The sequence below is a fragment of the Rhodoblastus sphagnicola genome, assembly GCF_002937075.1.
Taxonomy (GTDB): Bacteria; Pseudomonadota; Alphaproteobacteria; order Rhizobiales; family Beijerinckiaceae; genus Rhodoblastus; species Rhodoblastus sphagnicola.
Genome location: NZ_NHSJ01000106.1, coordinates 1 through 55655, shown reverse-complemented (window position 1 = coordinate 55655; position 55655 = coordinate 1). Strand labels below are relative to the sequence as shown.

Sequence of the window (55655 nt, the reverse complement as noted above, 5' to 3'; positions counted from 1 at the left end):
AAATTATCCATGCATCCATTTTAGACAGATTCTTCTGTTCTGCAAAGAAAAACGGCGCCGGCTTGACAACAACATTCACACCCGGCGTTGTGGCGCCGGTTCAGGAGTTTTGTGGGGCTGACATGGTGGAGCGGTGCGTTTTTCTCGTTGTCGCGGCGGGTCGCGGTTCCCGCGCCGGCGCGGGCGGCCCGAAACAATATCGCGACCTGGGGGGGCGGCAGGTGCTCACCCGCACCCTGGAAGCCCTGCTGACAGCCGCGCCGTCCTCGCAGGCAAAAGTCGTCATCCACGCCGACGACCGCGACCTTTATGACGCGGCGGTGGCGCCGCTCAAGCCCGACCTGCGCGCCCGCCTGCTGGAGCCGACCATCGGCGGCGCCACGCGGCAGGAAAGCGTCTGCAACGGCCTCGATGCGCTCGCCCCCCTCTGCGACGACGACGATGACGTGCTGATCCACGACGCCGCGCGGCCTTTCGCCAGTCCCGCCCTGATCGACCGCGCGCTCCATGCGGCGCGTGAAAAAGGCGCGGCTATTCCCGGCCTCGCCGTGACCGACACGATCAAGCAGGTCGCCGAGGATTCCCGCATTGTCGCGACGCCCGAGCGCGCCAGCCTGCGCGCCGTGCAGACGCCGCAGGCGTTCCGTTTCGGCCTGATCCACAAGGCCCACCTTTCGGCCCGGGCGGCGGGCGCGAGCGAACTGACCGACGACGCCGCCGTCGCCGAATGGGCGGGCCATTGCGTTTTCATCTTTCCCGGCGACACGGAAAACGGCAAACTCACCACAATGGAGGATTTTTTGCACGCGGAGCTGAAGCTGTTGGAGAACCTGCCCGATATTCGCACCGGCATGGGTTTCGACGTCCACGCGCTGGGCGAGGGCGACCACGTCTGGCTCGGCGGCGTGAAAATCCCGCATAATCAAGGATTGATCGGCCATTCCGACGCCGACGTGCTGTTGCACGCCATCACCGACGCCGTGCTGGGCGCGATCGCCGACGGCGACATCGGCGCGCATTTCCCGCCGACGGATGAAAAATGGCGCGGCGCCTCCTCGGACCAGTTCCTGGCCCACGCCGTCGCGCTGGTGGCGGCCAAGGGCGGGCGCGTCGCCCATATTGACGCCACCTTGATCTGCGAGCGTCCAAAAGTCGGCCCGCACCGCGACGCCATTCGCGCGCGCATCGCCGAGATCATGGGCCTGCCGCTGGACCGCGTGGCGGTCAAGGCGACCACATCGGAGAAGCTCGGGTTTACCGGGCGCCAGGAAGGCATAGCGGCGCAGGCGATCGCGACCGTGCGCCTGCCCTAGCCCGTGATGCGTTTCCACGGAAACGCATCACGGGCTAGGCTCTTTGTTTGAGCATGATCTTTTCCAAAAACCGGTGTCCACTTTTTGGGATCATGCTTTGGGGAGGGGAAATGAACAGACACGTTCTGGACCAGGCGGAAAAACTGCTGGCCGCCGCGCGCGAAAAAAAGCTGAAGCTCGCCACCGCCGAAAGCTGCACCGGCGGCCTGATCGCCGCCGCGCTCACGGAATTTCCCGGCGCGTCCGACGTGTTCGAGCGCGGCTTCGTCACCTACAGCAACGAGGCCAAGATCGACCTGCTCGGCGTGGCGAAAGAGTTGATCGCGAAATTCGGCGCGGTCTCCGAAGCCAGCGTGGAGGCCATGGCTTTGGGCGCGCTGGAAAATTCCCGCGCCCATCTCGCCCTGGCGGTCTCCGGCGTCGCCGGGCCGGGCGGCGGTTCGGCGGACAAGCCGGTGGGAACGGTTTTTTTCGCCGTCGCCCGCGACGAGCGCCCGGTGAAGATCGTGCGCAAGAATTTTGCAGCCGATCTCAGCCGAAGCGAAATCCGCAAGCAGGCCGCGGCTTTCGGCCTGAGCCTGCTGATGGAGGCCGTGGAGCCAAGCCTCATCGCCTGACCTTCCAGTAGCCGTCACCCTGAGGAGCCGCTGAAAGCGGCGTCTCGAAGGGCGGGGGCGGTCCACGACTGCTTGGGCGCGCAGCCTCTTGCAACACGCAACGGCGAGGCTAACGACTCCCTCGCCCTTCGAGACGGCCCTTGCAGGGCCTCCTCAGGGTGAGGGGAATGAGCGGGTTGCCGGCGCCTACGGCCCTCACCCCTGCAAGGCGAAAGCGTCCCGCAAATAGGTCAGAATGAACCCCGGCATCGCCGCCGCGTCCAAATCCGCTTCGCCGCGCACGGCGACGAGCCGCGCCAGTTCCGGATCGGGATCGCGCGCCAGGAACGCGGCGACCCGCGCGATCGCCTGCTCCGCCGTCAGGTCGAGCCGGCGCTCCTGCATGCAGGCGATGGCCTGGCGCTCCACCACGACGCGGAACCCCGCCGCCGGCGCCGCCTCGTCCGGCGAAAACCCGGTTTCCTCGGTCATTTCGCGGGCGACGCTCGCGCCGAGATCGACGGTTTCGCCAAAAATGTCGTTGCGGTCGGGCGTGCCGGCGGCGAAATAGATCTTCCCCGCGTTCATGGTGTGCCCGCCCATTTCGCCCAGCAGCCAGGCTCCATCGCGCGACCGCAGCGCCGCCATGGAGAAGCAATTGAAGACGCTGGAATCGGGAAAGCCGAAATCGCGCCAGGCCAGAAAATTGCGAAAATTGGTCAGGAAAAAATCCCCGCGCAAAACCGCGCCGGCGGCCGAGTCGCAAAATTCGGGATCGCGCAGCAGCAGCACCTTCCCGTCGAATAGCTTCGGCTTTTCGATCAGCCGCGCCCGCCAATGGGCGTCGATTCGCGCCGCCTCGCGTTCCGCCCAGGGCCAGGGCGCCGCGACAAGCCTCGTCTCCAGCCGCGCCGCCTCAAGAATTCCGTTGCGCATAAAAGTCCTGGCGTGATGCTTAGCGAGCGCGCGATTGGCGCCGACGCCGAATTCTATATCCTGATCGCGAGAGGAAAAAGCCTTTGACCACGCATTTCGATCTGGCCCCCTATCAAGCCCCGTTGCTGTTCCTGGTGGCGGCGGGCGTCGTCGTGCCTGTGTTCAAGAGGTTACGGCTGTCCCCGGTGCTCGGTTTCCTGCTCGCGGGCCTGCTGATCGGCCCGCATGGGCTGGGGCGGCTCGACGAATTCATGCCGGTCGAAATCCCCTTTCTGGTAAAAAGCGACCGAATCGCGGCGCTGGCCGAATTCGGCGTGGTCTTCCTCATGTTCAACATGGGGCTGGAGCTGTCGCTCGAACGTCTGGTCGTGTTGCGCCGCTATGTGTTCGGCCTCGGCGCGGCGCAGGCGGCGGCCTGCGGCCTGGCGCTGATGGTCTGCGCGTTGCTGTTGGGGCAGGGGTGGGCGGCGTCGGCGGTTCTCGCCATCGCGCTCGCTTTGTCGTCCACGGCCATCGTCATGCCGGTGCTGGCGGAGAAAAAGCGCCTCAACACTTTTTCCGGCCGCGCGATTTTTTCCGTCCTGCTGTTCCAGGACCTTCTGGTCGCGCCGCTGCTGCTGGTGATGTCGATGTCGGCGGGGGGCGGGGGCGCGGATCTGGCCTGGACCTTCGCCTCGGCCTTCGGCGCGCTCGGCCTGATCGCCGGGATCGGCCGGCTGGCGCTGCGGCCGTTTTTCCATCTCGTCGCCGCGACCAAATCCGACGACCTGTTCATCGCCGCCTGCTTGCTGGTGGTGACGGCCACCGCGGTGACGGCGGCGGCCGCCGGCCTGTCCATGGCGCTGGGGGCCTTCATCGCCGGCCTGTTGCTGGCGGAAACCGAGTTCCGCCGCGCGGTGGAGCTGACCATTGAGCCGTTCAAGGGCCTGTTGCTCGGCCTGTTCTTCGTTTCGGTCGGGGCCGATCTCGATCCCGCGCGCATCCTCGCCCATCCCGTGACGACGCTCGGCCTCGCGCTGGGCCTGACCGCGCTGAAGGCCCCGATCGTGTTCGCGCTGGCGCGGGCTTTTGGCGCGAAAACCCAAAAGGCGCGGGAAATCGGACTGCTGCTGGCGCCGGGCGGCGAATTCGCCTTCCTCATCCTCACCGCCGCGACGGCGGCGGCCTTGCTGCCCAAGGAGCTGGCTGACGACGCCATGATCGCCGTCACCCTGTCCATGACCTTCATCCCGCCGCTGGCGAGTTTTGCCATGCGCGCGCCGAAAGCCCCGCAAATCCGGCCGGCGCCGCCTGAAGATCTCGCGCCGGGATCGCGCGTCCTCATCGTCGGCTACGGACGGGTCGGCCAGATCGTCGCCGAACTGATGCGTGTCCACCAGATCGACTATCTCTGCCTGGACGGCGATTCGGGCGTGGCGGCGGCGGCGCGCGAAAAGGGCGAGCCGGTCTATTGGGGCGACGCCACCCGCCCGGACTTTTTGCAAGGTTGCGGCCTCGCCACGGCGCGCGCCGTCATCATCACCATGCACACGCCGAGCGCGGTGGACGCGGTGGTGCGCCTCGCCCGCGCGTCAAACCCCGACCTCACCATTGTCGCGCGCGCCCGCGACGCTTTTCACGCCCGCCATCTCTACGCCCTGGGCGCGACCGACGCGGTGCCGGAAACGACCGAAGCCAGCCTGCAATTGTCGGAAGCGGCGCTGGTGGACATAGGCGTGCCCATGGGTCTTGTGATCGCCTCGATCCACGAACAGCGCGACATCTATCGCAAGGCGCTGATCGCGGAAGGGGATGTGGCGGCCTTGGCGCCGAGGCCGTTTTCGGCAAGACGGAAGAAGAGGTGACATTCGCCGTCGCAAGTGATATCTATCTTGCGGTAGATATCATTCGAGGCCGATCATGAGCGAGACCGCGATCGCGAAACTGTTCATGCATGGACGTAGCCAGGCTGTGCGGTTGCCGAAGGAATTCCGTATGCCCGGCGCGGAAGTCAAGGTGAGCCGGATCGGCGACAAGGTGATTCTGGAGCCAATCGAAACCAGGCCGTTTGACGCAAAAAACTTCTGGGCCGCGATCGATTCCCTGACCGGAGGGGAATTCCCCGATGTTGGCGACGACGATCTCCACCCCAACCTCGACGACGACGTGTCGCTGGATTGAATTGCGCGATGCTGTGTCTGGACACCAACGTTGTGATCGGCCTTCTCAACGGCCGCCCGCCCATCCTGCGTCGCCGCTTCGAACAAGAACGGTTGTCCGCGACTTCGATGGCGATTTCATCCATCGCGCTGTTCGAACTCCGCTTCGGCGCCGCCAACAGCGCAAGACCGGAGCGCAACGCCAGCGCGCTGGATGCTTTTCTGACCGAGGACATCCAGGTTCTGGAATTCGATTCCGCCGACGCCGCCGAGGCGGGGAAGCTGCGCGCGCATCTCAAGCGCGCGGGAACGCCGATCGGTCCCTACGATCTCCTCATCGCCGCTCAGGCGCGGCGGCGCGGCGGAACGCTGGTTACGTCCAATGTCGGCGAGTTTTCCCGGGCCCCCGGTCTGGTCGTGGTGGATTGGGCGGCATGACCGCCCGTCCCAACCGGCTCACCCATGGGCGCTAGGTTAAGCTTGGTGACTGCTGAGAACTTCGTGGGTTGGTCCCCTCGTGCTTCGAGACGGCGAGCTTTGCTCGCCTCCTCAGCATGAGGGGACCAATGGAATCAATCGAGCAGCCCTCATGCTGAGGAGGCGGTCCACGGCTGTTGCCGCAGCCTGCCAGCGCTTAACCGAGCGCATATGACCGGCTCACCCCTTCTTTCCGGCAATCCCGACCAGATCGCGCAACAGCTTGCGCGCCTTCTTCAGCCGATCCTCGGCCCTGGCGTAATCGCCGCCCGTGAACACCACCTTCATGTCCGGCCGCACCTTGGCGTCCGGCCCCTGCTTGGCGATATAGCGCACCAGCCCGGTCGGATTGGCGAAGGAATTGTGGCGGAAGCCGACGATGATCCCCTTCGGCCCGGCCTCGACCTTCTCGACATGGGCGTGGCGGCACAAGGCCTTGACGCTGACCAGCGCCATCAATTGCTTGACCTCGTCCGGCATCGGCCCGAACCGGTCGATCATTTCCGCCGCGAAAGCCTCGATCTCCTGCTCGTCGTCGAGCGTCGCCAGCCGGCGATAAAGCCCGAGCCGCAGGTCCAGATCTTCGACATAATGCTCGGGGATCGTGACCGGCGTGCCCAGCGTGATCAGCGGCGACCACGCCTCTTCCTCCTCCTTGCCGCCGCCGGCCTTCAGCGCGGCGATGGTCTCGTTCAGCATCTGCTGGTAAAGTTCGTAACCGACCTCCTTGATATGGCCGGACTGCTCGTCGCCCAGAAGATTGCCGGCGCCGCGCAGGTCGAGATCGTGGGTGGCGAGCTGAAAGCCCGCGCCGAGCGTGTCGAGCGATTGCAGCACTTCCAGCCGCTTTTCCGCCTGCGGCGTGAGCGTCCGGTTGACCGGCGTGGTGAACAAGGCGTAGGCGCGGGTCTTGGAGCGCCCGACGCGGCCGCGCAATTGATAAAGCTGTCCCAAGCCGAACATGTCCGCGCGCCACACGATCAGCGTGTTGGCGGTGGGAATGTCCAGCCCGGATTCGACGATATTGGTCGAGAGCAGAATGTCGTATTTGCCGTCATAGAAGGCGCCGATGCGCTCCTCCAGCTCCGTCGCCGCCAACTGCCCGTGGGCGATGGTGAATTTGGCCTCGGGCGCGTTCTGGCGCAGCCAGGCGGAGGCCTCGTCCAGATCTTCCAGACGCGGGCAGACAAAGAAACTCTGACCGCCCCGGAACCTTTCGCGTAAAAGCGCCTCGCGCACGATCAGATCGTCGAACGGCGTGACGAAGGTGCGCACGGCCAAACGGTCCACCGGCGGCGTGGCGATGATCGACAATTCGCGCACGCCGGTGAGCGCCAGTTGCAGCGTGCGCGGAATCGGCGTGGCCGACAGCGTGAGCACATGCACGGCGGCGCGCAATTCCTTGAGCCGCTCCTTGTGGCCGACGCCGAAATGCTGCTCCTCGTCGATGACGACAAGGCCAAGATCCCTGAACGACACGGTCTTGCCCAGCACGGCATGGGTGCCGACGACAATATCGACGGAGCCGTCGGCCGCGCCCTTCTTGGCCTCGCGCTGGTCGGCCGCCGACACCATGCGCGACATCTGCGCGATCCGCACCGGCAGGCCGGCGAAGCGCGCGGTAAAATTCTTGTAATGCTGGCGGGCGAGCAAAGTGGTGGGCACGACCACCGCCACCTGCACGCCGTTCAAGGCGGCGGCGAAGGCGGCGCGCAGCGCGACTTCGGTCTTGCCGAACCCGACGTCGCCGCAGATCAGCCGGTCCATCGGCCGTCCCGACGCCATATCGGTCAGCGTCGCCTCGATGGCGGACAACTGGTCCTCGGTCTCGTCATAGGGGAAGCGCGCGCAGAATTCGTCGTAAAGCCCTTCCGGCGGCGCCAGCTTGGGCGCCTCGTGCAGCATGCGCGCGGCGGCGATCTTGATCAGCCCGTGCGCCATCTGGCGGATGCGCAGTTTCAGCCGCGCCTTGCGCTCGCGCCACGCGGAATGGCCGAGCTTGTCGAGCGCGACTTCGGAATCCTCCGAGCCAAAGCGCGACAACAGCTCGATGTTCTCCACCGGCACGAACAGCTTGTCGCCGCCGTGATAATGGATTTCGAGACAATCATGCGGCGCGCCCGCCGCCTCGATGTTTTTCAGCCCGATGAAGCGGCCGATGCCGTGATCGACATGGACGATGACATCGCCCGCCGACAACGAGGCCACTTCGGCGAGAAAATTTTCCGCGCGCTTCTTGCGCCGCCGCTGCGGCGCGATGCGGTCGCCCAGAATATCCTGCTCACCGACAACGGCGAGATCGCCCGCGACAAAGCCGGCCTCGACGCCGACCACCGCCAGCGCCACCTTGGCGTCGCGCAGGCCCAAAGCCTGCGACAGCGACGACACGGTTTCCAGTTTCTTCAAGCCATGCTCGGCCAGCACCGCGCCGAGACGCTCGCGCGAGCCATCGGTCCAGCCGGCGACGATGACTTTTTTGCCCTCGCCCTGGAGCGCGCGAATATGTTCGATGGCCGCCTCGAACACATTGATGTTTTCATCGGAACGTTCGGGCGAGAAATTGCGGCCGGGAACGCCGCCGCAATCGATCACTTTTGCGCCGCCGTCGGGGACCGCGAAGGGGGTAAAGCTTCCGGTCGCGGCCTTGTCGAGCCGGGTCTTGAATTCTTCCGGCGTCAGGTAAAGCTCGTCCGGCGGCAGCGGCTTGTAATTGGCGGTGGCGGGATTTTGCGCGAACGCTTCGCGGCGCGCCTGATAATAATCCGCGATCTGTGCAAAACGCTCATGGGTCGCGGCGTCGGCCTGATGGTCGAGCAGGATCGGCGCGTCGTCGATATAGTCGAACAGCGTGTCCATTTCGCCGTAGAGCAGCGGCAGCCAATGCTCGAGACCGCCGGGGCGGCGTCCCTCGCTGACCGCGTCGTAAAGCGCGTCGCCGCGCGTCTGCGCGCCGAAATGCGCGATATAGCTCTGGCGAAAGCGCTTGATGGTTTCGGTGGTGATCGGCGCCTCGTTGACCGGCACGAGATCGAGCGCGCGCAATTGCGCGGTGGTGCGCTGGCTCTCGGGATCGAAGGCGCGGATGGTTTCGAGCACGTCGCCGAAAAAGTCGAGCCTGACGGGGCCGGGCAGGCTCGGCGGATAGAGATCGACAATGCCACCGCGCAGCGCATATTCGCCGGAATCCCGCACGGTCGAAGCCCGCGCGAAACCGTTGGCCTCCAGCCAGGCGCAAAGCTCGTGCAGATCGACCGCCGCGCCGGGCGCCGCCGAAAAACTTTTCGCCGCAAGCTCGCGACGGGGCGGCGCGCGCTGCGCCAGCGCCGGCGCCGAAGTGAGCAGCAGGCGCGGCCGTTCCAGCGAGGAGCGCGTGCGCGCCAGCCGCGCCAAAGCCGTCATGCGCTGCGCCGATATTGCGGAGGTCGGCGACACCCGGTCGTAAGGCTGGCAGTCCCAGGCCGGGAAATCCAGGATTTCGGCTTCCGGCGCGGCGAAGGCGAAGGCTTCGGCGAAGGCGCGCTGGCGCTGCGGATCGCGCGCGACATGGACCAGCGCGACCGAGCGCCCCTCTCCAGACTTGGCCAGCGTGCGTAAAAGGTCGGCGGCGACGAGGGCGTCAAACCCTTCCGGCGCGCGCGACAGGATGAGCGAGCGGCCTTGTTCGAGTTCGTCTCGGGCGCGAAGGAGGTCGGTCATGGATGCAATCGTAAATAAGGATCGTTGGCCCCCCCTCTCCCCGCTGAAGCGGGGAGAGGGGGGGGGGAGCCGTCAAACGTTGATCGGCCCGTTATGGGTATGAAACGCCTTGATCGTATCGAAGATTGGCCGGGCGTAGGCGGGATCGACCGGCTTCGAGCCGGCGAACCAGGAAAAAATGTCCACGTCCTGCGCGTCCATGAAATGTTCGAGCTGGTCGAGCTCGTCTTCGGAAAGCTGGTCGATGCGGGCGTCGGCGAACTGGCCGAGCAGCAGATCGACCTCGCGCATGCCGCGATGCCAGCAACGGAACAGGATTCTTCGCCGGCGTGGGTCCAGCCCCCCGCTCGATCTGGTCGTACCCGACATTTTTCCTCCGAAAAGCAACGCGAAAAGCGCCGAAGCGGATTTCGCCGGCGAGGACAGCCCTTATAGGCGCGCCGGCCCGGCTTGTCAGCGCCGAAAAACCGTCAATGACCGGGATCAATGCGCGTCGGAGAAAGAATAATATAGTGTGAACCTTGGCGAGAGGCTCCGGCCGGTTCGCCGAAAACCGGCGTGACCTCCGCCGAGCGCCGCGCCAGACCCCGTTGGGGGCCTGCGCGGCGGACAGGAGGATGTCATGAAAACCATGCTGCCGGACCTGTGGTCCCGCGATGTCATGACCGATCCCTTCCGCGCTCTCGAAAGGGATCTGTTTGGGCGCGATTTCGCGAAAATGTTCGACATACCCAGGGGTATGAGTTCGGGCATGACGATGGCGCCCGCGATGGCGCCGGTTCCGGCGATGAACATCGCCGAGACGGAAAAGACCATCGAGGCGACGCTGGAAATCCCCGGCGTCGAGGAAAAGGACATCAAGGTCCGCGTCGAGGGCGACCGCCTGATCGTCTCCGGCGAGAAGACATTTGAAACGCAGAAGGACGACAAGGATTGGCATGTGATGGAACGCCGCTTCGGCGCGTTCAATCGCTCCATTCTGTTGCCGTTCGAGCCTGCGGCCGACGCGATTTCCGCCCATTACGACAAGGGCGTGCTGCATCTGACGGTGCAGAAGCCGGCCGCAAAGGAAACCACGGCCAAGACCATTCCGGTCCTGACTGGCGCGCCCAAGGCGCAAGACCCGCCCGTCTCGCATTGAGGCGACGGCGTGGGGCGTGGCGCAAGCCGCGCCCCTTCCTTGTTAAGATTCGGCGTGGCGCAAGCCGCGCCCCTTCCTTGTTAAGATTCGGCGTGGCGCAAGCCGCGCCTTTTGGTCGTCCGTGGACCGCCCTCGTGGTTCGAGACGGCCGCTTCGCGGCCTCCTCACCATGAGGGCTACATTTAATTGCTGTGCAAGAACAAAGAGTAGCCCTCATGCTGAGGAGGCTCCCGCAAGGGAGCCGTCTCGAAGCGCGAGGGCGGTCCACGCGCGTCCCAGCGGCCTCACCCCGCGCGTAACATCTTCAGCGCCGTCTCGCGCTCGAACAGGTAGAGCAGCAGCTTGATCTTCTCGCCGCGCTCGCCTTGCAAGTCGGGATCGTCAGCCAGGAGCTTTTCCGCATCATCCCGCGCCGCGCGTAAAAGGTCGGCGTGAACGTCCAGCCGCGCAATGCGGAATCCCGGCGCCCCGGACTGGCGCACGCCGAGAATTTCCCCTTCGCCGCGCAGCCGCAAATCCTCTTCCGCGATCCTGAACCCATCCTCGGTCTCGCGCAAAATTTCCAGCCGCGCCTTGGCGGTTTCGCCCAGCGGCCCGCCATAAAGCAGAATGCACGAGGATTTCTTGTCGCCGCGCCCGACGCGCCCGCGCAACTGGTGCAATTGCGCCAGCCCAAAACGCTCGGCGTGCTCGATCACCATGATGGTGGCTTCCGGCACGTTGACGCCGACCTCGATCACCGTGGTCGCCACCAGGATTTGCGTCGCGCCCGAGGCGAAGGCCTCCATGGCCGCATCCTTGTCGCGGCCCTTCATCTGGCCATGCACAAGTCCAACCTTGTCGCCAAAGAACTTGTGCAAATCCTCGGCGCGATCCTGCGCGGCGGCGAGATCGCTGTCCTCGCTGCCCGCCACCAGCGGGCAGACCCAATAGACCCGCGCGCCGTCCTTCAGCGCCCGTCCGAGTCCCGCCACAACTTCGTCGATGCGTTCGGCGCTGAACCGGATCGTCGTGATCGGCTGGCGCCCCGGCGGTTTTTCGCGCAGGGCGGAAAAATCCATGTCGCCGAAATAGGCCAGCGCCAGACTGCGCGGAATCGGCGTCGCGGTCATGGCGAGAACATCGACGCCCGCGTTTTTCTCGCCCAGCGCGAGCCGCTGCTGCACGCCAAAACGGTGCTGCTCGTCGATCACGGCGAGGCCAAGGTCGCGAAAGACAAAATCCTCCTGCACCAGGGCGTGGGTGCCGATGACAATATTGAGCGCGCCGCTGGCCAGCGCGGCGAGCGTGGCGCGGCGCTCGGTCGCCCTGTCGCGTCCGGTCGCCAGCGCCACGGTCACGCCGGCGGCTTCCGCCAGCGGTTTGACGGTTTCAAAGTGCTGGCGCGCCAGGATTTCGGTCGGCGCCATCAGCGCGGCCTGCCGCCCCGCTTCGATCGCCTGCGCCATGGCGAGCAGGGCGACCACGGTTTTTCCCGAGCCGACATCGCCCTGCAACAGCCGCAGCATGCGTTTTTCGGAGGCCTGATCGGCGGAAATTTCTTCCAGCGCCTTGGTCTGGTCGCCGGTCAGCGCGAAGGGCAGGGCGGCCAGAATTTTCGCCCGCAACGCCCCGTCGCCCTTTTGCCCCCGTCCGAGCGCAACCTGCATCTTGCCGCGCACCAGACGCAGCGCGAGCTGGTGTGACAGCAATTCGTCGTAGGCGAGCCGGGCGAAAAACCTGTTTTCGGGTTTCAAATCCGCCGGCGCCTGTGGCGTGTGGGCGCGCGTCACCGCCTCGGCAAAACTCGGCCAGCCGTTCGAACGCGCAAAAGCCTCGTCCAGCCATTCCGGCAACACGGGCAGACGCGCCAGAGCCGCCGCCGCCGCCTTGGCCATCACACGGGGAAACAGGCCCTCGGTCAGGCCATAGACCGGCTCGACCGGCGGCAGGGTTTTCAGCCCTTCCTCGTCGAGGATGCGGTCGGGATGGACCATCTGCTTGTAATAATCGAAGATTTCGACGAGGCCCGACACCCAGCGCGTCGCGCCAACGGGCAGCGCCTTTTCCACCCAGCCGCCATTGGCGCGGAAGAAAATCAGGGTGAGGTCGCCGGTCTCGTCCTCGGTCAGTACGCGATACGGGCCTTTGGCGTGCGGCGGACGATGCTCGACCACCCGCACCTTGATCGTCGAAACCGCGCCCACCGGCGCCTGCGCGATGGTCGGCCGGGCGCGTCGATCCACGCCGTCGTGAGGCAGGTGCAACAGCACGTCGAGCACACGGGCCGGATGTTCGACGCCGCCGAGCAGGCGGTCGAGCAAACTTACGGTTTTTGGCCCGATCCCCGGTAGAGACGAGGCGCCGGCGAACAGGGGATCGAGAAGCGAAGGCCGCATGGCCCCTATCTAGCCGGGGGAATGCGGGGCGACAAGCGCCCTCCGATTCACCGCTCATGAACCACTTCGCGGGAACGCGCCCGAAGCGGACACAACTCATTCAGCATTCAACCCTAGATTGTTGCCGTGCGTCAGTGGAGTGCGTGGTGTTCGGTCCGACGAAAAGAGAAGTGCAAAAAGCCTCGTTCATGACGGGAATGCGGCGCATTTTTCCGTTCGGACGCGAGACTCAGCGCAAGGCGGCGGTCGCTCCGGCCGGGCCGTCCGTCGCCTCCGGGGCCGATAGCGAAAAAATTCGCGCGCTTGGGTTTTTCTGTGGCGCGCTGACCCGGGAGGACGAGCTTTACGCCGACGCCGGCGCCGGCGCGGCGGCTTTCGCCCACTGCGCCCATCTGTCGAAACATTTGCGCGCCGAGCTCCACGGGGTTTTCGCGAAAAGCTGCCTCGACGGCGGGCATGTCAAGCATGTGCGCGAACTCGACGCCTTCATCAACAAGTCCTCTCTCGCGGACCGGGACATGGCGCTGGAATTGACCCACGCGCTGCGCATCGTGCTGGCGCGGGAAAAGCACGGCGCCGGTTTCATTTACGAGAACGGGTCGGAGCGCAGCATCGCCATTTTCAAGCATCTCCTCAGCCTCGTGAGGCGCGCGCCAAGAGTCTTTGCGACGCTGGCCGCGCCCGAAGGCGGCGTTTTCGACCTGCGCGCCATCGAACATCGGCTGCTCGACGAGCGCCTCGACCATGCCGACAGCCTCAAGATGGCGGCGCCCGAGCCCCTGACCGTCAGCCTGGAGACGGCCGAAATCGCGCGTCGGATTGGCCTGGAGGAGCCCTATACGCCCGAGGCGGTGCAAGCGGCGCGGCGCGCCTTCGCCGCCCGCTGGCATCCCGACCGCGCGCCCGCGCACAAGCGCGAGCAGGCCAATCAGGCCCTCGCGGCGGTGAATGCGGCGCTGGACGAGATCGCGGCAAAGCTGGCGGTCTAGCCTATTCTCCAGGCTTGACCCTTGCGGCCTTATGGCTTCTGCTGCGGCATTGCCCTGTGCAGGAGCGCGCCCTTGTTCCGACTCAGCCTTGTCGTCTTCCTGTTGGCGACCGTCGCCGCCCAGGCGGCGGAAAAAGTGGTTCTCGCCGCCAATTGGCTGGCGGAAGCCGAGCACGGCGGTTTCTATCAGGCGCTGGCCGATGGAACTTACGCCAAATACGGCCTCGACGTCGCCATCCTGCCCGGCGGCCCGCAGAAGAACAACCGCCTGCTGCTGGCGGCGGGAAAAGTCGATTTCTACATGGGCGACAATATTATCGGGCAGTTCTCGGCCTTGGCCGAAAACATCCCCATCGTGACGCTGGCCGCCATTTTCCAGAAAGACCCGCTGGTTTTCATGTCGCATCCCGGCGCCGGCTTCGACCGTTTCGAGGACCTGCCCAAGGCCAAGGCCTTCGTCGGCCTCGCCACGCTCACCACGCTGTGGCCGTGGATGGAGAAGAAATGGGGTTTCGTGCGCAAGAACGCCGCGCCCTACACTTACAATTCCACGCCCTTCATCGCCGACAAGACTTCGATCCAGCAGGGCTACGCCACGTCCGAACCCTTCACCATCGCGCGCGAGGGCGGGTTTACGCCCAACGTGTTCCTGCTCGCCGACCACGGTTTTGAGACCTATTCGACCACGATCGAGACGCGCCGCGACCTGTTGGAGAAAAACCCCGATCTGGTCAGGCGCTTCGTCGAGGCCTCGATTCTCGGCTGGGTCCATTATCTCCACGGCGACAATTCCGCCGCCAATGCCGCGATCAAGGCGCAAAACCCCGACATCGACGACGCCCAGATCGCCTTCTCCATCGCGCAGATGAAACGTTTCGGCATTGTCGAATCCGGCGACGCGCTGACGAAAGGCATTGGCGCCATCGATATGGCGCGCGTCCAGCGCCATTACGCCGAAATGGTGGAAGCCGGCGCGGCCGCCAAGGGACTCGATCTCGCCAAGGGGTTCGACCTGCGTTTCGTCAATAAGGGCCTCGGGCTGGATCAAAAGCAGTGACCGCGCCGCTGCTGACCCTGATCAACCTCTCGCTCACCTTTCCCGGCCGCGCGGCGCCGGCGCTGAGCGGGGTCGATCTCGTCGTTCAGCGCGGCGAAACCCTGTGCCTGCTTGGCCCCTCCGGTTGCGGCAAGAGCACGCTGCTGCGGCTGGTCGCGGGTTTTGCGACGCCGACGGCCGGCGCCATCAGTTGGGCCGGACAAAAACCCGAGATCGGCTTCGTGTTCCAGGAGCCGAACCTGATGCCCTGGGCCGATGTCGCCGATAATGTCGCGCTGCCGCTGCGGCTCGCCGGCATGGGGCGGCGCGCGGCGGCGCCCTTGGTCGAAGCGGCGCTGGCGCGGGTCGGACTCGCCGGGCAGGAGCGGGCGCTGCCGCGTCAACTCTCCGGCGGCATGAAAATGCGGGTCTCGCTGGCGCGCGCGCTGGTCGACGAACCGGAGGTGCTGCTGCTCGACGAGCCTTTCGCCAGCCTCGACGAGATCACGCGCTGGGAGTTGAACGACGCGCTTCAGAGTTTGCGCGGCGGCGTCACCATCCTGTTCGTCACCCATTCCGTGTTCGAGGCCGCCTATCTCGCCGACCGCGTCGCGCTGCTGCGCGCCAATCCGGGAAAGATCCACGCGCTGGTCACGCTGGACAAAGCCTCCGCGAGCGGCGCCGCGCTGCGCGCCAGCCCGGAATACGCCAAAACCTGCGCCACCCTCAGCGAAGGCCTGCGCCAAGCCATGATGCCGACATGATCGCGAAACTGACGCCGCCGCTGGCGCTGGCGGCCCTGCTCCTCGCCTGGGAAGCGGCCGTGGCGCTGCTGAAAATCCCGCCGGCGCAACTCCCGGCGCCGAGCGTGATCGTCGCGACGCTGTTCGCCAATGCGCCGCAATTGCTCGGGGCCGCCGCGACCACGCTGTCGGAGGCCTTGCAGGCGCTGGCGCTGGCGGGGGCGGGCGGCGTGGCGCTGGCGCTGCTGTTTTCCTGGTCGCCCATGCTGGAGCGCGCCTTCCTGCCGGTGGCCGTCGCCTTGCAGGTCACGCCGCTGATCGCGGTGGCGCCGCTGCTGCTGATCTATCTGGAGCCGCGCGCCGCCGTGCTGGCCTGCGCGGTCCTCGTCGCCTTCTTCCCGATTCTCTCCAACGCCGCCGCCGGGTTGAAAGCCGCCGACCGCGGCCTGGTCGAGCTGTTCCGCCTCAAGGGGGCGTCGCCGGCCGACATCCTGTTCCGGCTGCGCTTGCCGTCCGCGCTGCCCTCGATCTTCACCGGGCTGAGAATCGGCGCCGGGCTGGCGCTGATCGGCGCCGTTGCGGCGGAACTGGCGGCGGGGGCGGCCGGACAGGGCGAGGGACTGGCCTTCCGCATCGTCGAGGCGGGCTATCGCCTGAAAATTCCGATGATGTACGCGGCGGTGGTCCTGCTGTGCCTGTGCGGCCTCGCGCTCTATGGCGCATTCGCCGGACTCGACCGGATTCTCTTGCGTCGGTGGCGCGACGGCGCCGAAGATTGAGGCGGCGGACGGACGTGACGCAGACCTCCGAACCTTGCCCGAAACTGCTGTGTCGTCCATGCAACTGTCAAATAAATTTATCGTGATCCGCATTTTCGCCTTTTTTTGCGGCTTTTCTGACCTGGGCTTGGGTGCTGGCGGATCGCGTCGCCGCTCTTGCCGGGGAAGTTGGCGCGCTGTTGAGGCCGCCCGGCGCGCGTAAAGCGTCAATCATTGGTTGTGTTGGCTTTGGACCTGAAAAGCGGCGCTTTTCGGGACGGGAAAGATTTGCGCTCGACCGCGCCCGCCGGTCATTCAAGGCGCAAGGGGGATCGTCCGGCGGGGCGGAAAAGGCAGGAAAATGCAACAAATTGTCGAAAATTTTAACGGCCTTTTAGGCATGATTTGTTTGAATCATCAAACGGGCGCCGTTCGGTTCGCACTTGCGGGCGGCTCCGGTTCCTGCCGCGCGCTCAGCTCCAATCGCGAGGCGGCAGGCTCCGGCCAAAACCCTGCGTCTTGTTTCGTTTACGGTTTGTGAGAGTACGCGGATGACAGACTGGAGTTTCGAATCCACCGAGCTGGACACCATGGACAACGCCAGCCTCCCGCGCAAAATCTTCACCCGCGCCGTGCCGGTGCTCGCCACCATGACGTTCTCGGCCCTGGTCGCCTTGCGCGTCGCCAGCGGCCTCGCCACCCAGACCGGCGTCCCCGAAGCGCAGCCGAAAGCGCCCTCCGCCGTCGCCCAAGCGGCCCAAGTCGCCCAAGCCGCCCAAGCCGCGAAACCGGCCAAATCCGCCGCCGAACCCGTTATCGCCCCGCAGGCCCCCCCCTCGCGCATGGCCGAGAACGTGCTGGCCGCCCCTTCGACCAGCCCCTATGGCGAATTGTTCGATCCCGATTTCGCCAGCATTGGTCTCGCTGACGCGCATCCGGCCGGTCTCGATGCTTCGCTGTTTCAGTCCGATCTGATGTACAAGCCCGTGGCCGAGGAGACGCAGGTCGCGGAGGCCGAGCCAGAGCCCGCGCCGGCAGCCCCTCTTACCGCGCCGCAAAAGAGCGCCGCCGAACTCGGCCTGCGCCTGGCGGAAGAGGAGACGGTGGTCGCCCCAATTCCCCCGGCGCGCCCGGCCAATCTGACGCGCCTCGCCAAGGTCGAGGACGAGGAGGAGGCCAAGCCCGCGCTGACGCCCGCGCCGATCTCGACGCCCGCGCCCGAGCGCGCCAGGGAACAGCCGCGGGAGATCGCCCCGCGCGTCGCCGCCCGCCGCCTGCGCGCCCAGCCGCAGATGCAGATGCAGACGCAAAACGATCCGCGCGGTTTCTTTGAAAAGCTGTTCAGCGACGGCGACCAGAAGGGTCCGCAGCTCGCCTACGCCACGCCCGAGGGCGGAAGCTCGCTGAAACTGTCGCGCGGCCTGTTCGCCTCGGCCCGGCCCGGCGAGGGCGTCGCCGTTTACAACATCGCGGCCCACACGGTCACCCTGCCCAGCGGCGCCCAGCTCGAAGCTCATTCCGGCCTCGGCGCGCTGTTCGACAATCCCGACGGCGTGCATGTGCGCATGCGCGGCTCGACCCCGCCGGCGACCTACCAGCTCACGCTGCGCGAAAGCCTGTTCCATGGCGTGCAGGCGCTGCGCCTGACCCCGCTCGACAGCAGCGTGCACGGCCGCAGCGGCCTGCTGGCGCACACCTTCATGCTCGGCCAGCGCGGCGATTCCAACGGCTGCGTCTCGTTCCGCAACTATCGCGCCTTCCTCGACGCCTATCGCAACGGCGAGATTCGCAAGCTGAAAGTGGTGCGCGGCGACGGCTGACGGCTTAGCTGAACAAACAAAGTAGCCCTCACCCTGAGGAGCTTGCGAAGCAAGCGTCTCGAAGGGCGAGGGCGGGCCACGAATGCACAGGATCGGCCCCGCCAGCGGATGCGCCGTGGCCCGCCCTCGCCCTCCGAGACGGCGCCTTCGGCGCCTCCTCAGGATGAGGGGCTACTCAAATACACGCCCCCTCATGCGCTGACCTCGATCTGGTCCAGCGCCTTCACCACGGCGTCGAAAATCAGCAGAATCGACGCATGGCGCGCCTTGTAGTCGCGCGCCGCCTCCAGCACGCCGGCGTCGGCGAATTTGCCCTGCGGCGGCGGCCCGTTTTCCTTCAGCATTTTCCGCATGGTCTCGCGCAAGTCGCGCAGTTCTTCCGGCGTCGACCCGACGATATGCCGGCCCATGGCGGCGCATGAAGCCTGTCCGAGCGCGCAAGCCTTCACATCCTGCGCGAATTCGGCGACCTTGCCCTCGGCCAACGACAGATCCGCTGTCACGCTCGACCCGCACAGCCGCGAATGCGCGCTCGCGCTCGCCTGTGGCGCGGGCAGCCGCCCGAGATGCGGAATGTTGGCCGCGAGTTCGAGAATTTTGAGGGAATAGACGTCGTCGATCATTGCGGCTCCTCACATAGGAAGCCGCGCCGCTCCTGTCTACCCATGGTCCACCCCGGCGAGCCGCAGCCAGCCGTCCTCGTCGATGGTTTCAACGCCTAAATCGCGCGCCTTGGCCAGTTTCGAGCCGGCGTCGGCGCCGGCGACCAGCAGATCGGTCTTTTTCGAGATCGACCCCGAAACTTTCGCGCCCAAGCGCTCCGCCAAGGCTTTGGCCTCGTCGCGGGTCATTTTGACCAGCGATCCCGTAAACACCACGGTCTTGCCCGCCACCGGGGAATCGCTCTTGACCGCCTCCATGGGAAACGGCGTCACCTGCGCCAGCAGCGCATCGAGCGCCGCCTCGTTATGCGGCTCGATAAAAAAGTCCGCCACCGCCTCCGCCACCACATCGCCAATGCCGTCTATGGCGTTGAGATGGTCGCGCTCCGGCGTCCCCGCCGCCGCTTTTCGCGCCTCGTTGCGGAAGGCCTCGAACGAGTCGAAAGCGCGGGCGAAACGGATGGCGTTGGTCTCGCCGACATGGCGAATGCCCAACGCAAAGATGAAGCGGTTGAGAACGATTCTTTTCCGCGCCGCGATGGCCGCGAACAGTTTGCGCGTCGAGACTTTGCCAAAACCCTCGAAATTCTCGATTTTGGTCAAACTCTCGCGGTCGCGTTCCTCCAGCGTGAAAATCTCGGCGGGGGTTTTGATCAGCCCCTTCTCGAAAAAGAATGCGATCTGCTTGTCGCCGAGACCCTCGATGTCGAAAGCGTTGCGCGAGCAGAAATGCCGCAGTTTTTCCACCGCCTGCGCCGGGCAGGCGAGGCTGCCGGTGCAGCGGCGCACCACATCGGCCTCGCCCGTCCTGGGGTCGATCTCGTTCAGAGCCGCCGAGCCGCAAACCGGACATTTGTCGGGAAATTCGTAGGGCTGCGCGCCCTCCGCGTGGCGCACCACGGAAACGATCTGCGGAATCACATCGCCGGCGCGCTGCACGGTGACCGTATCGCCGATGCGAATATCCTTTCGGGCGATCTCGTCCTTGTTGTGCAAGGTGGCGTTGGCGACCACCACGCCGCCGACCGTGACCGGCTTCAATCGCGCCACCGGAGTCAGCGCGCCGGTGCGCCCGACCTGAATTTCAATGTCGAGCAGTTCCGTGGTCGCCTGTTCGGCCGGGAACTTATGCGCCACGGCCCAGCGCGGCGCGCGCGCGACAAAGCCGAGCCGCTCCTGAAGCGCGAGATCGTTGACCTTGTACACCACCCCGTCAATGTCATAGTCGAGGCTCGCCCGCTGGCTTTCGATCAGCCGAAAATGCGCCAGCATTTGTTCCGGCGTGTCGCACAAGACGGTCAGCGGATTGGTCACAAAACCGCGCGCGGCCAGAAACGCGATCATGTCGGCTTGCGTCGCGGCGGGCAGGGCGGAGACCTCGCCCCAGGCATAGGCGAAGAATCTTAACGGCCGCCGCGCGGTGATCGACGAATCGAGCTGGCGCAGCGAGCCGGCCGCCGCATTGCGCGGATTGGCGAAAATCTTTTCGCCCGCTTCGGCCTGCCTGGCGTTGAGCGCGGCGAAATCGGCCTTGCTCATGTAAACCTCGCCGCGCGCCTCAAGCACATCCGGCGCGCCGTCAAGCAAATCCGGCACATCCGCGATGGTGCGGACATTGGCGGTGACGTCCTCGCCGACGGCGCCGTCGCCGCGCGTGGCGGCGCTGACGAGTTTTCCGTTCTCATAGCGCAGCGAACAGGACAGGCCGTCGATTTTCGGCTCGGCGGTGAAGGCGATGTCGGCGGCGACTCCCAAAAACCGCTTCACCCGCGCCACGAATTCAAAAACATCCTCGTCGGCGAAAACATTGCCGAGCGAGAGCATGGGAATGGCGTGCGTGACCTTGGCGAATCTTTCGACGGGCGCCGCGCCCACTTTGCGCGACAGCGAATCCGCGCCCGAAAGTTCGGGAAATTCCGCCTCCAGCGCCTCATAGCGGCGGCGCAGGGCGTCATATTCCGCGTCCGGGATCTTCGGCGCGTCGTCCTGGTAATAGGCGCGGTCATAGTCGGCGAGCGCTTCGCCAAGGTTGTTGTGCTCCGCGCGAACCGCTTCGAGATCTTTCTTCCGGGTCATGGCGGGAAGCTAGCCAATTTCGCGCGAGAAGGCGAGACGCGCGTCGGCCGAAACAAAGGCCCGCTCCGGCCGTAACGGTCGGAGCGGGCAGACGGCCTGGCTGGGAGAGGTCCGAGGCCGGGAGCTTGCGAACCGGGTCGCGGGACCGCATTGCGCGCCCGCCTTGGACCGCGATATCAGTATTTTGCCGCGACAGCGGTGACCGCGGGCTGGTCGAATTTCCAGACCGGGATGATCAGGCGCGCCCAATAGCGGGTTTCAAATCCACCCATGTTGGTCTGGGCGATATCGCGTGAAACCCGGAAATCCGCCTTGATCGAGCCAAAGTCGTAGCCGACCAAGCCGCCGAGAGCGAACTGGCTCTGTTTCAGATAGCCGGGGTAGGGCGAACTGACGTCCTGGGAGCCAAATCCGATCAGGCCGACCTCCCATTTTTCGATGTGCCTCAGCGCCGTCAAATTCAGCACGCCATAGGCGTTGCCGGCTGTGGCGGGCTGGCCCAGGGCGGCGTTGACCGGCGTGACGTTGACCTCGGCGCCGGTCTTGCCGGTCCCGTATGCGAGATCCGCGTTCAACGCCCAGCCGTTGGCGACATAGCCAACGGCGACATTGGTCTGCGACACCCAATAATCGCTCAGCGAAACAGACGTGTTCACGGGAATCCACGCGCCCGTCTTGATCGCGCCGAAAAAGCCGCCGCCAAGATCCCACGACAGGCCGGCGCCGAATTTTTGCGCCGCGAAGCCGTCCAGATTGGCCTCCGTGGTTCCAAAGCCCCTGCCCACGGTGACCTGGGCCCAGACAGATTCGCTCTCGAAGAAGGGGTGGCCTTCAAGCACCCTGAAGGGAAGGAAGCCAACGAAATGCAGCGGCACGGCGATGAGGGAGTCCGTTTCCGCCGATCCTTGATAGGGGCCGCGTTGCCCCCAGCTCACATCGATAAGATTGTAAATGCCATCGGGGAGCGGAGCCGATGTGATCGCGCCCGCGCTGATGCCCGGCAGGGATTTCGAGCTGGCGCAGGCTGCGTGGATCGAGCCGCAAAACGACAAGGCGACAGCCGCGGACACAATAAGTCTATGCTTGAATTCCATTTGATCCTCCCATAAAGGCGCATTTTTTTGTTTGCGCGCCATGTCTTGGCAACATTCGTCGCCTTAGCTCCCAAGGATATACTGGCGGGCTCATGCTCATCCGGCATCGGCCGCCGATATTTCTTGAAGCTATGCCCGCATTTTTTTCATGACGCGCGGGCAACGGCGATGTCTTATTTGATGCAATCCGCCCAACTTGGGCTTTGCGGTCGCGACGTCAGCGCATTGTTGCTTTTTTGTCGCATATCGAGGTCGCCCAAACGCCGCGCGCGAGGCCCGAATGGACAAAGCTGAATTGACAAAGTCGTATAATTATATTATATAACGATTATGACATGCGGCAGACTTGAAAAGGCGAGACAATGATCCACGCAGCCAAATCCCCGCCCCAGGAAGGCGACGCCCGCGCTCTGGGGCCGCTGCGCGTGGCGCGCCACGGCGCCGTCCTCGCCGTCGGCCTCGACCGTCCGTCCAAGCGCAACGCCATCAACGACGAAACCATCGAAGCGCTGGACCAATGCTTTTCCACCCTTCCGAGGGAGGTGGGCGCGGTTGTGCTGCATGGAATCGGTCCGAATTTCTCCGCCGGCCTCGACCTTTCGGAAATCGCCGAGCGCGACGTCACGGCCGGCGTGTTCCACTCGCGCAGTTGGCATCGTTGTTTTGAAAAGATCGAATTCGGCCGCACGCCGGTGATCGCCGCGCTCAAGGGCGCCGTGATCGGCGGCGGATTGGAGCTGGCCTGCGCCGCCCATATCCGGGTCGCCGACCCGACCACGTTTTACGCGCTTCCCGAAGGCCAGCGCGGCATTTTCGTCGGCGGCGGCGCGTCGGTGCGCCTGCCGCGCCTGATCGGCGTCGCCCGCATGGCCGACATGATGCTGACCGGGCGCACCTATTCCGCCGCCGAAGGCGTCCCGCTCGGTTTCTCGCAATATCTCGTCGGCGCCGACGAGTCCTTCGCCAAGGCGCTCGAATTGGCCAATCGCTGCTGCGGCAACGCGCCGCTGACCAATTTTTCCGTGATCCAGGCGCTGCCGCGCATCGCCGACTCCGATCCGCGCATCGGCTTCTTCATGGAATCGCTGATGGCGGCGGTGGCCCAGGGCGACATCGAAGCGAAAAACCGTGTGCGCGACTTCCTGGAAAAGCGCGCCGACAAGGTGGCGCGTCCCGACTGAATTTTTCGGCGTAGCGAACGGCCGCGCGCCTTCTTGCACGTTTGTTGGGGAGCCAGATGATTGTATCGGGAACAGCGGCCCTCGTTACCGGCGCGGCCTCCGGCCTTGGCCGGGCGACGGCGCAAGCGCTCGCGGCCAAAGGCGCAAAAGTGGCGCTGCTCGACATCAACGCCGAGGCGGCGCAGGCCGCCGCCCACGATCTCGGCGGTTTCGGCGCGGCTTGCGACGTCGCCGATCCCGCCTCGGTCGCGGCGGCGCTGGAGGCGGCGGCGGCCGTCCACGGCCCGGCGCGCATTCTGGTCAATTGCGCCGGCATTGGCGTCGCCAAGCGGGTGCTGGGACGCGACGGGCCGATGAGCCTGGACGATTTCGAAAAGGTCATCCGCGTCAATCTGCTGGGAACCTTCAACATGATCCGGCTGGCGACCGCCGCCATGGCCGCGCTGGCGCCGCTCGACGACGGCGAGCGCGGCGTGGTCGTTTCCACGGCCTCCGTCGCCGCCTTCGAGGGCCAGATCGGCCAGGCCGCCTATGCCGCCTCCAAGGGCGGCGTGGTCGCCATGACCCTGCCGATCGCGCGCGAACTGGCGGCGTTCGGCATTCGCCTCAACACCATCGCGCCGGGCCTGTTTCTCACGCCGCTGCTGCAAGGGCTGCCCGAGGACGCCCAATCGTCGCTGGCCCGCGCCATTCCGTTCCCGCAGCGGCTCGGCCGCCCCGAGGAATTCGCGGCCTTGGCGGTTCACATGGTGGAAAACGCCTTCCTCAATGGCGAAACCGTGCGGCTCGACGGCGCCTTGCGCATGCAGCCGAAGTAACGGGGTGACGACATGAGCGATCCCATTGCCCTGTTCCCGAGCGAATGGCAGGTGTCGCCGAGCGCGCTCAGCCAACTCGTCCCGGCGACCAGCAACATGCTGCGCGCCATCCGCCGCGCGCGCGGCGAGAACGGGCTTGGCGCGGAAGAGGCGACGATCTTCCTCGCCATCGGCAGCTTGAGCCTGACGGCGGCCGGCGGATTCCTGATCGTCTCGCCGGTCACCATCCGGCAATTGGCCGAGACGCTCAACATCCCCCGCGAGACCGTGCGCAGGAAGGCCGGCTTTCTCGTCTCCAGGGGCTATGTCGTCGCCAAACGCCAGGGTCTGTCGATCCAGAACATCGACGCCTGGCTCTGTCTCGCGAAAACCCTCGCGGGCGCGCGGACTTGATCGTCGCCGGAGAGAGCCGGCCGCCGCCCCGCGCGATGATTCCGGTGCTGGGCGCGCTCAGCGCGTTCGGGCCGGCCTCGATCGACATGTATCTGCCCGCGCTCCCCGCCATCGGTCTGGATTTCGCCGTGGCGCCCGAGCGGGTTCAGGCCAGCATCGGCGCCTTTCTGGCCGGCTTCGCCTTGGGCATGCTGGTCTATGGCCCGCTGTCCGACCGTTTCGGGCGTCGTCCGGCGGTGGCGGCGGGCATCGCGCTTTACATGGCCGCGAGCCTTGGCTGCGCGGTCGCGCCGGACATGACCAGCTTCATCGCGCTGCGTTTCGCGCAGGCGCTGGGCGGCGGCGCGGCCACGGCCCTGGCCCGCGCCATGGTGCGCGATCTCTATGCGACAAATCAGGGCGCGCGGGTGATGTCGCTGATGATGCTGGTCACATCGATCATGCCGCTGGTCGCGCCGTTCATGGGCGCCGCCGTGTTCGCGGGTCTGGGCTGGCGGGCGATCTTCTGGGCGCTCGCCGCCTTTGGCGCGGCGACCTTGAGCGCTTACCTGCTGCTTGTGCCGGAAACCCTGCCGCCCGAACGCCGGCGCAAGACGAGTCCGCGGGCGCTGGCGGGCGCCTACGCCAGGATTCTCCGCACACCCCGCGTCCTCCGCCTCGTTCTCGCCGGCGCCGCCGCCTATGGCGGCTTGATGGCCTATATTACCGGAACGCCCTTCGCCTATATCGTCCATTTTCAAGTCGCGCCGACGCATTTCCCGTTCTTGTTCGCGCTGGGCGCCCTCGCCGTCGCCCTTGGCAATACGCTCAACGCCGCCCTGGTGGTGCGACTGGGATTTGAACGCATGCTTCGGGTGGGCGGCGCCATAGCGGGGCTGGCGGGCGCGCTGCTGCTGGTCGAGGCGCAATTTCCGCCTTCGCTGGCCGTGCTGGTGGCGACGGTCGCGCTCTATCTGGTTTGCGTCAATCTCACGGCGGCCAATGCGGTCGCCGGCGTGATGGCGCTGCATCCCGAGCAGGCCGGCGCGGCCTCCGCCCTGTTCGGCGCCGGGCAGTTCGGCCTGGGCGCGCTGTGCAGCGCCGCCGTCGGCCTGTTCGCGGAGGAACCGCGCGGCCTGTGTCTGGTCATGGGCGCGGCCGGGGTCGTCTGCGCCGGCGCGGTCGCGCTGCTGGCGTTCGGTCGCGGCAAGGGACGGATTCCGCGTCGAAGCCGATAAAACGCGTCGATGGGCCGCCGCCCCCAAGGACGCCGGATGAAACGCAACCAGACCATCGCAATCCAGCCTGAGTGTTTTCCGAACCTGTCGTCATCAGGATTGGCGACTAAGGTCCGCGCTCCAAGTCGGCGGTGGCTGTTCACGAACCCGATGCGCGGAACGATCAGGATCAATCCATGAAACGACGGGTTTCGGGTTCACTCATTGCGTTGACGCTTACGACGCCGGCTTTGGCCTTGCCAATCGCGCCTTCATTGTCAGCGGCGCAATCCGTTCAAATGGTCGCGCCGGCGCGCGCGGACCACGGACGGCATGAGGGATGGGGCCAGGGCCGCCACTATGGATGGCGGCGCAGCCATCACCGTCATCATCGCTTCTGATTCAGGCCATCTCCGGCGGACATCCAACATTCAGGAACATTCTCATGCGCAACAACACAATCGCCGTCGCTACGATCGCTTTCCTCGCCCTCTCGGGCGCGGCTGTCGCACAGGGGGCTATCGGCGGCGCCGCCGAAGGGTCGCGAGAGGGTGATCGCGCGGCCGGCCCGGTCGGCGCGGTCGTCGGCGGCGCCGCCGGCGCGGTCGTGGGAGGCATAAACGGTCTGCTTGGCGACAATCAGCGCCCGCGCTTTCGTGATTACGCCACCCACAGAAATCATAAGTCCTACGCCTACGACCGGCAGGTGGACGTCGGCGCGGTTCTGCCCGATGACGGCGTGACCTATTACGAGGTGCCGCCCGAATACGAAGTGCCGGTCTACAAATATGCCATCGTCAATGACCGGACGGTTCTGGTCGATCCGCACAGCCACCGCATCGTGCAGATCATCGATTAGGCTTGAAACCGCCTTGGCGCGCTTGGGGCCGTCGCCTCCGGCGCGCCATCGCTTCACATTCTCGATCATGTCGGCTGCGGTTCGCGGCCAGATTTCACGGCCGACTTCGACACGGAAGCGGCGCCGACGCGGCGCGTTCGGTCCGCATCGCGACGCGCGCCGGCCATGACGATCCTGCGCCTTGGTTCGGCGCCGCCGCCAGCCTTCCTTTATCGTCGCGCCACAGCTCATCGATGGCGGCGCAGGCGCGCCCGTCACTTCTGGGCGGTCATCAGGTCGGCGGTCTTGAAATAAGCGCGGGCGTGGGCGAGCAGGTTCTGGTCGGACGGATGATCGACGGTTTCGACTCCGGCGACACGCTCCAGCAAGGCCGGGTCATGGCGGGCGATATGCTTGACGAGCGCCGTTTTCGCCACGCCCGGACCCGTGATCAATATGGCCTTGGATCCGCCGATCGCCTCGACCACGGCGCCAAAGAACGCCTGATTCTCGGCCGCGTGGCCGCTGCCGATCGCGTTCGCCTTGTGATGGACGTGAACATGCGGATTATCGGGCCGCACGACAAGGCGCTCCTCGTCCTCGGCGTTGAAATGAAAGATGCGGGCTTCGTGATGATCGATCCAGACGACGCTGTGATTATGTTCAGTCATGGCTGTGTTTCCTGATGAGGGGCCGCGCGGGAGCGGTCATTGCGCCGCGATCCAGCGGGTTATCGCCGGCCAATGCTCCTTGAGCGTGCGGGCGCCCATGAACAGGCCGATATGGCCGCCGGGCACGGTCTTCCGCACGATCTTGTCGTTCGGCGTTGCGATATATTTCGCGGCGTCGAGCACTTGCTCCGGCGTGGTGATGTCGTCGCTCGCGCCGGCGAGCAGGTAGGTCGGGCAGGTGATCCCGCGCAGGTCCAGTTTCCGGTCGAGGCCGACGAACTCACCCTTCGCCAGGCGGTTTTCCTTGAAGAGCTGCGTGATCGCCTGCAAATACCATCTGCCGGGCAGGTCGATCGGACTCTCGTACCAGCTCTCGAACGTCTCTTCCTTGGCCAGCCATGCGGGGTCGTCGATATGCTCGTAAACATCGATCTGATCCAGCATGTAATGCTGCGCCGGGTGCATGTTCTTCCAGCCCTGAAGCATCATCGCGCCCCGCATCAGACCGCCGCCGAGCGCGACAAGCTCCTGGTAGGTTGAAAGCGGCGTCTCGTGCGCCAGGCGCTTGATCGGCCCGTCGCCCGCGTCCGTATCGATCGGAGCGCCCGCCAGCACCAGCGCATTGACCTTGTCGGGAAAACGCGCGGCGATCATCGCCGCCATCCAGCCGCCCTGGCACAGACCGACAAGGTTGACGCGCCCGCCGAGATCGTCGATGGCGACGACCAGATCGGCGAGGTAATTGTCGATTTCGAGGTCTTTCATGTCCGGCGTGGCGGTCTTCCAATCGGTCAGGGCCACATGGGCGAGGCCATTGTCCAACAAGGTTTGCACGAGGCTTTGACCCTTGGCGTAGTCGGCGATCATCGCCGTATGTCCGGCGTGAGGCGCGTCGATCAGAGTGGGGATGCCGCCGGGCTTGCCGTAATCGCGCAGCGCCATGCTGCGCAGATCGAGGCGCAAAAGGTTGGGCGTCGCCAGCCTGGGCCGCAGCCCGCCGTGCAATTTGATCTCCTCGCCCACAAATTCAATGTTCTTTTCGTAAAGCGCGGCGCCTTCCTTGACGAGCGATTCCGCCATGGCGAGAGGCCAGAACGCGGGAAGGCTGAGCAAGGGTGGGAGAGGGGATTTCGCGGATTTCGCCTGGTGCATCAAGGGGCCTTCTCGCGTTCGGCGGGTCAGCTCGCGGGACGGGCGAAAGCCGCGCCTGGCGAGGACAATTTCCGCCAATGGACCAACTTAGCCTTTGCAGACATGCGCCAACAGCATCGGAAACTACTCACGCCGCGGCGATCCCGCAGCGGTCCCGCGAAACGTCTGGCGATCGCGAAAGGCTTGAGTGCAAAGCTCTAGCGCCGTCGTATGGCGATTTTCAGGCGATCGCGGCGGCGGCGTCGAGCGCGCGCTGAATGGCGCAAGTCAGATCGGCCTCGAAAAACGGCTTCTGGATGGCCGTGGCCCAAGGCCTGAGCGCGCGGATCGGAAGGATGTCGCCGGAGATGAAGACATGAGGGATCCGTGCGCCCTGCTGGATGCGATCGACGGCGCCGAGTCCGCCGCCTTGGCGCAATTGGGCGTCGACGATCATCATCTCGGGCTTGAGATCCCGCGCGGCCGCCACAGCCTCGGATTCCGTGGTCGCGATGCCAAGGACGTTATGGCCTTGCGTTTCGAGCATCTCGGCCAGCGTCAACGCGACCATGCCGTCGTCCTCGACCACCAGGATGCGGAGCGGTTTCATCGCCTGACCTCGCCACCGGCTCCGCCTTCGTTGACCCAGGACGCGATTTGCCGCGTCGCTTCCGGCGGCGCGAAATGTTCGCGAGTCTCCGCCAGCTCCAGAACGCTCGACGCGCGCGTCGTGGAGGGTGCGTCGCCGGCCGTCGGATCCCTCGTCTGACGATGATTCATTGAGATCCCATGGGCCAGGACCAGTCCGTTGACGCCCCGGGTCGCGCACATGCCGGCCTCCAGAAGTTGTCGCGGGCCGCGTCGCCGACGACGGCGCGACCGCTTGATCGCCTCGATGATAGGCGAGGGGATCGCTGCGTCGTAAGGCTCGGAAATTACTCAAAGTTCAATTCATCTCAGCGGCGCCTCGCGGCGCCCCGGACGTGAGTAGTTTCCGAGCCTGCTGCTTTCGACGCGCGGCAGGCGCGGTTCGGTTGCGACTGATCCGTCCGGGAGCCGGCGACACATGAATCCGATCACCCTGTTCTTGACCCTGGCCTGTGTGGCCATGGGCGCGGCGCTGATCTTCGCGGCCATGCCCGTCGCCGCCGCCTTGAAGAGGGCCAACAACTGGCAAAAGTTCGTCATCCCGCGCGCGGGAAGACGCCCAGAAGGCGGCGCTGAACATCACCGATTACCGCGAGGCGATCGACCGGGTTTCGCAGACGTCGCCGCGCGAAATGATCGGTTCGTCGATGCTCGCGGCGCTGCTGTCCGAGCGCGACGTGGCGGACACGTTGCTGCGCGCGGAAATCGGACGCAAGACCGCCGACTGGGGCATATCGGTAAAATCGGTCGAAATTCGCGATGTCGCCGGCAAGATTCCCGCAGCCCCGGACGTTCCAAGCCAGCCGGCGGAGCCGAAGAAACTCAACGGCCAGGTCCCCCAGATCTTCCCCCAGATCTTCCCCCAGATTTTCCCCAAGATTTCTGCGCCGCAATAATCGCGGCGGTTTCCGGCGTCGCCAGCGCGAACACGGTCAGAGCCGCCGAAGCGACGCGCCGATGGCCCGCGCGCGTGACGTGAGTAGATTCCGATACTTTTGTCACACGCCGCAGCGCGTGCTATTGGCTTTGAGCAAGGCCGCTTGGGCCGCGCCGGTCGCCTCCACTACAATGTCCCGCCCGGCAATCGAACGGAGAGGAAACCGGCATGCCTTTCCATCCCGCGCGCATCGCCATCATCGGCTGCGGCCATGTCGGGACGACCTGCGCCTATGCCCTGCTGCAAAGCCGGCTCTGTCGCGAGATCGTCCTCATCGACCGCGACGAGGACCGCGCCAAGGGCGAGGCGCTGGACCTTCAGCAATCGGTTCCGCTGGGCATGCCGGTCAAAATATTCGCGGGCGACTACGAAGATGCGGCGGCGAGCGCCATCGTCGTCCTGACGGTCGGCGCCCCCGGAAAATTCCCCGGCTCGCGTCTCGATCTGCTTGCGGCCAACATCGAGATTGTCAGCGCCTGCGTCGGCAAGCTGATGGCGCAACATTTCGACGGCGTCCTGCTGCTCACCACCAATCCCGTCGATATCCTGACCCTGGTCGCGCAGAGGGACTCGCGTCTTCCGGTCAATCAGGTGATTGGCTCGGGCACGCTGATCGATACCGAGCGTTTTCGCTCCATCCTCGGCGAAAGCCTCAATGTCGACGCCCGTTCGGTCGACGCCGTCGTGATCGGCGAGCACGGCGATTCCTCCGTCGCCGTCTGGAGCGCGGCCCATGTCGGCGGCGCGCCGCTGGCGGCTTTCCCCGAAGCCGGGGCGCTGCCCTCGCGGGAGAAGCTGCTCGCCAGGGTGCGGCGCGCCGGCCCCGAGGTCATCGCCCTCAAGGGCAACACCTGTTTCGCCATCGCCAGTTGCGTGACCCGCATCTGCGAAGCGATCCTGCGCGACGAACGCGCCGTTCTCGTCGTCTCGACCCTGATGACCGGCGAATATGGCCTGCGCGACGTCTGCCTGAGCACGCCGTGCGTGATCGGAAAAACCGGCGTCGCGCGCGTGCTCGTCCTGAGCCTGGATGCGGCGGAACAGAAGGCGCTCGAACATTCGGCGGCCATCCTGCGGCGCGCTTACGCCGCTTACGAGGCAAGCTGAGAGCCGATCATGGCGCCCCGTTCGGCGGTCCTGCTCGCCACCCGAAACGTCCTTTATGTCTCCATCGCCGGAGACCTGATCGTGGCGGCGATAAAGGTCGGGGCGGCGGCCTATACCGGCGGTTCGGCCATGTGGAGCGAGGCGGTGCATTCGCTGGTCGACAGCAGCAATTCGATTCTGCTGCTTTACGGCGTGCATCGCGCCAAGCGGACGCCGGACCAGGAGCACCCTTTCGGTTATGGCCGCGAAATCTACTTCTGGAGTTTCGTCGTCGCGGTGCAGGTGTTCGCCCTGGGGGCGGGCGTCGCCCTGGTCGAGGGCGTCACCCACGTCCTGCATCCGACCCCCATCGCCTTCGCCGAAGTGAACTACATCGTGCTCGGCCTGTCGGCGCTGTTCGACGGCGCGACCTGGCTGATCGCCCTGCGCGGTTTCAGGCGCGGAGCGGGCGATTCCGATCTTTTCCAGGCCATGCGCGCCAGCAAGGATCCGCCGTCCTTCATGGTCGTGTTCGAGGACAGCGCCGCGCTGATCGGCCTCGTCATCGCCCTGGTCGGCTCCTACCTGTCGATCAGGCTCGACCTCCCCATCCTCGACGGCGTGGCCTCGATTCTCATCAGCCTCGTGCTGGCGCTGACGGCGGTCTTTCTCGCGCGCGAGACCAAGGGCCTGCTGATCGGGGAATCCGCCGATCCCGCCATCGTGATGTCGCTGCTGCGCATCGCGCGGGAGATGGAGGGCGTCGCCCACGCCAATGGCATCCTGACCGTTCACCTGGCCCCGCGACAGATCGCCGTCGCGCTCAGTCTCGAATTCTCCGACGAATTGCAGACGCCCGCCCTTGAAATCAAGGTGAGCGAATTGGAGCAGCGGCTTCGGGCCTTGCATCCGGAGGTGATCGCGGTGTTCGTCAAACCCCAGACCGCGCTTGGCTATGCGGAAGCGGTCGAGCGCCGGCGCGGCAAGACCCGACAGATCGTGTTTCATACGCCGTCGCCGCCGGGTCCGGCGTGAGCCGCCCAAAGATTAGCGGAGCTGTTGGGTAGTTTCCGAGGCTTACACGCTCAGTCCGCGTTTCTATAGTCGAGGCGATGGAAGCCGAAACCGTCCATGCGCGGTTTCGCCGCCGCCATGGCTGTCGAAATGGAGAACGAGATGAAGCCGTATCTGATTTCGGGCGTCGCGCTGGTCCTGCTGGCGGGCGCGGCTCATGCGCAGGTGATCGGTCCCGGCGGCCCCGGCGGTCCAGGGGCTCCCGCTGGTCCAGTAGCGCCCGCTGGTCCAGTAGCGGCGGTCGGCGCGCCGCCCGCCGCGCCGAAGCCGCCGCCCGGCAAGGCCGCGCATTTCATCCTTCAGGATGGCGACGCGATGGTGGATGTCAAATGCGCCGACGACGAGACGATGAAGACATGCGCCGACATCACGCTGCAAATCCTCGACAAAATCGTGGCTCTGCCCAAGCCCTGACGTTCAGGACTGTGTTCCGCGGACATATCGACGCCGCGGCGTCCAGAAGAGGAATTCGGCCATGTCGCGTCACAAAGCAATGACCCTCGCCGCTGCTGCGGGGCTTGGATTGTCGCCCGCGAGTTCGGCGCAAGCGGCGATCGCCGGCCCCCCGCTGGCGTCGCGCATCGCGGCGTCGGAGACCGGCCTGGTGGTGAAGGCGCAATATTATCATGGCGGCCAGAATTACTGCTGGTACCTGAACGGATGGCAGGGACCGGGGTGGTATTGGTGCGGCTATGCCTGGGAAGACGGCATGGGCTGGGGCGGCGGTTACGGCTGGAATGGCTGGGGCGGCGGTCGCGGGCGCATCCATCCCGGCAATGGCGCCGGCGCCCGCGCGCGCGCAGGCGGGCTGGGCGGCGCGATCGGCGGCCATCTGAGCGGCGCGATCGGCGGACGGATTGGCGGCCATCTGGGCGGGGCTCCAATCGCTCCAACTGGCGGGCATATCGGCGCCGGCGGCGGTCCTGCGGGCGGCGGCTCTGGCGGCGGCGGCCACGGCGGCGGAGTCGGCCACGGCGGGAGCGGCGGCCGCGGCGGCGGTGATCATGGACGCTGACCACATCGTGAATGTCACGCGGAGCTTTCCGCGATCCTCTTTTCTTTCAAAGGACATGGGACATGAAACAAGACCACAAGAAGACCTCGATTTCCGGACTCGTGACAGCCGTTTTCGCGCGCCGGTTCGTCGTTGAAGACAAGGATGGCAAGCATCTCGCCGATCTCGGTTCGCAACCCTCCCTCGTCGATTTGCGCGAGGGCGACAAGGTGACGCTTCAGGGCCGCCGCAAGCACGCGGAAATCAAGGTCTCCGCGATCACGAAGAAGGGCGGCGAGATGATCCTCATCGCTCGCAAGGGCGGGCATGGCCATGACAAGACGGTTGTCAGCCACGATCCGAGCCTGGCGATCGCGGCGGTGAAACTCGAGGGCTACAGGGTGTTGGGCGCGCCGCTGGGAACGCCGGACCATTTCGAAATTCTCGGGCGTTCCGCGAAAGGCAAACTGGTGGAATTTCATGTCGAGCTGGACGGGGCCATCGACAGCAAGAAGCCCGCCGACATGCAAGCGCCGAAATGGGCGTCGGCGATTGCCGACCTTTAGCCCCATCTTGTCTTGCCGTGGCGCGGACCGATGCGACGATCGAAATTCCGTCAATCCTCAGCCGCATCGGAACGCCTGAACATGCGCGCCAAGCATAGAGAACGGCATCGCACGGGAAACCTCGGCTGGCTGCGCGCGTCGGTTCTGGGCGCCAACGATGGGCTGCTTTCGACCGCGAGTCTGGTGTTGGGCGTGGCCGCCGCGCAGGGCGCGCGCGGCGCGATATTGGTCGCGGGCGTCGCCGGTCTGGTCGCGGGGGCCATGTCGATGGCGGCCGGGGAATATGTGTCGGTGCATTCGCAGGCCGACGCCGAGGCGGCCGACCTCGAACGCGAACGCCGGGAGCTTCGCGTGAACGACAAGGGAGAACACAGCGAGCTTGCCGCCATCTATGTCGGCCGTGGGCTCGATCCCGCGCTGGCGAGCGCGGTCGCCGAGCAGCTCATGGCGCATGACGCGCTCGGCGCGCATGCGCGCGACGAACTCGGCATTTCCGAGACGCTCAGGGCGCGGCCGATCCAGGCGGCGTTCGCCTCCGCCGCGAGCTTTGCCGCCGGGGCGGCGATTCCGCTGGCCGTCGCGACCCTGGCGCCCGGCGCCCATTTGATCGCCTTCGTGGCCGGCGCCTCCCTGCTTTCACTCATCGTCATGGGCGCGTTGGCGGCGCGCGCCGGCGGCGCCAACGCGGCGGCGGGCGCGGCGCGCGTCACCTTCTGGGGCGCGCTGGCCATGGCCGTCACAGCCGGCATTGGCGCCCTCGTCGGCGCAATCGCGTAAGCGCGTGTCCCTAGCGCCATGATCTGTTTCGCGCGGGAAGACCTGTCCCCTGCGCGATGAGTAGATTCCGAACCTTTCACGACGGCTTGCCCGGCCTATTGTGGTCGGCGGTCGTGAGCGCCGATCCAGAGCGGCGACGGTGGTCGTCCGGCTTGATCGCGCTGCTCCGACCGTGGCGGTCGCCTCCCCCTCTGCGACCGCCACCCTTCCTGCGACCGTCGCAACGACGGCTACCCTTGAAAGGCAGAAGGCATGCTGCGCGAAAACGAGCCGGACATGCCGGAAATCGGCACGGACAAGGTCTGTTTCGTGGTGGCGAAATCCCGCGAACTCCTGGCGGAGGACGTTGGCGCGCAACGCGACGCCTCCAACGCGACGGATGATGGATTTTCGGCCGTTCTGACCGATTCCGGCGATCTCCCGACGCGGCTGGAGCTGGTCGAATTCATCGACGGGCTCGACAGCGACGAACGCGATGCGCTCATCGCCCTCGTCTGGATTGGACGCGGCGATTTCGAACGTTCCGATTGGCGCGCGGCGGTCAAAAGCGCGGCCGCGCGACGCGAGAGCGGCGCCGCCAAATACCTGATGGCGATTCCCTTGCTGCCGGATTATCTCGAAGACGCCCTGTCCGCCTTCGATCAATCCTGTCGCGGCTTCGATGAGCGGGAATCGCCTGGACTCTGAACGACGCGCCTTCAAACTCGTGCGTAGTTTCCGATCCTTCGGAGCGCGACAGCCGACGCCTATGGTCGCGGCCTCTGAAGGGACCAGGGTCGCGCCACGCGACCGTCATTCCAGCTTCAACAACGGGAGCAGATCATGGTGCAGTCAGTCCTTCCATTCCGGCAGCACACCCCCGAAGACGATCCCGCGCAGGGCGCGCCTGGAACCGGCCAGGATGTTTGTCCCCAATGCGAGGGGACCGGCAAGCAGGTCGACAAGGCGGGCGAGCCGACCGACCACCCTTGCGAACGCTGTGACGGAACAGGCAAAGTCATCCAGGGGATTGGCTAGCGCCGGCCTGATCGGCGAGGAAAAAGGCCTGCCAAGCGGAAAGCGTGGCAGGCCAAAACGCAGGTTAATTCTCGCTTCCGGAAATTTCGGCGGCCGGCCCGCCATATTGGTGGAACGACTTCAGCACTTCGGCCATGGCCCTGCGCAAGCCGTGGATCTGGTCGAGCAGATGGAGCGCGACGCCGACGCCCTCCGCATTGACGCCGAGATCGTCGATCAGATCGCGGATCAATCGCGCCCTCGCAATATCCGCTTCGGAAAAGACGAGATCATCGGCCGTCGCGCTGGGGATCAACCATTCCTCTTCGATCCAGAGTTCGAGCGTGGGGTGATCGAGATCGGCGCGGGCAAGAAAGTCCAGCTTGGTCAAGGTCATGGCAGCATCTCCCGGCGCGGTTGATAGTTTGCGGGCGCCCAGGCGGCGAGGAAGGCTTCCAGCTCCGGGTTCGGCTCCGTTGGCGCCATGATCTTGAGTTTGACCAGGAGATCGCCGTTGCCGTCGGCGCGGGGGACGCCCTTGCCTTTCAGCCGCAGGACCGTGCCGGTGTTCGATCCCTTCGGCGCCTTGAGCATGACGGCTCCGGTGGGCGTCGGCGTCTTGATCTCGGCGCCGAGGACGGCTTCCGCGAAGGTCACGGGCAGATCGAGATGAATATTGTCGCCATGCCGGGTGAAAAACGGGTGCGGACGGATGGAAATCTCCACCAGGGCGTCGCCGGTCTCGCCTTCGCCGGGCGAGGGCGCGCCCTTGCCGCGCAGGCGCAAGACCTGGCCCTGCTGCAGGCCCGGGGCGATGGTCACGTCCAGCGATCCGCCTTCCGGCAGGGTGATTCGTTTGGTCGCGCCATTGATGGCCTCGAGAAACTCGACAGTCAGGCTGTAGTGAAGATCCGCCCCGCGCGCGCGCCGCATTTGCCGGCGGAAGATTTCCGCGACAAAGTCGTCGGTGTCGGCGAAGTCGGCGTAGCCCGCCGCGCTCTCGTAGGGGTGGCCTTGCGCGGCATAATCCCGGTAATATCTGTCTCGCGGCGCCTGCGCCCCTGAAGCGTCGATCTCGCCGGCGTCGAAGCGCCGCCGCTTCTCGGCGTCGGACAAAAGATCATAGGCGCTCGCGACCTCCTTGAAGCGGCCTTCGGAGGTCTTGTCGCCGGGATTGAGGTCCGGGTGCAGCTTCTTGGCCAGCCGCAGGTAGGCCTTGCGAATTTCGTCGGGCGTTGCTGTGCGCGCAACCCCGAGAATGTCATAGGGGTCTTCCATCGCTCCTCCGCTGGCGCCGCCGCTTCATTCGTCTGCGCAAGTTGACGCCGAAAACCGTCGCATGAATAGCGAAATCTTCGCTGAGTAGTTTCCGATCCTAGCGCGGCAAGCGTCACGCCGCCTATCGTCGGACGCGCCGGGAAGGCTTGAAAAAAAAAGGATGTGACCATGCTGGAGTTCGCATCGGCCCTGAGAGGCTACGCCATCAAATCGCGCGACGGCGAGATCGGAACCATCGCCGATTTCCTGTTTGACGACAGGACATGGCGGACGCGCTGGCTGGTCGTCGATACCGGGAACTGGCTGACGGGACGCATGGTTCTGTTGCATCCGGGCGCGCTTGGCCAGGCCGATTATGAGCGGCGCGAACTCTCCGTCGCCCTGACGCGGGCGCAGGTCGAGGAAAGCCCCGCGCTTTCCCGGCATGAGCCGGTGTCGATGCAGATGGAGCGTCATCTCTACGACTATTACGGCTGGGAGCCGAACACGCTGGAATACGCTTTCGGCGCCAATCCCATCGCCGCGAAATTTTCGGCGCCGCCATTTTTCGCCCCCGCGCCCGACGCGGACATCGCCCTGGCCGCGCGGGATTACGATCCCCATTTGCGCAGCCTCGTGGCGATCGACGCCTATCGCATCGTTGGCGCCGACGGCGCCATCGGCAAGGTCGAGACGCTGTTGATCGACACCGTCAGATGGTTCGTTCCCTACCTTGTCGTGGACACCGGACATTGGTGGTCAGGCAAGCATGTGCTGATCTCGCGCCACGCGGTGAGGAAGGTCTCCTGGGCCGACCGTGAGATTCGCGTCTCCGTCAACCGCGCACAGGTCAAAGCGAGTCCGCCCTGGAGCGCGCTTGGCGATGTCGACAGGGATTACGAAAAGGATCTGCGCGACCACTACGACTGGCCCGGCCATCGGTGACGGGCGGCGTCGCGGCGATATCACGCGGACTGTTGCAAGGCATGAGGGCCACCGACGCCGTCATCGCATAAGGGGCGAAGCTGCGGCGGCTCGACCCGCGGACATCTTGACATCGATGGATCGGACCGGCCCGTTGTGGTTGCGCGCGATGTCGCCGATCCATTCGGCGATGTCGCCGAGCGTCGAGCCCGCCGGAAGGCCCCTCGCGACGGGCTTGGTTTCGAAGACAACGCGCAAGCGCGGTTCGCCGGCCAGCGCCATTTGACATAATTGCATTTCGCTCTCCATTTCGTGACTTCGTCGGGGGCTGGTGGCGCCTGTCCAAGCAGCACGGTAGCGCGCGCAATTCGAGTGCGACAGGATCGGAATTTACTTAACCTGTGGCGTGGAAGCTTGCTCTCCGAGATCGTCGCGAGGCGCGGCGGCGGATGCGCAAGTCCCGCGGCAACGCGTAAATCGGTTCCGTCACGGTTGCGCGGGTGGATCCGCGCAGTGTTCTGTCTCCCGATGGGGTTTCCGGCCCGTGGCGTCCGTCGTCTCGATCAAGTCGGGCAGGGGGTCGATCCGCAGCATTTCGGCCAGAGCCTGCCGCGCCCTGTTGACGCGACTCTTGATCGTGCCGACCGCGCATCCGCAGATTTCCGCCACCTCGATGTATGAATGACCGGCCGCGCCGACCAGCAGCAGCGCTTCGCGTTGACTGGCTGGCAGGCGCGCCAGCGCGATCCGGAAGTCGAGCATGTCCATGTGGGACGTCTGCCCGGGCGCGACGGCGAGCGTGCTCGCGTGGATGCCGTCAATGTCGGGAATCTCGCGCTTGCCCTTTCGATATTGGGAGAAGTAGACGTTGCGAAGGATTGTGAAGAGCCATGCCGACAGGTTGCCCTCGATGAATGAATCACGATGGCTCCAGGCCCTGACGAGGGTCTCCTGCACAAGGTCGTCGGCCTGATCGGCGCTTCCGCAGAATGAAAGCGCGAAGGCGCGCAGGCGTGGAATATGCGCGCTCAGATCCAGTTTGACCTGCGCGCGGGAACATGTCGAAAATGGGGGCATGTCTGATCTCCTGCGCCAAGCTTAGGCGGTGGGCGTTTGGGAGGCAGACTCGGAATCTACTCAGCGTGGATTCGCGCGTCTTTCGATCCGTTGGGCGCGGCGGCGCCGGAGGGGCCGGCGGCGGCGCCTCAATCGGTTTGCCGCGCCATTGACGCGAGAGGCTCGAATGGCCGCGCCGGATTTTGCAGGCTCACGAATTTCGGGGCGACGCATCGTCGAGCGGAGCGACGTCAGGCGAAGCGCTCGGGGCGTTCGGGTGATGTCGTTTGATCCACCAGACACTTCCGGCAACCGCAATGATGATGCATACCACGGTCGTCAACAACAGCGGCGATTGATTGAGCCATCCCACGCCGGGCACAGCCAGGAACAGAAGCGCGCCGACCCCGGAGATTTTCCAGACTCGCGCCTGCACGCCCGCGACGAACGTTCCGAGCGCAAGCAATGTCATCATGGCGAGCGATAACGAATTCAGGCTCATGACACCCTGTATGCTGTCGCTATAGAGCAAATAGATGCACATCAGCAGCGCGCACCAGATCGCCGCGATCCGGCCAGCCAACCCTATGCGTTCGCTGCGCGTAGGGAAATGTCTCCATCCCTCCGCGATCGAGATCAGGCCAAATATCGGCGTCAGAATGACCCAATAACCGACGGAAAGCCGCAACATGACGCCGACAAGCGCCATCAACAGCATGGCGATGAACAGAATGTTGTTCAAGAACCACGGCGATGCGACGGATGACGTCAACCCTGGACCGTCCGTCGGGTTGACAGCAAGCGGGTCGAAGGCGTCGTCCTCGACCGATATTTTGTGCGCTTCCGTTTCGGAAGAGGGGGCGAGCCGAAGCCAAAGGCGCTGAAGGGTATTCATGGCGCCAAATCCTCGCGCGCCAAATCCCGGTCGCCGCCGGCGCTGTTCTGCTTCACGCCGGCGTTGCGCGCCTTCACGCCATCGGCCAGAAATTCTCGACGTCCAGCCAGACTCCCGACTTGCGCCATCGCGGCGCCTCTCACTTTATGGCCGAATCCTTCGATGCGTGTGTCGGTGGTCATGACCCAAACCCTCCAGACCGTTTCCGGCGGCCAAAAATAGCGGCTTCCCGGGGCCGATACAGGCACGGAATCTACTCAGGCGGCGCACTGCGCCGCGCGACGCCAACGGACCTGGAGCGCGGCGATGCGTTGCGTATCGACTCAACGACCTGCATGTGTCAGCTTGCCTGCATTCCGAACCGGCCTTTCCGCCTCGCGACGGCGCGCGATCGCGTCCTTTCCGGGCGCTTGGCGCGGCTGTTCCGCGAGATGACTGGAACGCGCCGGCTCGACGCCCCGGCGGATTTCCCCGACGAGATCATCGCCGCCAATGTGGCCTGATTTGACGAAGGAAACCCAAAATGTTCACCGCCCCCAGACCCGTTCCCGCCTCCGATTTCTTCGTCGGCCAGAGCTGCGTCTCCCACCAACTCATCGATGACGCGCTGGTGCGCGGCTATGCCGACCTGACCGGCGATCACAACAAGATTCACGTCGACGACGCCTTCGCCAAGAACACCAAGTTTGGCCGGCGCATCGCTCATGGCGGCATCCTGTTCGGCATGATTTCCAAAATGCTCGGCGAGCAGATGCCGGGCCTTGGCACGGTCTACCTGAGCCAGTTGGTGAATTTTCACGCGCCGGTCTTCATCGACGACACCGTCACGCTGGTCGCGACGATCACCGCGCTGCTGCCGAAGCATGTCGCCAAGATCACCACGATCATAACGAAACAGACCGGAGAAATCGTCGCGGACGGCGTCAGCACGGTCAAGCTGCCGGGTTGGCTGACGCCGGCCTGATACGCCGGCTCCTTGGCGACTCCGATGCGCGCAAACGGGGCAGGGCGCCTGCATCGTCGGTTCGCGCGCCGACGGTTCAAATTCAGATCGACCGGTCCAGAAATGCGCGCACGGGAGCGAGCGACTGAACCGGCGCCTCTTCCTGCGGAAGATGGCCGAGATCGGGGAAAACAACGCTGCGGCCGCCAGGAATGAGAGCGAGATAATGGCTTAGATTGCCGATTGGAATCAGCATGTCTTTGTCGCCCCAGACCAGCAGGGTCGGAGCCTTGATGGCGGCCAGCAAGGCGTCAGGACGTTCAACGTCAATCTGCTCCATGCGCGCGAGGGTGGCGCCGCGATTGCCGGGCGCGCGCATCATGTCCCGGTAGCGCTCGATCATGGCGTTGGTCAGCGCGGCGGGATCGCCAAAGGCGGCGGCAAGGATCCTGCGCACCAGGAAATTCGGCAGGGCATAGGGGAGAAGCCGGGCGACCAGAGGCGCCTTGTTCTTCTGGCCATAGCGAAACAGCGACGTGGCGAAGCCGTCCGGCGCCACCAGAATCAGTTTCGACACGCATCGAGGGTTTTCGGCCGCGAACATCCAGGCCCATTTTCCGCCCAGGGAATTGCCGATCAATGCGGCTGTTTCGACAGACAAAACCTCCATGAGCGCCGTCAACACCTGAAGGCCGCGCGCGTCCGAATAGTCGCCGGTCGGGTCCGGGCCGGTCAGACCGAACCCCGGCAGATCGAACCGGATCACCCTGTAGGCGTCGGACAGGCCGGCCGACCAGGCTTCCCAGGTGAACAGGCTCGAACCGAAGCCATGCAGCATGATGACGGCCGGTCCCGCCGCCGGGCCGGTCTCGCGGACGTGCAGACGCATCCCGCCGGCCCACACGAATTTCGAAGGCGGCGTCGCATAGTCCGCCTCAAGCTGCGCGCGCGGCTTGTCCGGCGTGTACAGCCCTGCCGCAAGCGCCATGACGCCGACAAGGCCAAACAGCAAACCGATCACGCCAAGAGTCATGCCGCGCCCCATCTCATAAGGTTTCCGCGAGATTGCTTCGCAATTCGCGAAAACAAAATCGCGCGGAAATCCTCCAGGCGGAAGGCGGATTTCCGCGCATTCGGAAATCGCATCATTCGTAGCGCAAGGCCTCGATGGGATCGAGGCTTGAGGCTTTTCGCGCGGGATAATAGCCGAAGAACACGCCGACCGCCGCCGAAAACAGGAAGCCGCCAGCCACCGCCGTCAGCGACAACGGCGCTCCCCAGCCGAAGCCGAGCGAAATGATTTCGGCGATGGCCACCCCCGCGACAATGCCGGCGAGGCCGCCGCTGACCGACAGAATGATGGCCTCGGTGAGGAATTGCAGCAGCACATGCAGCCGGCGCGCGCCGATCGCCATGCGCAGGCCGATTTCCCGCGTGCGCTCGGTCACGGACACCAGCAGGATGTTCATGATGCCAATGCCGCCGACCAGCAGCGAAATCGAGGCGACAGCGGCCAGCAGCAGCGCCATGATGCGGCTGCTGTTGGCGGCGGTCTCCGCATATTGGCTGAGGTTGCGGATGTCGAAATCCTTGACCGCGCCGGGCTTTATGCGATGACGGCGCATCAGCGTTGCGCTGGCCTGGTCGATCGCCGCGCGCACCTGCGCCGCGCTCACCGCCTGCACATAGATCTGGTTGACATAGCCGGTCAGCCGCGCCTGAAGCGCATAGGGATTGGGCGCCGGCAAATAGGACCAGTTCAGCGGCGTCTGGGTCTGACTCGGCGCCGCCGCGCCCAAAACCTTGCGCTCGGCGGTGGTGAAGGGCGTCATCACCAGATCGTCCTGATCCTGGCCGAACGAGGTCTGGCCCTTGGCGGCGAGCACGCCGACCACGCGCAGCGGCGTGTTCTTGACCTGGATGTAAGCGCCGACAGGGGTTTCGTTGGCGCCGAACAATTGGCGGGCCACGGTCTGGCCGATGATCGCCACCAGTTCGGCCCCGACCGAGTCCTCGGCGGTGAAGGCGCGTCCGGCGGCGATGCGCCAATTGGTGATCGGCGGATAATTGAGGCTGACGCCCTGAATGGTGGTGGTCCAGTCCTGATTGGCGTATTGCGCCTGACCCTGCTGGCGGATGAGATAGCCGACCTGGGCGACGGCGGCGTCCTCGCGGCGGATGGCCGCCGCATCCGCGAGCGTCAAGGTGCTGGCGCTGCCGGCGCCGCCGCGCATGCCGCCGCGATGGGCCGCGCCGGGCAGGATCACCACGACATTGGCGCCAAGGCCCTCGATCTGCTTGCGCACGGCCTCATTGGCGCCGTCGCCGACCGCGACCATGACAATCAGGGCGGCCACGCCGATGAAGACGCCGAGCATGGTCAGCGACGAGCGCATCTTGTTGCGGCCGATGGCCTGCACGGCGGCGGCGACGATCATCAGGCCGAACGACCAGAAGCCGCCGACGGTGGGCCGGTTCGACGGCGGCGGCGCCTTCGCGACAACATTGGGCGCGCGCGTCGGGCGGGTGCGCGCGTCGGAGATGATTTCGCCGTCGCGCATGGTCAGCAGACGGTCGGCATAGGCGGCTATGTCGGATTCATGGGTGACGAGAACTATGGTCACGCCCTGGTCGCGGTTCAACTGCGTCAAGGTCTCCATGATCTCGTGCGAGGTTTTGGTGTCGAGATTGCCGGTGGGCTCGTCGGCCAGCAGCAGGCTGGGCGCGTTGATCAGGGCGCGGGCGATGGCGACGCGCTGCTGCTGCCCGCCGGAGAGCTGGTTCGGCATATTGGCTTCGCGTGCGCCAAGCCCCAGGAATTCCAGCGATTTTTGCGCCCGCGCCCGCCGCGTCGCGCCATCGACCGGGCCAGCCGCCGCGTAGTAAAGCGGCAGCCCGACATTCTCCAGCGCGCTGGTGCGCGCCAGCAGATTGAAGCTCTGGAACACGAAGCCGAGCCTTTCGCTGCGGATGCGCGCCAGTTCGGGTTCGTCGAGTCCGGCGACATCGACGCCGTCGAGAAGATAAGCGCCGCTGGTGGGGCGGTCGAGGCAACCGAGAATCGCCATCAGCGTCGATTTGCCGGAGCCCGAAGACCCCATGATGGCCAAGAATTCGCCGCGCGCGATGGTCAAGGTGGCGGCGCGCAGGGCGCGCACCTCCAAGTCGCCGACGACAAACGTCCGCGTCACCGCTTCAAGCTTGATGACCGGCTGCTCCAGCGTCACCGGACGGCGCTCCCCTCCGCGCCGAGCAGGATCACATCGCCCGCCTTCACATCGCCCTGAACAATTTCGGTGAAATTGTCGTCGTCGAGCCCGGCGACAATATCGATGGCGACGGGTTTTTCGTCGCGCAGCAGCCACAGCCGCGCAAGGCCCGGTTTCAACGGCGCCGCCGCGTCCACGTTCGCGGGCGTAAAACGCAAGGCCTGGTTGGGCGCGCGCAGCACGTTCGTGCGTTGGTCGGTGATGATCCGGGTCGAAGCGGTCATGCCCGGCTTGAGCGCCAGATCGGTGTTGGCGACGCTGACCACGGCGTCATAGGTGACGACATTCTGCACCGTCTGCGGCGATTGGCGCACTTGGGTGACGGTGCCCGAAAACAGGCGGGTCGGAAAGGCGTCCACCGTAAAGCTGGCCTTGTCGCCCTGCTTGACCTCGCCAATGTCGCTCTCGCTGACATTGGTGTCGACCTGCATGCGGGTGAGATCGGTGGCGATCAGGAACAGGGTCGGCGTGTTCAGGCTCGACGCCAGCGTCTGGCCCTGGGTGACATTGCGCGAGACCACCGTCCCATTCACCGGGGAGGTGATGTTGGTATAGTCGAGATCGACTTGCGCCGCCGCCAGCAGGGCCTGGCGCTGGTCGATGGTGGCGAGATCGAAACCGATCTGCGCCTCTGCCTGATCGAGATTGCTTTTCGACAGGTCGGCGGCGTCGCGGGCGACGGATTTCTGCTGGAGCAACAAGCGATTGCGCTCCCAGTTCAGCTTTGTGTAAGCCAGACCGGCCTGATCCTTGACCAGTTGCGCCTTGGCCACCGCCAGATTGGCCTTGGCCTGATCGACCAGGGCCTGATAGGGGCGCGGATCGATCCTGGCGCAGATTTGGCCGGCCTTGACCTGTGTGTTGTAGTCACAGGAAATTTGCACCAGCACGCCCGAGACATAGCTGCCGACGATGATGGTGAGTTCGGGGTTGACCGTGCCCGTCGCCGCCGCCGCGCGGGCGATATCGCCCCGCGTCGCGGGCGCGCTGAGATAATGCGGCGTTGGCGGGGCATGGAGATGGCGCCAGAGGAGGCCGGCCGCCAACAGCGCCAGCAGCGCAGCGGCGACGAGTCCGGCGCGCTTGCCGGCAAGACTCGTCCTCCCGGCCTTGGCCTCGGCCTTCGGCGCAAGCCCGACGACCGTCATAGCGGCTGGACCTGATGGGTCACGGATTCAAAGAGCATGGCTTGCAGCATGGCTTGCGGGGAGAAGGAGCGAATTTCTGCTCGTGGCGCATCCTTGCCCTCGCGGATCCGCTCAAGCCTGTTGCGATCCAAGGGGATCGGAACAGGCTTGAGATCCTTATTTTGTCGCATTTTCCTAATGCGAGCCAAGTTCCGTTTCGCTTGAAGCCGCCTCAGCAGCTCAAGTGCAGCGAGGAGTCGCTACGCTCGGTCCGATAGTCCGGGGAATAGGGCTCCACGCGTTCCTCGCAATATCCGTCATTGCCGAAGGGGTCGCGGGGGATTGCAGTGTCGGCGGCAGGATCGTCTTCTGGCGCCAGATTTTCCGGAGAGGCCACTTTGGCGATGAGGTGCTTCAAACCCGTTGCGAATCGATCCCAGTGCATGCACGCCTCCTGTCTCGAATTTCAGCCACCCTAGACGGCGCCGCCGGGAAAGGGCAGGCACGGAATCTACTCACGTCAGCCGATTCAAATCAGGCGAGTCGCCTCGCGAGGACCAACGCCGTGTCGCCCGGGTCAACCCAATTGCACGTCAACGCGGCGCCGGCGCCCGTCGTCGAGCAAGGCGACCCGCAACGGGCGCTCCACGATTTCGATTCCGTCGAGGCGCGCCGAAACGACGCCCCGACACACCCCGTTCGGATTTTCGACGAAAATCGCGTAATGCGCGGACTTGTAGCGCAGGTCGGCCTCGAACCGGTCCCAGGCCTTGGGAACGCACGGATCGATCAGCAGCGTCGCGCCCCGGAAGCGAAGGCCCAGCACGCTTTCGACGCCGGCGCGTTGCAGCCAGCCGGCCGAACCGGTGTACCAGGTCCAGCCGCCGCGCCCGACATGGGGCGGCTCGGAGTAAATGTCGGCGCTGACGACATAGGGCTCGACCTTGTAGCGCTCCACCTCCGCGTCCGATAGCGCATGATTGATCGGGTTGAGCATTGAGAAAAGCGCGCCGGCCTTGTCGCCGTCGCCGAGCGCGGCGAAAGCCATCACGGACCAGGTCGCGGCATGGGTGTACTGGCCGCCGTTTTCGCGCACGCCCGGCGGATAGGCTTTGATATAGCCGGGATCGCGCGCCGGCGTGTCGAAGGGCGGGGTGAACAGCAGCGCCAATCCGTCGTCTTTCTTGATCAACTGGCGATCGAGCGCCGCCATGGCGCGGGCCGCGCGTTCGGGCGGCGCGGCGCCGGAGAGCACGGCCCAGGATTGCGCGATGGAGTCGATGCGACATTCCGCGTTTGTCTCCGACCCCAGCGGCGCGCCATCGTCGAAATAGGCCCGCTTGTACCATTCGCCGTCCCAGGCCTCGCGCTCCAGCGAGGCTTGCAGGGACAGCGCATGTTCACGCCAAGTTTTTGCGCGCGAAGTCTCGCCTCGGGCCTCAGCCAAGGGCGCGAAATTCATGAGCGTCGTGTGCAAGAACCAGGCGAGCCAGACGCTCTCGCCTTCGCCTTTTTCGCCGACGCGGTTCATGCCGTCGTTCCAGTCGCCGGTTCCCATCAGCGGCAGCCCGTGGCTTCCAAGCGCCAGACTGTGATCGAGCGCCAGCGCGCAATGCTCGAACAGCGTGGCGGCTTTGCCTGAGATCGCCGGCGTGAAGAACCGGTCGGTCTCGCCGGGTTCGAGCGGCGCGCCTTCGAGGAAGGGCAGGGATTCGTCGAGCACGGACAAGTCCTGCGTCGTCTCGACATAATGCGCGACGGCAAAGGCCAGCCAGGGCCGGTCGTCCGAGATTTTCGTGCGCACGCCCTGGCCGCTGCGCGGCAGCCACCAGTGTTGAACGTCGCCCTCCACGAACTGCCGCGCCGCCGCGCGCAAGAGATGCGCGCGCGTCAGGTCGGGCCGCGCGGCGGCGAGCGCCATGCCATCCTGCAACTGGTCGCGGAACCCATAGGCGCCGCTGGCCTGATAGAAGGCCGAGCGCGCCCAGACGCGGCAGGCGAGGGTTTGATAGAGCAGCCAGCCATTGAGCATGAGATCCATCGCGCGGTCGGGCGTCCGGACCACGACGGCGCCCAGGGTCTCGTCCCAGAAACGGGCGATATCGGCCTCGATGGCGTCGAGATCGGCGTCGCGGAATGTCCGGATCGTGGCGCGGGCCGCCTCGCGCGACTCCGCGTCGCCCAGGAAGAACACGACTTCGGCCGCGCCGTCGGGCGGCAAACTGATCCTGGCGCGCATCGCCGCGCAGGGGTCCAGCGCGGCGCCGACCGTGTTGGACAAAGTCGCCGCGCTGGCCAAGGCGGCCGGGTTCGCCAGCGTGGCGTTGCGGCCGATGAACGCGCGCCGATCGCCCGTCCATTCCGTCTGCGCGCCGCGCATGTCGGCGAAAGCCACGCGCGAGCCGAAGGTCATGTTCCATGGATTGCGCGCGAAAATGGCGCCGGTCGCGGCGTCGATCTCGGTTTCCACAAAGCCGAGCGAAGCGGATCGCGCCGCGCAGAGCGTCCATTCGACGAAGGCGGTCACGCTGATATGGCGGGTCCGGTTGGTCCGGTTGGTCAGCCGCAGCCGCGAGATCTTGATCGATCCCGCCAGCGGCGCGAATTGCAGCAAGTCGGCGGAAACGCCATGCGCCTCAAGCTCGAAGCGGCTATAGCCCCGGCCGTGGCGGGCCAGATAGGTCGCGCCATCCAGGCGAATGGGCCGCGCCGTCGGGCTCCAGACGTCGCCGCTGTCGTCATCGCGCAGATAGAAGGCCTCGCCGGGCGGGTCGCCGACAGGGTCATTGCACCAGGGCGTAAGCTGGTTCTCGCGGCTGTTGCCCGACCAGGTGTAGCCGCCGCCATCGGTCGCCGTCTGGAAGCCGAAAGCCGCATTGGCGATCACATTGATCCAGGGCGCCGGCGTCGACTGGCCCGGTCCGAGGATGGTGACATATTCGCGCCCGTCGTCGCCAAATCCCCCCAGTCCGTTGAAGAATTCGAGATCCGGCTTCGCGAAGGCGGCGTCTTGTTTGGCGAGCGCGGCGTGCGGCTTGGCAAGCGCGACGCGCGGTTTGGCGAACAGACGAATCGGCGACGCGGGGGAAGCTCTGGATTCGGCGACGCGGTCGAGTTGATCCGACAGGCTCCCCTGTTGCGCCGCCATCACGACGCGCGCGGCGGAAACAAGCAGCCTGCTCGCGTCGGCGCCGATCAGGTCGGCGCGAACAACGAACACCCGTCCCCCGAGGCGCTCGGCGCCGGGCGCGGGTCGGCGCTGGCTGGCGCGCACAAGGGTTTCGATCGCCTTTTGAAGATCTTCCGCATAGGAGGATTCGTGTTCGTTGAGGATGACAAGATCGACGGCGAGCATTTTCATCCGCCAATATTGATGGGCTTGCAGGATTTCGCGCGCGGCGGAGAGGTTCTCGATTTCGGCTATGCGCAACAGCACGATGGGCAGGTCGCCGGAAATGCCGTGAGGCCAAAGGCCCGATTGCGGGCCGGACCCCTGGCGAATGGTGTCCGACGCGGGCCGCATCGCGCGCCCCGCGAAAATGACGTGGCTCGCCAGACGTTGATAACGTCCGGCCTGGCCGGGCTTGACGCCGAGGTGATGAAGCTGGACCTGCGCCTGGGTCCAGGCGAGCGTGGTCGCCCGCGCGTAGGCGGCGGCGTCGCGATGTTTGTCGATATGATCCAGCAGCGCCTCGCGCGTCTCCGCCGCCATCGTCCAGAACGCGACGTGAACCGTGGCTCCGGGCGCGATGACAAGGCGGCGGCGCAAGGCGAAGATCGGGTCGAGCACGGTTCCGCAAGAATTGCCGAGCGGCCCCGCCGCCGCCATGGCGAGGGGCGCGCGCACGCCCTGTCCGCGACCAAGGAAGCGCGCCCGGTCGGTTTCGAACTCCGGGGCGCCCACCGCTTCGCCATTGGCGACGCTCAAATGCGCCGCCCAGATTTCCGGCTCGTCGGGCGTCCGCCTGCGCCTTGTGGCGAGGATCGCGCCGACATCGGCGAGATATTCCGTCTCGACGAAGAGTTTGGCGAAGGCGGGATGCGCCACATCCGCGCTCTGCGGGCCAAGGGCGAGTTCGCAATAGGAGGTGACCTCGATGTCGCGGCTTTGAGCGCCGGCGTTGGAGATGGAGACCCGGCGCACCTCGGAATCGTCCTCGGCCGAGACCAGCGCTTCGAGCGTGGTCGTGAGACTCCCGTCCTTGCGCGAGAACTTGACGCGATCCTCGTTGAAATCGACGCAATAGGCGTCCGGCTCGGCGCCGGTCGGTTGAAATCCCGCCGACCAGACGGCGCCGCCGCGCATGTCCCTGAGAAAGATATAGGCGCCGCTGTCGTCGCGCGTCGCATCCTCGCGCCATCGCGTGATCGCGATGTCGCCCCACCGGCTGTAGCCCGAACCCGCCGCCGTCAGCATCACGGCGTAGCGGCCATTGGAAAGAAGCTGGCTCGCGGGCGGGACTTGATGCGGCGAGGTCAGCCGGCGTCCGCCGGAGGGGTCCGCGTCGCTGGCGTGCGCGGCCGATTTGACTTCGGCCGCCCAGGGAAGCGTCGTCGCCACTTCGCGCGGCACCCGCTCCTGTAGCAGCAATTCGGTGGCCTGGATCATGGGCTCGGCGTGAAAGCGCTCGCGCATCAAGCCGCCCAGCACCGCATTGGCGATGGCGACGATGGTCATGCCCTGGTGATGCGCCATGAAGGCGCGCACAACAGCGAAGCGGGCGCCTTCGCGAACCCGCGTCGGCGTGAAATCCACCGCTTCGTAGAACCCGAAGCGGCCCCGCGCGCCCATCGCGCTCAGCCGCCCGAAATTCGCGACGGCGGCGGAGGGATCGACCATGGTCGCCAGCGCCGTCGCATAGGGCGCGATGACCTTGTTCTCCTCCAGGCCGCGCTTCAGCCCGAGGCTGGGCACGCCGAAATTGGAATATTGGTAGGTGAGGTCGAGATCGCGGGCGTTATAGGCGGATTCGGAGATTCCCCAGGGCAGGCCGAGCTTGGCGGCATAAGAGATCTGTCGGCGCACGATGAGCCGGTCGGTCTGTTCGAGCAGGCTTCCGATCGGCGCGCGCATGACGAGCGGCGGCATCAGATATTCGAACATCGAGCCGGACCAGGAGATCAGGGCGGAGCCATGCGCGACGGGCGTCGCGGCGCGTCCGAGCCGGAACCAGTGCCGGGCGGGGATGTCGCCCTTGGCGATGGCGAAGAAACTCGCGAGCCGCGCTTCGGACGCAAGCAGGTCGTAGCAACTGGCGTCCAGCGCCGCTTCCGAAATCAGATATCCGATCGACAGCAATTTTCGCTCGTGGTCGAACAGAAAGTCGAATTCCATCGCCATCGCCATGGCCCGGAACGAAGTTTCCAAGGCGACGAGGCGGGCGTGGCGCGACGAGGCGATCTCCCCGGCGAACGCAAATTCCCGCCGATGGGCTTGGATCGCGGCGAGGCTGGCTTGCGACCAATAGAGCAGATCGGCCGCGCTCGCGTCGCCGCGTTCAAGCTGGATCGCCCGCGCGAGATCGAGCAGCGCTTCGGCCTCGCCGGCGAGTTCGGGCAATTGGAGCGCCAGCGGCTTTGCGGGCGCCTCGTCAAGCCGTTTGGTCACGGCGGCGAGCGAATCTTCGAACCGACGCTGCGTCACCGTCTGGAGCGCGGGTCCAAGGCGAAGCAGGGCGGCCTGTTCGCCGGCCAGCGCCAGCGTGTCGGCGACGCCCGCCCGACACGCGTCATCGGCAATGGGCGCGCGCCGCCATTCCCGGCAGGCGTTGGCGACGGCGATGAGGTGGCCGGCCAGATTGCCGCTGTCGACCGAGGACACATATCTGGGTTCGAGCGCGGCGAGATCGGCTGTGTCGTACCAATTGTAGAAATGGCCGCGATAACGCGCCAATCGGGTCATGGACGCCAGCGTCGCCTCCAGGCGTTCGATCGCCTGGGTTGCGCCGATCCAGCCGAAGTCGCGCGCGCTGGCGATCGCGAGCAGATAAAGACCGATGTTGGTGGGCGACGTGCGATGCGCCAGCGCCGGCGCCGGATTCTCCTGGAAATTGTCCGGGGGCAGCCCGTGGTCCTCCTTGGTGACGAAGACCTCGAAGAACCGCCACGTTGCGCGCGCGATCCGCCGCAGCGCGCGCGCTTCGTCGCGCGAGGCCCTGGCGCGGCTCTCGGGCCGATGCGGCAGGCTGACATAGCGCGCCAGCACGGGCGAGAAGGCCCAAAGCGCCGCGAAAGGCGCCGCCAGCGGCCAGGCTCCGTGCGGTGAAAGCAGCGCCGCGAGCAAAGCCGCCGCGGCGACGCCCGTCGCTCCGGACATGCGCGTGAAGAACCCGCGCATGTCGAGACGCCGTCGCGCCGTGCATTGCGCCGCGGGCGTCCACTCCAGCAAGTGACGGCGATTGACGAAAAGCCGCCACAAGGTTCGCCCGATCGCATCGCCCATCAGACAGGCCTGGTCCGCGAGAAAAGCGATATTGAACGCGGACACCATGGCGGCGATGCGCAGGTCTCCGGCGAGCGACCGCAGATGGTCGGAGAGGGCGACTCCGGGGCTGCGGGACGGGATCGCCGAAATCACCGGGATAAGCGTTGGCGTGACGATGGTCGCCAGCACGAACGCCGTCCAGACGAGGGCCGGTTCAAGCGGCAGCGTCCAGGCCAGAGCCAGGGCGAGCGCGCCGGTTGGCGCGGAAAGCGTGCGCCGCAGATTGTCGATCATCTTCCATCGGCCGACCTGGGGAATATCGCGCGCGAGGCCTTGCGCCGAGTCGCCCTTGGGCGCGAAGCCGAGAATCCAGGGCAGCAATTGCCAGTCGCCGCGCGCCCAGCGGTGATGCCGCAGCGCGCCGACGTCGTAGCGCGTGGGAAACTGCTCGACGACTTCGACATCCGAGGCGAAGCCCGCCCGCGCGAAAGTCCCCTCGAACAAATCATGGCTGAGCAGGGTGGACTCGGGCGCCCGGCCGGCGAGCGCGGTCTCGAACACATCGAGGTCGTAGATGCCCTTGCCCGCATAGGAGCCTTCGCCGAGCATGTCCTGATAGACGTCCGAAACCGCCGCCGCATAGGGGTCGATGCCGCTCGCGCTCGAAAACAGGCGCTGATAGAGCGAGCCTTCGTCGCCAACGGGAAGCGAGGGCGTGACCCTGGGCTGAAGGATGCCATAGCCCTCCACCACCCGGCCCAGCGCGGCGTCGAGCCGGGGCCGGTTGAGCGGATGCGCCATCTTGCCGATCAGCTTGCGCACGGAATCGCGCGGCAGCCGCGTGTCCGAGTCCAGCGTGACGATATATTTGACATTTTCCGGAAGGATCGAACCGGCGCCGCCGTCGCGGGCGATGAAGGTGGTGTCGGTCGCGCCGCGCAGCAGCCGGTTCAACTCGTGGAGCTTGCCGCGCTTGCGCTCCCAGCCGATCCAGCGCCGCTCGCTTTCATTCCACACGCGCCGGCGGTGCAGCAGCAGGAAGCGCGGGCCGGCGGGCGCCGGGCCATAGCGTCGATTGAGGGCGTCGATGCCGTCGCGGGCGCAAGCGACCAAGTCCGCGTCGCCCTCCGCGCGCTCCGTGTCGGCGTCGACCCAGTCCGACAGCAGGGCGAAATGCAGGTCGCCCTCGGGACTGGCGAGATGATGGATTTCGAGCCGCTCCACCTGTTCGGCAATGTCTTCGCGCGTCGTCAGCAGCGTCGGCACGGCGACAAGCGTGCGCAGCGCCGGGGGCACGCCGTCGCGAAGCTCCATGCCCGGCAGGGGCGTCGCGCGGAGGAAAAACGCGATGGCCCGGTTGATCAGCGCCACGCTCGCGTCAATGGCGGGAATCGCGCCAAGCGCCGCCAACAGGCCGAGTTGGGCGAAGCCGACGCCCAGCCTGGACAGGGCGAGCATCGGCGCCGCGAGCAGACCGGCCGACACGATCACGATGGCGGCGGCATAGGCGTCGAAACCAAGCTTGGCGGTGAGCTGCGCGGGCCAGAGCCGACTGTTGCGAAACCCGATCGCGCGCTCGAACGCCGGTCGCCCGCCGGCAAGCAGGGAGTAACCGGGATCGCCACGCCGCATCTGTTCCAATTCAGCGAGCTCCGGCCGGGCTTTGCGCGCCTCGGCCGCCGCGAGGAGCGCGATGTCCAGTTCGCTGTGGTCGGACCCTCGCGCCAGTTCCTCGACGGCGGCGCGGTAAAGGGTGCGGGTCGCGAAATCCATGTCCGTGAAGGCGCCATTGAGCGCTAGGGCGCCATCGACCAGGCAAAAGCGCTCGAACAATTCCTTCCAGTCAACCTCGGAGATGACTCGCAGGCTCATCACGATGTTGCGCATGGTGACGTTCGCGGCGCCCTGGTTGCGGTGGACCGCGCGCACGACCGAATCCGCGGTGTGGTTCTGTTGCGACAGGCGCGCATCGAGCCAGGTCAGCGCGGGCGTGAATTTCGGGTCCTGGTCGCGCAGCCGATGGACGAGCTGGACGGCGAAGGCTTCTTCAAGCGGTTGGGCGTCGCGCCCGGCGAAAACAATCGAGGCCGGCTCGGCGGCTTGCTCGCGCACGCCGAGCAGGCGATCGGCGGCGGCGTCCGCGTCGCGCCGCGCGCTCCGGTCAACGGTGACCTCTTGCGCGAGACGCCTCAGATTCTCGATCAACACGATCTGCAATGTGATGGAAACGGCCCAGAGTTCGCCGATGGTGAGAGGTTGGACCGACTGATAGGCGTTGATGGCGCTGGTGAGGATTTCGGCGTCGAAACAACTGTCGGTATGGGCGACAAAGGCGCAGACTATGCCGAAGACGCGGGGGTAGCCGGCGAAGGGGCCGGTGATAAGCTTGGGAAGCTGGCGATAATAGCCGGGCGGCAATTCCATCTGGATCTGATGGATCTGCTTTTCCACCAGATGATAATTGTCGACGAGCCATTCCGCCGCCGGCGTGATCGCGCGCCCGCCGTTGATCTCCTTCACGATCAATTGATAGGTCGCCAACAAGACGGCGCCGTTGTCGGCCAGTCGCGGGGCCAGTGGCCGGCCCCGCGCTGTCCGGGAAGCGACGGGCTGCGCGAGCGCAAGACTGCGGACATGCGATTCAAGGCGTTCGACGCTGAACAATTCCTCGCGGATCGGCGACTTCGAATCCCATGGCGAGGTTTTCCTCGAAAAGCGTGGGAAGCGGCGTGGCGTCGCCGCGAACTCGTCCTTCAACGCTGAAAGTGACATCATTGCTCTCCCGCGGGATGGTCTCGGACCGCGAGCCGGGAACGGCCGGGAGCCTGTTTGTGCTTAGGCGGGTTGCGCAAGCCGGGGCAGCCTCGGAAAACACCTACGGGCGAGGAGAAAAAGGCGATTCATTTGGAGCGCATATCCCGGCGCGCGCCACGCGCCAACGCGCCCGATTTGCTCAAGGATTGAGGCGGCGCTCGCGCTTTCGACCTGTGCGAAACAGCGACCGCCGCCGATGGGCGCGGGCCGATGTGGGTACATTCCGATCCTGTCGGCGCGCTGGCCCGGCTTCTATCCAAGCCGGGTCATGAAGTGATGTCCCGTCACCGCTCTGATCGCGCTTCTGGAGAAAGTCATGTCCGACGACAAGGAGTTGAAACAGGCCGTGCTCGACGAATTGGCCTGGGAGCCGAGCGTCAACGCCGCGCACATCGGCGTGACGGCGAGAGACGGCATCGTGACCCTCATGGGCCATGTCCCGACCTTCGCCGAGAAATACGCGGCCGAGAAGGCGGCGCGGCGAGTCCATGGCGTCAAGGCGGTCGCCGAGGAGATCGAGGTGCGACTGCCCTCTGACGTGATACATGGCGACGAGGAAATCGCCGCCGCCGCCGTCGATCGCATGAAATGGAGCACGACCATTCCCGCCAACGCCGTGAAGGTGAATGTGGAAAAGGGCTGGATCACTTTGAGCGGCGTCGTCGAATGGCGTTACCAGCAGGAAGCGGCGCTCAACGATGTGCGCGAGCTCTGGGGCGTCAGAGGCGTCAGCAATGACGTGGCCGTCAGGAACAAGCCCAGTGCGACGGATATCAAGGACAAGATCCTGCTGGCGCTGGACCGCTCCTGGTTCGATCCCGCGGCCATCGCCGTATCGGCCCATGACGGCAAGGTGAAGCTGACCGGGAAAGTCCATTCCTGGTCCGAGCGCGACGAGGCCGGCTCCGCCGCCTGGGCCGCGCCCGGCACGACCTTTGTCGAGAACGAACTTCTGGTCAGTTGAGCGCGCTCCGCCCGGCAGGCGGTCGCGACAGCTTGCCGGGCGATGCCGTGCCTGCGCGGCGACGGATCGGCGTCATGTGACCGGCGTCAGCGCGGCGGCGATGGCGTCATCGACGCGCTCCAGCCAGATGAACTCCAGTTTGTCGCGGGCTTCCTCGGGGATGTCGTCGTAGTCGCGGCGGTTGCGCGCCGGCAGCATGACTCTGGTCAGTCCCGCAGCGGCGGCGGCGACGACCTTTTCCTTGACGCCGCCGACCGGCAGGACCAGGCCGCGCAGGCTGATCTCCCCGGTCATGGCGGTGTCGCCGCGAACCGTGCGGTCGGTGAGCAGCGACACCAGCGCCGTGAACATGGCGACGCCCGCGCTCGGCCCATCCTTCGGCGTCGCGCCGGCGGGCACATGAATGTGGATGTCGTTCTTCTCGAACCGCGCCCCCTCGATTCCGAGCGAGGCGGCGCGGTTCTTGACGATGCTGAGCGCCGCCTGGGCGCTTTCGCGCATGACGTCGCCAAGCTGTCCGGTGAGGATGAGGCGTCCCGCGCCAGGCGTCAGCGTCGCCTCGATAAACAGAATGTCGCCGCCGACGGGAGTCCAGGCCAGCCCGGTCGCGACGCCGGGCACGCTGGTGCGCATCGCCACCTCGCTCTCGTAGCGCGGCTGTCCCAGGATTTTCGTGAGCTTGTCGCAGGTGATGTGGACAGTCTCGACGCCGCCCTCGGCGACCAGCACCGCCGCGTAGCGCAACACCCGGCCGATCTCGCGTTCGAGATTGCGCACGCCGGCCTCGCGCGTGTAATCGCGGATGATCGCGCGCAGCGCGTCTT

General features: G+C 65.7%; 53 protein-coding genes (1 of these 53 running past the window's edge). 29 read left to right on the top strand and 24 right to left on the bottom strand.

Features of this window, described 5'->3' with window-relative positions:
* Positions 1–11, bottom strand: partial view of a tRNA dihydrouridine synthase DusB gene (dusB, locus tag CCR94_RS17520; protein ID WP_104509132.1) — the beginning only. The gene continues 1024 nt to the left of window position 1, outside the view; only the first 11 of its 1035 coding nucleotides appear in the window; its start codon is at positions 9–11; the stop codon falls past the left edge of the window.
* A gap of 111 nt (positions 12–122) precedes the next feature.
* Here dusB and CCR94_RS17515 point away from each other — a divergent pair, with 111 nt between their 5' ends.
* Positions 123–1313: a bifunctional 2-C-methyl-D-erythritol 4-phosphate cytidylyltransferase/2-C-methyl-D-erythritol 2,4-cyclodiphosphate synthase gene (locus tag CCR94_RS17515; protein ID WP_104509131.1), complete on the top strand. Its 1191-nt coding sequence runs from the start codon at positions 123–125 to the stop codon at positions 1311–1313.
* A 110-nt stretch (positions 1314–1423) separates the two neighbouring features.
* Positions 1424–1930 carry a CinA family protein gene (locus tag CCR94_RS17510; protein WP_104509130.1) on the top strand — a complete coding sequence of 169 codons (507 nt, stop codon included), beginning with the start codon at positions 1424–1426 and terminating at the stop codon, positions 1928–1930.
* Between the two features lie 195 nt (positions 1931–2125).
* Here CCR94_RS17510 and CCR94_RS17505 read toward each other — a convergent pair whose 3' ends face one another.
* Entirely contained in the window at positions 2126–2845 is a 720-nt protein-coding gene (locus tag CCR94_RS17505; protein WP_104509129.1) for an NUDIX hydrolase, read from the bottom strand.
* 83 nt (positions 2846–2928) lie between these two features.
* Here CCR94_RS17505 and CCR94_RS17500 point away from each other — a divergent pair, with 83 nt between their 5' ends.
* The 3 genes from CCR94_RS17500 to CCR94_RS17490 are packed head-to-tail and all read left to right on the top strand — an operon-like array spanning position 2929 to position 5421.
* Complete coding sequence (locus CCR94_RS17500) at positions 2929–4689, top strand: cation:proton antiporter domain-containing protein (RefSeq protein ID WP_104509128.1); 1761 nt, start codon at positions 2929–2931, stop codon at positions 4687–4689.
* A gap of 55 nt (positions 4690–4744) precedes the next feature.
* The gene (locus CCR94_RS17495) at positions 4745–5005 is read left to right on the top strand and encodes an antitoxin (RefSeq protein WP_104509127.1); all 261 of its coding nucleotides are present in this window, start codon (positions 4745–4747) and stop codon (positions 5003–5005) included.
* Between the two features lie 8 nt (positions 5006–5013).
* Positions 5014–5421 (top strand): type II toxin-antitoxin system VapC family toxin, encoded by a 408-nt coding sequence (locus tag CCR94_RS17490; protein ID WP_104509126.1) that lies wholly within the window; start codon positions 5014–5016, stop codon positions 5419–5421.
* Positions 5422–5640: 219 nt separating this feature from the next.
* Here the strand turns inward: CCR94_RS17490 and mfd are convergent, their stop codons facing one another.
* Positions 5641–9156 carry a transcription-repair coupling factor gene (gene mfd, locus CCR94_RS17485; protein WP_104509125.1) on the bottom strand — a complete coding sequence of 1172 codons (3516 nt, stop codon included), beginning with the start codon at positions 9154–9156 and terminating at the stop codon, positions 5641–5643.
* A gap of 72 nt (positions 9157–9228) precedes the next feature.
* Complete coding sequence (locus CCR94_RS17480) at positions 9229–9525, bottom strand: FAD assembly factor SdhE (protein WP_104509124.1); 297 nt, start codon at positions 9523–9525, stop codon at positions 9229–9231.
* A gap of 253 nt (positions 9526–9778) precedes the next feature.
* Here CCR94_RS17480 and CCR94_RS17475 point away from each other — a divergent pair, with 253 nt between their 5' ends.
* Positions 9779–10297: an Hsp20/alpha crystallin family protein gene (locus tag CCR94_RS17475; protein ID WP_104509123.1), complete on the top strand. Its 519-nt coding sequence runs from the start codon at positions 9779–9781 to the stop codon at positions 10295–10297.
* A gap of 284 nt (positions 10298–10581) precedes the next feature.
* Here CCR94_RS17475 and recG read toward each other — a convergent pair whose 3' ends face one another.
* Positions 10582–12675 carry an ATP-dependent DNA helicase RecG gene (gene recG / locus CCR94_RS17470; protein WP_104509122.1) on the bottom strand — a complete coding sequence of 698 codons (2094 nt, stop codon included), beginning with the start codon at positions 12673–12675 and terminating at the stop codon, positions 10582–10584.
* Positions 12676–12863: 188 nt separating this feature from the next.
* Here recG and CCR94_RS17465 point away from each other — a divergent pair, with 188 nt between their 5' ends.
* The 5 genes from CCR94_RS17465 (at position 12864) to CCR94_RS17440 (ending at position 18020) form a co-directional block, all read left to right on the top strand.
* Positions 12864–13664: a hypothetical protein gene (locus CCR94_RS17465; protein WP_206605855.1), complete on the top strand. Its 801-nt coding sequence runs from the start codon at positions 12864–12866 to the stop codon at positions 13662–13664.
* A 72-nt stretch (positions 13665–13736) separates the two neighbouring features.
* Complete coding sequence (locus tag CCR94_RS17460; protein ID WP_104509120.1) at positions 13737–14720, top strand: ABC transporter substrate-binding protein; 984 nt, start codon at positions 13737–13739, stop codon at positions 14718–14720.
* Positions 14717–15463 carry an ABC transporter ATP-binding protein gene (locus CCR94_RS17455; RefSeq protein WP_104509119.1) on the top strand — a complete coding sequence of 249 codons (747 nt, stop codon included), beginning with the start codon at positions 14717–14719 and terminating at the stop codon, positions 15461–15463. The genes CCR94_RS17460 and CCR94_RS17455 overlap by 4 nt, the downstream gene beginning before the upstream one ends.
* Positions 15460–16221 (top strand): ABC transporter permease, encoded by a 762-nt coding sequence (locus tag CCR94_RS17450; RefSeq protein ID WP_104509118.1) that lies wholly within the window; start codon positions 15460–15462, stop codon positions 16219–16221. Before CCR94_RS17455 ends, CCR94_RS17450 begins: the two co-directional genes overlap by 4 nt.
* Before the next feature lie 530 nt (positions 16222–16751).
* Positions 16752–18020: a DUF2778 domain-containing protein gene (locus CCR94_RS17440; RefSeq protein ID WP_244594116.1), complete on the top strand. Its 1269-nt coding sequence runs from the start codon at positions 16752–16754 to the stop codon at positions 18018–18020.
* 191 nt (positions 18021–18211) lie between these two features.
* Here CCR94_RS17440 and CCR94_RS17435 read toward each other — a convergent pair whose 3' ends face one another.
* From CCR94_RS17435 to CCR94_RS17425, 3 genes are all read right to left on the bottom strand, one after another.
* Entirely contained in the window at positions 18212–18643 is a 432-nt protein-coding gene (locus CCR94_RS17435) for an iron-sulfur cluster assembly scaffold protein (RefSeq protein WP_104509116.1), read from the bottom strand.
* Between the two features lie 36 nt (positions 18644–18679).
* Positions 18680–20758 carry an NAD-dependent DNA ligase LigA gene (gene ligA, locus CCR94_RS17430; protein WP_104509115.1) on the bottom strand — a complete coding sequence of 693 codons (2079 nt, stop codon included), beginning with the start codon at positions 20756–20758 and terminating at the stop codon, positions 18680–18682.
* A 176-nt stretch (positions 20759–20934) separates the two neighbouring features.
* Positions 20935–21852 carry a transporter family protein gene (locus CCR94_RS17425; RefSeq protein ID WP_146090074.1) on the bottom strand — a complete coding sequence of 306 codons (918 nt, stop codon included), beginning with the start codon at positions 21850–21852 and terminating at the stop codon, positions 20935–20937.
* A gap of 362 nt (positions 21853–22214) precedes the next feature.
* Here CCR94_RS17425 and CCR94_RS17420 point away from each other — a divergent pair, with 362 nt between their 5' ends.
* The 5 genes from CCR94_RS17420 (at position 22215) to CCR94_RS17405 (ending at position 26299) form a co-directional block, all read left to right on the top strand.
* Positions 22215–23033: a crotonase/enoyl-CoA hydratase family protein gene (locus CCR94_RS17420; protein ID WP_104509113.1), complete on the top strand. Its 819-nt coding sequence runs from the start codon at positions 22215–22217 to the stop codon at positions 23031–23033.
* 56 nt (positions 23034–23089) lie between these two features.
* Positions 23090–23851, top strand: coding sequence for an SDR family NAD(P)-dependent oxidoreductase (locus CCR94_RS17415; RefSeq protein WP_104509112.1), 762 nt, complete (start codon positions 23090–23092; stop codon positions 23849–23851).
* A gap of 12 nt (positions 23852–23863) precedes the next feature.
* Positions 23864–24244 carry a helix-turn-helix domain-containing protein gene (locus tag CCR94_RS25180; protein WP_158254814.1) on the top strand — a complete coding sequence of 127 codons (381 nt, stop codon included), beginning with the start codon at positions 23864–23866 and terminating at the stop codon, positions 24242–24244.
* On the top strand, positions 24241–25461 hold the full coding sequence (locus CCR94_RS17410) for a Bcr/CflA family multidrug efflux MFS transporter (RefSeq protein ID WP_158254813.1): 1221 nt from the start codon (positions 24241–24243) through the stop codon (positions 25459–25461). The genes CCR94_RS25180 and CCR94_RS17410 overlap by 4 nt, the downstream gene beginning before the upstream one ends.
* A gap of 424 nt (positions 25462–25885) precedes the next feature.
* Positions 25886–26299 carry a DUF1236 domain-containing protein gene (locus tag CCR94_RS17405; protein ID WP_104509110.1) on the top strand — a complete coding sequence of 138 codons (414 nt, stop codon included), beginning with the start codon at positions 25886–25888 and terminating at the stop codon, positions 26297–26299.
* A gap of 254 nt (positions 26300–26553) precedes the next feature.
* Here the strand turns inward: CCR94_RS17405 and CCR94_RS17400 are convergent, their stop codons facing one another.
* The 3 genes from CCR94_RS17400 to CCR94_RS17390 form a co-directional block, all read right to left on the bottom strand.
* Positions 26554–26949 (bottom strand): translational machinery protein, encoded by a 396-nt coding sequence (locus CCR94_RS17400; RefSeq protein ID WP_104509109.1) that lies wholly within the window; start codon positions 26947–26949, stop codon positions 26554–26556.
* Between the two features lie 36 nt (positions 26950–26985).
* Entirely contained in the window at positions 26986–28029 is a 1044-nt protein-coding gene (locus tag CCR94_RS17395) for an alpha/beta fold hydrolase (RefSeq protein WP_244594115.1), read from the bottom strand.
* Between the two features lie 292 nt (positions 28030–28321).
* Positions 28322–28690 carry a response regulator gene (locus tag CCR94_RS17390; protein ID WP_104509107.1) on the bottom strand — a complete coding sequence of 123 codons (369 nt, stop codon included), beginning with the start codon at positions 28688–28690 and terminating at the stop codon, positions 28322–28324.
* A gap of 610 nt (positions 28691–29300) precedes the next feature.
* On the opposite strand from CCR94_RS17390, the gene CCR94_RS25540 reads away from it, so the two are divergent.
* The 9 genes from CCR94_RS25540 (at position 29301) to CCR94_RS17340 (ending at position 35179) form a co-directional block, all read left to right on the top strand.
* Positions 29301–29624 (top strand): SPFH domain-containing protein, encoded by a 324-nt coding sequence (locus CCR94_RS25540; protein ID WP_338053001.1) that lies wholly within the window; start codon positions 29301–29303, stop codon positions 29622–29624.
* Between the two features lie 209 nt (positions 29625–29833).
* Positions 29834–30772, top strand: a complete 939-nt coding sequence (locus CCR94_RS17375) for an L-lactate dehydrogenase (protein ID WP_104509105.1) — start codon at positions 29834–29836, stop codon at positions 30770–30772.
* A gap of 9 nt (positions 30773–30781) precedes the next feature.
* On the top strand, positions 30782–31786 hold the full coding sequence (locus CCR94_RS17370; RefSeq protein WP_104509104.1) for a cation diffusion facilitator family transporter: 1005 nt from the start codon (positions 30782–30784) through the stop codon (positions 31784–31786).
* 96 nt (positions 31787–31882) lie between these two features.
* Positions 31883–32239 (top strand): hypothetical protein, encoded by a 357-nt coding sequence (locus tag CCR94_RS25175; RefSeq protein ID WP_158254812.1) that lies wholly within the window; start codon positions 31883–31885, stop codon positions 32237–32239.
* A gap of 61 nt (positions 32240–32300) precedes the next feature.
* Entirely contained in the window at positions 32301–32840 is a 540-nt protein-coding gene (locus CCR94_RS17360; protein ID WP_104509103.1) for a hypothetical protein, read from the top strand.
* A 62-nt stretch (positions 32841–32902) separates the two neighbouring features.
* Complete coding sequence (locus CCR94_RS17355) at positions 32903–33385, top strand: hypothetical protein (RefSeq protein WP_104509102.1); 483 nt, start codon at positions 32903–32905, stop codon at positions 33383–33385.
* A gap of 81 nt (positions 33386–33466) precedes the next feature.
* Positions 33467–34162, top strand: coding sequence for a VIT1/CCC1 transporter family protein (locus CCR94_RS17350; RefSeq protein WP_104509101.1), 696 nt, complete (start codon positions 33467–33469; stop codon positions 34160–34162).
* A 252-nt stretch (positions 34163–34414) separates the two neighbouring features.
* Positions 34415–34849: a DUF3775 domain-containing protein gene (locus CCR94_RS17345; RefSeq protein ID WP_244594114.1), complete on the top strand. Its 435-nt coding sequence runs from the start codon at positions 34415–34417 to the stop codon at positions 34847–34849.
* A gap of 135 nt (positions 34850–34984) precedes the next feature.
* Positions 34985–35179: a hypothetical protein gene (locus CCR94_RS17340; protein ID WP_104509100.1), complete on the top strand. Its 195-nt coding sequence runs from the start codon at positions 34985–34987 to the stop codon at positions 35177–35179.
* Positions 35180–35243: 64 nt separating this feature from the next.
* On the opposite strand, the gene CCR94_RS17335 is transcribed toward CCR94_RS17340, so the two are convergent.
* Both CCR94_RS17335 and CCR94_RS17330 read right to left on the bottom strand, forming a co-directional pair.
* Positions 35244–35555: a chaperone modulator CbpM gene (locus CCR94_RS17335; protein ID WP_184421542.1), complete on the bottom strand. Its 312-nt coding sequence runs from the start codon at positions 35553–35555 to the stop codon at positions 35244–35246.
* On the bottom strand, positions 35552–36436 hold the full coding sequence (locus tag CCR94_RS17330; RefSeq protein WP_104509099.1) for a DnaJ C-terminal domain-containing protein: 885 nt from the start codon (positions 36434–36436) through the stop codon (positions 35552–35554). Before CCR94_RS17330 ends, CCR94_RS17335 begins: the two co-directional genes overlap by 4 nt.
* A gap of 168 nt (positions 36437–36604) precedes the next feature.
* Here CCR94_RS17330 and CCR94_RS17325 point away from each other — a divergent pair, with 168 nt between their 5' ends.
* Entirely contained in the window at positions 36605–37360 is a 756-nt protein-coding gene (locus tag CCR94_RS17325; RefSeq protein WP_104509098.1) for a PRC-barrel domain-containing protein, read from the top strand.
* Positions 37361–37420: 60 nt separating this feature from the next.
* Here the strand turns inward: CCR94_RS17325 and CCR94_RS17320 are convergent, their stop codons facing one another.
* The 4 genes from CCR94_RS17320 to CCR94_RS17305 form a co-directional block, all read right to left on the bottom strand.
* On the bottom strand, positions 37421–37621 hold the full coding sequence (locus CCR94_RS17320; RefSeq protein ID WP_104509097.1) for a hypothetical protein: 201 nt from the start codon (positions 37619–37621) through the stop codon (positions 37421–37423).
* A 204-nt stretch (positions 37622–37825) separates the two neighbouring features.
* Positions 37826–38416 (bottom strand): sigma-70 family RNA polymerase sigma factor, encoded by a 591-nt coding sequence (locus CCR94_RS17315; protein ID WP_104509096.1) that lies wholly within the window; start codon positions 38414–38416, stop codon positions 37826–37828.
* A 190-nt stretch (positions 38417–38606) separates the two neighbouring features.
* A complete protein-coding gene (locus tag CCR94_RS25535; protein WP_184421539.1) occupies positions 38607–39290 on the bottom strand; it encodes a hypothetical protein in 684 nt (227 codons plus the stop codon).
* A complete protein-coding gene (locus tag CCR94_RS17305) occupies positions 39287–39472 on the bottom strand; it encodes a CsbD family protein (RefSeq protein WP_104509095.1) in 186 nt (61 codons plus the stop codon). Before CCR94_RS17305 ends, CCR94_RS25535 begins: the two co-directional genes overlap by 4 nt.
* 129 nt (positions 39473–39601) lie before the next feature.
* Between CCR94_RS17305 and CCR94_RS24670 the strand changes: the two genes are divergently transcribed.
* Positions 39602–39793: a hypothetical protein gene (locus CCR94_RS24670; protein WP_146090073.1), complete on the top strand. Its 192-nt coding sequence runs from the start codon at positions 39602–39604 to the stop codon at positions 39791–39793.
* 20 nt (positions 39794–39813) lie between these two features.
* The gene (locus CCR94_RS17300; RefSeq protein ID WP_104509094.1) at positions 39814–40254 is read left to right on the top strand and encodes a MaoC family dehydratase; all 441 of its coding nucleotides are present in this window, start codon (positions 39814–39816) and stop codon (positions 40252–40254) included.
* 82 nt (positions 40255–40336) lie between these two features.
* Here CCR94_RS17300 and CCR94_RS17295 read toward each other — a convergent pair whose 3' ends face one another.
* The 6 genes from CCR94_RS17295 to CCR94_RS17280 form a co-directional block, all read right to left on the bottom strand.
* Positions 40337–41266 carry an alpha/beta fold hydrolase gene (locus CCR94_RS17295; protein ID WP_206605854.1) on the bottom strand — a complete coding sequence of 310 codons (930 nt, stop codon included), beginning with the start codon at positions 41264–41266 and terminating at the stop codon, positions 40337–40339.
* A 112-nt stretch (positions 41267–41378) separates the two neighbouring features.
* Entirely contained in the window at positions 41379–43460 is a 2082-nt protein-coding gene (locus CCR94_RS17290) for an ABC transporter permease (RefSeq protein ID WP_170068955.1), read from the bottom strand.
* Positions 43457–44650 carry an efflux RND transporter periplasmic adaptor subunit gene (locus CCR94_RS17285; protein WP_104509092.1) on the bottom strand — a complete coding sequence of 398 codons (1194 nt, stop codon included), beginning with the start codon at positions 44648–44650 and terminating at the stop codon, positions 43457–43459. Before CCR94_RS17285 ends, CCR94_RS17290 begins: the two co-directional genes overlap by 4 nt.
* A complete protein-coding gene (locus CCR94_RS25720; protein WP_184421522.1) occupies positions 44647–44820 on the bottom strand; it encodes a hypothetical protein in 174 nt (57 codons plus the stop codon). The genes CCR94_RS17285 and CCR94_RS25720 overlap by 4 nt, the downstream gene beginning before the upstream one ends.
* A 41-nt stretch (positions 44821–44861) precedes the next feature.
* Positions 44862–45074 carry a hypothetical protein gene (locus CCR94_RS24665; RefSeq protein ID WP_146090072.1) on the bottom strand — a complete coding sequence of 71 codons (213 nt, stop codon included), beginning with the start codon at positions 45072–45074 and terminating at the stop codon, positions 44862–44864.
* Positions 45075–45206: 132 nt separating this feature from the next.
* Entirely contained in the window at positions 45207–53825 is an 8619-nt protein-coding gene (locus tag CCR94_RS17280; RefSeq protein WP_104509135.1) for a glycoside hydrolase family 94 protein, read from the bottom strand.
* Positions 53826–54183: 358 nt separating this feature from the next.
* Here CCR94_RS17280 and CCR94_RS17275 point away from each other — a divergent pair, with 358 nt between their 5' ends.
* Entirely contained in the window at positions 54184–54831 is a 648-nt protein-coding gene (locus CCR94_RS17275) for a BON domain-containing protein (RefSeq protein ID WP_104509091.1), read from the top strand.
* A gap of 72 nt (positions 54832–54903) precedes the next feature.
* Here the strand turns inward: CCR94_RS17275 and CCR94_RS17270 are convergent.
* Positions 54904–55655, bottom strand: a 752-nt coding sequence (locus CCR94_RS17270; RefSeq protein ID WP_275112823.1) for a S16 family serine protease, incomplete at its 5' end; no start/stop codon positions are given.

What these genes read in the sequence shown, in the direction of transcription:
- CCR94_RS17330 (WP_104509099.1), bottom strand. Translation starts at nt 36,436, where the DNA reads ATGGAAGACCCCTATGACATTCTCGGGGTTGCGCGCACAGCAACGCCC.
- recG (WP_104509122.1), bottom strand. Translation starts at nt 12,675, where the DNA reads ATGCGGCCTTCGCTTCTCGATCCCCTGTTCGCCGGCGCCTCGTCTCTA.
- CCR94_RS17345 (WP_244594114.1), top strand. Translation starts at nt 34,415, where the DNA reads ATGCTGCGCGAAAACGAGCCGGACATGCCGGAAATCGGCACGGACAAG.
- CCR94_RS17450 (WP_104509118.1), top strand. Translation starts at nt 15,460, where the DNA reads ATGATCGCGAAACTGACGCCGCCGCTGGCGCTGGCGGCCCTGCTCCTC.
- CCR94_RS17280 (WP_104509135.1), bottom strand. Translation starts at nt 53,825, where the DNA reads ATGTCACTTTCAGCGTTGAAGGACGAGTTCGCGGCGACGCCACGCCGC.
- CCR94_RS17325 (WP_104509098.1), top strand. Translation starts at nt 36,605, where the DNA reads ATGCTGGAGTTCGCATCGGCCCTGAGAGGCTACGCCATCAAATCGCGC.
- CCR94_RS17515 (WP_104509131.1), top strand. Translation starts at nt 123, where the DNA reads ATGGTGGAGCGGTGCGTTTTTCTCGTTGTCGCGGCGGGTCGCGGTTCC.
- mfd (WP_104509125.1), bottom strand. Translation starts at nt 9,156, where the DNA reads ATGACCGACCTCCTTCGCGCCCGAGACGAACTCGAACAAGGCCGCTCG.
- CCR94_RS17390 (WP_104509107.1), bottom strand. Translation starts at nt 28,690, where the DNA reads ATGAAACCGCTCCGCATCCTGGTGGTCGAGGACGACGGCATGGTCGCG.
- CCR94_RS17370 (WP_104509104.1), top strand. Translation starts at nt 30,782, where the DNA reads ATGGCGCCCCGTTCGGCGGTCCTGCTCGCCACCCGAAACGTCCTTTAT.
- CCR94_RS17415 (WP_104509112.1), top strand. Translation starts at nt 23,090, where the DNA reads ATGATTGTATCGGGAACAGCGGCCCTCGTTACCGGCGCGGCCTCCGGC.
- CCR94_RS17375 (WP_104509105.1), top strand. Translation starts at nt 29,834, where the DNA reads ATGCCTTTCCATCCCGCGCGCATCGCCATCATCGGCTGCGGCCATGTC.
- CCR94_RS17355 (WP_104509102.1), top strand. Translation starts at nt 32,903, where the DNA reads ATGAAACAAGACCACAAGAAGACCTCGATTTCCGGACTCGTGACAGCC.
- CCR94_RS17505 (WP_104509129.1), bottom strand. Translation starts at nt 2,845, where the DNA reads ATGCGCAACGGAATTCTTGAGGCGGCGCGGCTGGAGACGAGGCTTGTC.
- CCR94_RS17315 (WP_104509096.1), bottom strand. Translation starts at nt 38,416, where the DNA reads ATGCCCCCATTTTCGACATGTTCCCGCGCGCAGGTCAAACTGGATCTG.
- CCR94_RS17275 (WP_104509091.1), top strand. Translation starts at nt 54,184, where the DNA reads ATGTCCGACGACAAGGAGTTGAAACAGGCCGTGCTCGACGAATTGGCC.
- CCR94_RS17420 (WP_104509113.1), top strand. Translation starts at nt 22,215, where the DNA reads ATGATCCACGCAGCCAAATCCCCGCCCCAGGAAGGCGACGCCCGCGCT.
- ligA (WP_104509115.1), bottom strand. Translation starts at nt 20,758, where the DNA reads ATGACCCGGAAGAAAGATCTCGAAGCGGTTCGCGCGGAGCACAACAAC.
- CCR94_RS17435 (WP_104509116.1), bottom strand. Translation starts at nt 18,643, where the DNA reads ATGATCGACGACGTCTATTCCCTCAAAATTCTCGAACTCGCGGCCAAC.
- CCR94_RS17295 (WP_206605854.1), bottom strand. Translation starts at nt 41,266, where the DNA reads ATGACTCTTGGCGTGATCGGTTTGCTGTTTGGCCTTGTCGGCGTCATG.
- CCR94_RS17475 (WP_104509123.1), top strand. Translation starts at nt 9,779, where the DNA reads ATGAAAACCATGCTGCCGGACCTGTGGTCCCGCGATGTCATGACCGAT.
- CCR94_RS17340 (WP_104509100.1), top strand. Translation starts at nt 34,985, where the DNA reads ATGGTGCAGTCAGTCCTTCCATTCCGGCAGCACACCCCCGAAGACGAT.
- CCR94_RS17320 (WP_104509097.1), bottom strand. Translation starts at nt 37,621, where the DNA reads ATGGCGCTGGCCGGCGAACCGCGCTTGCGCGTTGTCTTCGAAACCAAG.
- CCR94_RS17395 (WP_244594115.1), bottom strand. Translation starts at nt 28,029, where the DNA reads ATGGCGGAATCGCTCGTCAAGGAAGGCGCCGCGCTTTACGAAAAGAAC.
- CCR94_RS17480 (WP_104509124.1), bottom strand. Translation starts at nt 9,525, where the DNA reads ATGTCGGGTACGACCAGATCGAGCGGGGGGCTGGACCCACGCCGGCGA.
- CCR94_RS17285 (WP_104509092.1), bottom strand. Translation starts at nt 44,650, where the DNA reads ATGACGGTCGTCGGGCTTGCGCCGAAGGCCGAGGCCAAGGCCGGGAGG.
- CCR94_RS17335 (WP_184421542.1), bottom strand. Translation starts at nt 35,555, where the DNA reads ATGACCTTGACCAAGCTGGACTTTCTTGCCCGCGCCGATCTCGATCAC.
- CCR94_RS17400 (WP_104509109.1), bottom strand. Translation starts at nt 26,949, where the DNA reads ATGACTGAACATAATCACAGCGTCGTCTGGATCGATCATCACGAAGCC.
- CCR94_RS17510 (WP_104509130.1), top strand. Translation starts at nt 1,424, where the DNA reads ATGAACAGACACGTTCTGGACCAGGCGGAAAAACTGCTGGCCGCCGCG.
- CCR94_RS25175 (WP_158254812.1), top strand. Translation starts at nt 31,883, where the DNA reads ATGCGCGGTTTCGCCGCCGCCATGGCTGTCGAAATGGAGAACGAGATG.
- CCR94_RS17305 (WP_104509095.1), bottom strand. Translation starts at nt 39,472, where the DNA reads ATGACCACCGACACACGCATCGAAGGATTCGGCCATAAAGTGAGAGGC.
- CCR94_RS17350 (WP_104509101.1), top strand. Translation starts at nt 33,467, where the DNA reads ATGCGCGCCAAGCATAGAGAACGGCATCGCACGGGAAACCTCGGCTGG.
- CCR94_RS17495 (WP_104509127.1), top strand. Translation starts at nt 4,745, where the DNA reads ATGAGCGAGACCGCGATCGCGAAACTGTTCATGCATGGACGTAGCCAG.
- CCR94_RS25180 (WP_158254814.1), top strand. Translation starts at nt 23,864, where the DNA reads ATGAGCGATCCCATTGCCCTGTTCCCGAGCGAATGGCAGGTGTCGCCG.
- CCR94_RS17490 (WP_104509126.1), top strand. Translation starts at nt 5,014, where the DNA reads ATGCTGTGTCTGGACACCAACGTTGTGATCGGCCTTCTCAACGGCCGC.
- CCR94_RS17405 (WP_104509110.1), top strand. Translation starts at nt 25,886, where the DNA reads ATGCGCAACAACACAATCGCCGTCGCTACGATCGCTTTCCTCGCCCTC.
- CCR94_RS25535 (WP_184421539.1), bottom strand. Translation starts at nt 39,290, where the DNA reads ATGAATACCCTTCAGCGCCTTTGGCTTCGGCTCGCCCCCTCTTCCGAA.
- CCR94_RS17425 (WP_146090074.1), bottom strand. Translation starts at nt 21,852, where the DNA reads ATGGAATTCAAGCATAGACTTATTGTGTCCGCGGCTGTCGCCTTGTCG.
- CCR94_RS17440 (WP_244594116.1), top strand. Translation starts at nt 16,752, where the DNA reads ATGACAGACTGGAGTTTCGAATCCACCGAGCTGGACACCATGGACAAC.
- CCR94_RS17300 (WP_104509094.1), top strand. Translation starts at nt 39,814, where the DNA reads ATGTTCACCGCCCCCAGACCCGTTCCCGCCTCCGATTTCTTCGTCGGC.
- CCR94_RS24665 (WP_146090072.1), bottom strand. Translation starts at nt 45,074, where the DNA reads ATGCACTGGGATCGATTCGCAACGGGTTTGAAGCACCTCATCGCCAAA.
- CCR94_RS17465 (WP_206605855.1), top strand. Translation starts at nt 12,864, where the DNA reads ATGACGGGAATGCGGCGCATTTTTCCGTTCGGACGCGAGACTCAGCGC.
- CCR94_RS17360 (WP_104509103.1), top strand. Translation starts at nt 32,301, where the DNA reads ATGTCGCGTCACAAAGCAATGACCCTCGCCGCTGCTGCGGGGCTTGGA.
- CCR94_RS25720 (WP_184421522.1), bottom strand. Translation starts at nt 44,820, where the DNA reads ATGCGACAAAATAAGGATCTCAAGCCTGTTCCGATCCCCTTGGATCGC.